The sequence below is a fragment of the Deinococcus sp. Arct2-2 genome, from assembly GCF_004801315.1.
Taxonomy (GTDB): domain Bacteria; phylum Deinococcota; class Deinococci; order Deinococcales; family Deinococcaceae; genus Deinococcus.
Map to the genome: position 1 here is coordinate 1 of NZ_SSNW01000031.1, position 53,948 is coordinate 53,948.

Annotated in this window: 48 protein-coding genes and 1 pseudogene; 21 read left to right on the forward strand and 28 right to left on the reverse strand. The window is 62.0% G+C overall.

The window, feature by feature from the left end:
* Window positions 1-203: 203 nt before the first annotated feature.
* Window positions 204-1,262, reverse strand: coding sequence for a transposase (locus E7T06_RS13170; protein ID WP_136366245.1), 1,059 nt, complete (start codon window positions 1,260-1,262; stop codon window positions 204-206).
* A 162-nt stretch (window positions 1,263-1,424) separates the two neighbouring features.
* On the opposite strand from E7T06_RS13170, the gene E7T06_RS13175 reads away from it, so the two are divergent.
* Complete coding sequence (locus E7T06_RS13175) at window positions 1,425-3,710, forward strand: UvrD-helicase domain-containing protein (RefSeq protein WP_240741050.1); 2,286 nt, start codon at window positions 1,425-1,427, stop codon at window positions 3,708-3,710.
* 8 nt (window positions 3,711-3,718) lie between these two features.
* Here E7T06_RS13175 and E7T06_RS13180 read toward each other — a convergent pair whose 3' ends face one another.
* From E7T06_RS13180 to E7T06_RS13195, 4 genes are all read right to left on the reverse strand, one after another.
* Entirely contained in the window at window positions 3,719-4,219 is a 501-nt protein-coding gene (locus tag E7T06_RS13180; RefSeq protein WP_136366246.1) for an NUDIX domain-containing protein, read from the reverse strand.
* Entirely contained in the window at window positions 4,216-5,616 is a 1,401-nt protein-coding gene (locus E7T06_RS13185; RefSeq protein WP_136366247.1) for a hypothetical protein, read from the reverse strand. Before E7T06_RS13185 ends, E7T06_RS13180 begins: the two co-directional genes overlap by 4 nt.
* Window positions 5,617-5,888: 272 nt before the next feature.
* Window positions 5,889-7,019, reverse strand: coding sequence for a VWA-like domain-containing protein (locus E7T06_RS13190; RefSeq protein WP_136366248.1), 1,131 nt, complete (start codon window positions 7,017-7,019; stop codon window positions 5,889-5,891).
* A gap of 91 nt (window positions 7,020-7,110) precedes the next feature.
* The gene (locus tag E7T06_RS13195) at window positions 7,111-8,139 is read right to left on the reverse strand and encodes a MoxR family ATPase (protein WP_136366249.1); all 1,029 of its coding nucleotides are present in this window, start codon (window positions 8,137-8,139) and stop codon (window positions 7,111-7,113) included.
* A gap of 323 nt (window positions 8,140-8,462) precedes the next feature.
* Here E7T06_RS13195 and E7T06_RS13200 point away from each other — a divergent pair, with 323 nt between their 5' ends.
* The 3 genes from E7T06_RS13200 to E7T06_RS13210 all read left to right on the forward strand — a co-directional run bounded on the left by E7T06_RS13200 (window position 8,463) and on the right by E7T06_RS13210 (window position 13,907).
* On the forward strand, window positions 8,463-11,795 hold the full coding sequence (locus E7T06_RS13200) for a heterodisulfide reductase-related iron-sulfur binding cluster (protein WP_136366250.1): 3,333 nt from the start codon (window positions 8,463-8,465) through the stop codon (window positions 11,793-11,795).
* A gap of 100 nt (window positions 11,796-11,895) precedes the next feature.
* A complete protein-coding gene (locus E7T06_RS13205) occupies window positions 11,896-12,741 on the forward strand; it encodes a DegV family protein (protein ID WP_136366251.1) in 846 nt (281 codons plus the stop codon).
* A 143-nt stretch (window positions 12,742-12,884) separates the two neighbouring features.
* Window positions 12,885-13,907, forward strand: coding sequence for a serine hydrolase (locus E7T06_RS13210; protein ID WP_240741055.1), 1,023 nt, complete (start codon window positions 12,885-12,887; stop codon window positions 13,905-13,907).
* 183 nt (window positions 13,908-14,090) lie between these two features.
* Here the strand turns inward: E7T06_RS13210 and E7T06_RS13215 are convergent, their stop codons facing one another.
* Complete coding sequence (locus E7T06_RS13215; protein WP_136366252.1) at window positions 14,091-15,110, reverse strand: bifunctional oligoribonuclease/PAP phosphatase NrnA; 1,020 nt, start codon at window positions 15,108-15,110, stop codon at window positions 14,091-14,093.
* Window positions 15,111-15,212: 102 nt separating this feature from the next.
* Between E7T06_RS13215 and E7T06_RS13220 the strand changes: the two genes are divergently transcribed.
* On the forward strand, window positions 15,213-15,929 hold the full coding sequence (locus E7T06_RS13220; RefSeq protein ID WP_136366286.1) for a hypothetical protein: 717 nt from the start codon (window positions 15,213-15,215) through the stop codon (window positions 15,927-15,929).
* A 73-nt stretch (window positions 15,930-16,002) separates the two neighbouring features.
* Window positions 16,003-16,629 (forward strand): HAD family phosphatase, encoded by a 627-nt coding sequence (locus E7T06_RS13225; protein ID WP_136366253.1) that lies wholly within the window; start codon window positions 16,003-16,005, stop codon window positions 16,627-16,629.
* 113 nt (window positions 16,630-16,742) lie between these two features.
* On the opposite strand, the gene E7T06_RS13230 is transcribed toward E7T06_RS13225, so the two are convergent.
* A complete protein-coding gene (locus E7T06_RS13230; RefSeq protein WP_168733526.1) occupies window positions 16,743-17,273 on the reverse strand; it encodes a transposase in 531 nt (176 codons plus the stop codon).
* Window positions 17,274-17,305: 32 nt separating this feature from the next.
* Window positions 17,306-17,806, reverse strand: a complete 501-nt coding sequence (locus E7T06_RS13235) for a winged helix-turn-helix domain-containing protein (RefSeq protein ID WP_136366255.1) — start codon at window positions 17,804-17,806, stop codon at window positions 17,306-17,308.
* 84 nt (window positions 17,807-17,890) lie between these two features.
* On the opposite strand from E7T06_RS13235, the gene E7T06_RS13240 reads away from it, so the two are divergent.
* From E7T06_RS13240 to E7T06_RS13255, 3 genes and pseudogenes are all read left to right on the forward strand, one after another.
* Window positions 17,891-18,292 carry a transposase gene (locus tag E7T06_RS13240; protein ID WP_136366256.1) on the forward strand — a complete coding sequence of 134 codons (402 nt, stop codon included), beginning with the start codon at window positions 17,891-17,893 and terminating at the stop codon, window positions 18,290-18,292.
* Between the two features lie 288 nt (window positions 18,293-18,580).
* A pseudogene (locus E7T06_RS22090) lies at window positions 18,581-18,772 on the forward strand (transposase); the annotation flags it as partial.
* A gap of 85 nt (window positions 18,773-18,857) precedes the next feature.
* The gene (locus tag E7T06_RS13255; protein WP_136366258.1) at window positions 18,858-20,213 is read left to right on the forward strand and encodes a transposase; all 1,356 of its coding nucleotides are present in this window, start codon (window positions 18,858-18,860) and stop codon (window positions 20,211-20,213) included.
* Between the two features lie 206 nt (window positions 20,214-20,419).
* On the opposite strand, the gene E7T06_RS13260 is transcribed toward E7T06_RS13255, so the two are convergent.
* A complete protein-coding gene (locus E7T06_RS13260; RefSeq protein WP_136366259.1) occupies window positions 20,420-21,613 on the reverse strand; it encodes an IS701 family transposase in 1,194 nt (397 codons plus the stop codon).
* Window positions 21,614-21,868: 255 nt separating this feature from the next.
* Between E7T06_RS13260 and aceA the strand changes: the two genes are divergently transcribed.
* On the forward strand, window positions 21,869-23,194 hold the full coding sequence (gene aceA / locus E7T06_RS13265; protein WP_136366260.1) for an isocitrate lyase: 1,326 nt from the start codon (window positions 21,869-21,871) through the stop codon (window positions 23,192-23,194).
* A gap of 160 nt (window positions 23,195-23,354) precedes the next feature.
* The gene (locus E7T06_RS13270) at window positions 23,355-23,984 is read left to right on the forward strand and encodes a hypothetical protein (protein ID WP_136366261.1); all 630 of its coding nucleotides are present in this window, start codon (window positions 23,355-23,357) and stop codon (window positions 23,982-23,984) included.
* Window positions 23,985-23,988: 4 nt separating this feature from the next.
* Here the strand turns inward: E7T06_RS13270 and cdd are convergent, their stop codons facing one another.
* From cdd to E7T06_RS13300, 6 genes are all read right to left on the reverse strand, one after another.
* Window positions 23,989-24,465, reverse strand: coding sequence for a cytidine deaminase (cdd, locus tag E7T06_RS13275; RefSeq protein ID WP_136366262.1), 477 nt, complete (start codon window positions 24,463-24,465; stop codon window positions 23,989-23,991).
* Window positions 24,458-25,798: a hemolysin family protein gene (locus tag E7T06_RS13280; protein WP_136366263.1), complete on the reverse strand. Its 1,341-nt coding sequence runs from the start codon at window positions 25,796-25,798 to the stop codon at window positions 24,458-24,460. Before E7T06_RS13280 ends, cdd begins: the two co-directional genes overlap by 8 nt.
* Window positions 25,795-26,028, reverse strand: a complete 234-nt coding sequence (locus tag E7T06_RS13285) for a hypothetical protein (protein WP_136366264.1) — start codon at window positions 26,026-26,028, stop codon at window positions 25,795-25,797. The genes E7T06_RS13280 and E7T06_RS13285 overlap by 4 nt, the downstream gene beginning before the upstream one ends.
* 183 nt (window positions 26,029-26,211) lie before the next feature.
* Window positions 26,212-26,586 (reverse strand): diacylglycerol kinase, encoded by a 375-nt coding sequence (locus E7T06_RS13290; protein WP_136366265.1) that lies wholly within the window; start codon window positions 26,584-26,586, stop codon window positions 26,212-26,214.
* Window positions 26,587-26,590: 4 nt separating this feature from the next.
* Window positions 26,591-27,058, reverse strand: a complete 468-nt coding sequence (gene ybeY, locus E7T06_RS13295; RefSeq protein ID WP_168733528.1) for an rRNA maturation RNase YbeY — start codon at window positions 27,056-27,058, stop codon at window positions 26,591-26,593.
* A gap of 365 nt (window positions 27,059-27,423) precedes the next feature.
* Complete coding sequence (locus E7T06_RS13300; protein ID WP_240741051.1) at window positions 27,424-28,599, reverse strand: PhoH family protein; 1,176 nt, start codon at window positions 28,597-28,599, stop codon at window positions 27,424-27,426.
* 358 nt (window positions 28,600-28,957) lie between these two features.
* Here E7T06_RS13300 and aroE point away from each other — a divergent pair, with 358 nt between their 5' ends.
* From aroE to E7T06_RS13320, 4 genes are all read left to right on the forward strand, one after another.
* Window positions 28,958-29,875: a shikimate dehydrogenase gene (gene aroE, locus E7T06_RS13305; protein ID WP_276605571.1), complete on the forward strand. Its 918-nt coding sequence runs from the start codon at window positions 28,958-28,960 to the stop codon at window positions 29,873-29,875.
* On the forward strand, window positions 29,868-33,320 hold the full coding sequence (locus tag E7T06_RS13310; protein WP_240741052.1) for a PAS domain S-box protein: 3,453 nt from the start codon (window positions 29,868-29,870) through the stop codon (window positions 33,318-33,320). The genes aroE and E7T06_RS13310 overlap by 8 nt, the downstream gene beginning before the upstream one ends.
* A 107-nt stretch (window positions 33,321-33,427) precedes the next feature.
* A complete protein-coding gene (locus E7T06_RS13315) occupies window positions 33,428-34,645 on the forward strand; it encodes a HAMP domain-containing sensor histidine kinase (protein WP_168733529.1) in 1,218 nt (405 codons plus the stop codon).
* Window positions 34,646-34,704: 59 nt separating this feature from the next.
* Entirely contained in the window at window positions 34,705-35,103 is a 399-nt protein-coding gene (locus tag E7T06_RS13320) for an OsmC family protein (RefSeq protein WP_136366268.1), read from the forward strand.
* 142 nt (window positions 35,104-35,245) lie between these two features.
* Here the strand turns inward: E7T06_RS13320 and E7T06_RS13325 are convergent, their stop codons facing one another.
* From E7T06_RS13325 to deoC, 5 genes are all read right to left on the reverse strand, one after another.
* The gene (locus E7T06_RS13325; RefSeq protein WP_240741053.1) at window positions 35,246-37,354 is read right to left on the reverse strand and encodes a penicillin-binding transpeptidase domain-containing protein; all 2,109 of its coding nucleotides are present in this window, start codon (window positions 37,352-37,354) and stop codon (window positions 35,246-35,248) included.
* Window positions 37,351-37,905, reverse strand: a complete 555-nt coding sequence (locus tag E7T06_RS13330; protein ID WP_136366269.1) for a Rod shape-determining protein MreD — start codon at window positions 37,903-37,905, stop codon at window positions 37,351-37,353. The genes E7T06_RS13325 and E7T06_RS13330 overlap by 4 nt, the downstream gene beginning before the upstream one ends.
* A gap of 231 nt (window positions 37,906-38,136) precedes the next feature.
* On the reverse strand, window positions 38,137-38,919 hold the full coding sequence (gene mreC, locus E7T06_RS13335; protein WP_136366270.1) for a rod shape-determining protein MreC: 783 nt from the start codon (window positions 38,917-38,919) through the stop codon (window positions 38,137-38,139).
* A gap of 52 nt (window positions 38,920-38,971) precedes the next feature.
* Window positions 38,972-39,604 (reverse strand): Maf family nucleotide pyrophosphatase, encoded by a 633-nt coding sequence (locus E7T06_RS13340; RefSeq protein WP_136366291.1) that lies wholly within the window; start codon window positions 39,602-39,604, stop codon window positions 38,972-38,974.
* Entirely contained in the window at window positions 39,600-40,271 is a 672-nt protein-coding gene (gene deoC, locus E7T06_RS13345; RefSeq protein ID WP_168733530.1) for a deoxyribose-phosphate aldolase, read from the reverse strand. The genes E7T06_RS13340 and deoC overlap by 5 nt, the downstream gene beginning before the upstream one ends.
* A gap of 419 nt (window positions 40,272-40,690) precedes the next feature.
* Here deoC and E7T06_RS13350 point away from each other — a divergent pair, with 419 nt between their 5' ends.
* The 4 genes from E7T06_RS13350 (at window position 40,691) to E7T06_RS13365 (ending at window position 43,711) form a co-directional block, all read left to right on the forward strand.
* Window positions 40,691-41,203 carry a peroxiredoxin gene (locus E7T06_RS13350; protein ID WP_136366272.1) on the forward strand — a complete coding sequence of 171 codons (513 nt, stop codon included), beginning with the start codon at window positions 40,691-40,693 and terminating at the stop codon, window positions 41,201-41,203.
* Entirely contained in the window at window positions 41,196-41,900 is a 705-nt protein-coding gene (rpiA, locus tag E7T06_RS13355) for a ribose 5-phosphate isomerase A (protein ID WP_136366273.1), read from the forward strand. The genes E7T06_RS13350 and rpiA overlap by 8 nt, the downstream gene beginning before the upstream one ends.
* A complete protein-coding gene (locus E7T06_RS13360; protein ID WP_346763209.1) occupies window positions 41,897-42,886 on the forward strand; it encodes a PIG-L family deacetylase in 990 nt (329 codons plus the stop codon). The genes rpiA and E7T06_RS13360 overlap by 4 nt, the downstream gene beginning before the upstream one ends.
* A 144-nt stretch (window positions 42,887-43,030) precedes the next feature.
* A complete protein-coding gene (locus E7T06_RS13365; protein WP_136366274.1) occupies window positions 43,031-43,711 on the forward strand; it encodes a GNAT family N-acetyltransferase in 681 nt (226 codons plus the stop codon).
* A 116-nt stretch (window positions 43,712-43,827) separates the two neighbouring features.
* Here E7T06_RS13365 and E7T06_RS13370 read toward each other — a convergent pair whose 3' ends face one another.
* Complete coding sequence (locus E7T06_RS13370; RefSeq protein ID WP_136366275.1) at window positions 43,828-45,870, reverse strand: thioredoxin domain-containing protein; 2,043 nt, start codon at window positions 45,868-45,870, stop codon at window positions 43,828-43,830.
* Window positions 45,871-45,975: 105 nt separating this feature from the next.
* Between E7T06_RS13370 and E7T06_RS13375 the strand changes: the two genes are divergently transcribed.
* Window positions 45,976-46,884 carry a transglutaminase family protein gene (locus E7T06_RS13375; RefSeq protein WP_136366276.1) on the forward strand — a complete coding sequence of 303 codons (909 nt, stop codon included), beginning with the start codon at window positions 45,976-45,978 and terminating at the stop codon, window positions 46,882-46,884.
* Window positions 46,885-47,158: 274 nt separating this feature from the next.
* Here E7T06_RS13375 and E7T06_RS13380 read toward each other — a convergent pair whose 3' ends face one another.
* From E7T06_RS13380 to E7T06_RS13410, 7 genes are all read right to left on the reverse strand, one after another.
* Complete coding sequence (locus tag E7T06_RS13380; protein ID WP_136366277.1) at window positions 47,159-47,899, reverse strand: class I SAM-dependent methyltransferase; 741 nt, start codon at window positions 47,897-47,899, stop codon at window positions 47,159-47,161.
* Window positions 47,900-47,944: 45 nt separating this feature from the next.
* Complete coding sequence (locus E7T06_RS13385; RefSeq protein ID WP_240741054.1) at window positions 47,945-48,703, reverse strand: polysaccharide deacetylase family protein; 759 nt, start codon at window positions 48,701-48,703, stop codon at window positions 47,945-47,947.
* Entirely contained in the window at window positions 48,703-49,863 is a 1,161-nt protein-coding gene (locus tag E7T06_RS13390) for a glycosyltransferase (RefSeq protein WP_136366278.1), read from the reverse strand. The genes E7T06_RS13385 and E7T06_RS13390 overlap by 1 nt, the downstream gene beginning before the upstream one ends.
* A 36-nt stretch (window positions 49,864-49,899) precedes the next feature.
* Window positions 49,900-51,045 (reverse strand): LptF/LptG family permease, encoded by a 1,146-nt coding sequence (locus E7T06_RS13395; RefSeq protein ID WP_136366279.1) that lies wholly within the window; start codon window positions 51,043-51,045, stop codon window positions 49,900-49,902.
* A 91-nt stretch (window positions 51,046-51,136) separates the two neighbouring features.
* Window positions 51,137-51,568 (reverse strand): 3-hydroxyacyl-ACP dehydratase FabZ, encoded by a 432-nt coding sequence (fabZ, locus tag E7T06_RS13400; protein ID WP_136366280.1) that lies wholly within the window; start codon window positions 51,566-51,568, stop codon window positions 51,137-51,139.
* A 148-nt stretch (window positions 51,569-51,716) separates the two neighbouring features.
* Complete coding sequence (locus E7T06_RS13405; RefSeq protein ID WP_019010543.1) at window positions 51,717-52,757, reverse strand: rod shape-determining protein; 1,041 nt, start codon at window positions 52,755-52,757, stop codon at window positions 51,717-51,719.
* Between the two features lie 155 nt (window positions 52,758-52,912).
* Window positions 52,913-53,164 (reverse strand): hypothetical protein, encoded by a 252-nt coding sequence (locus E7T06_RS13410; protein WP_136366282.1) that lies wholly within the window; start codon window positions 53,162-53,164, stop codon window positions 52,913-52,915.
* Between the two features lie 145 nt (window positions 53,165-53,309).
* Between E7T06_RS13410 and E7T06_RS13415 the strand changes: the two genes are divergently transcribed.
* Complete coding sequence (locus E7T06_RS13415) at window positions 53,310-53,558, forward strand: hypothetical protein (RefSeq protein ID WP_136366283.1); 249 nt, start codon at window positions 53,310-53,312, stop codon at window positions 53,556-53,558.
* Window positions 53,559-53,948: the final 390 nt, after the last annotated feature.

Consider the following 53,948-nt stretch of genomic DNA (forward strand, 5'->3'; position numbering starts at 1 on the left):
GGTGACCGGGTTGAGCGCCAGAAGACCGGCCGGTCTTCTGGCGCTCACTCTTCGGGGTCCAAGGCTTGTCTTGGCTCGGAGGTTGATGGGAGGTCCTGCTATTCAGGGCGAGACGTGCCTTGACTGCTTGAAGTTCAGCAAGCACTTTGGCGAGCTGAGCTTCCAATTTTTTGCAGTTCGGGCAGGCATCCTCGGAGATGCCCCTACTCTACCTGCTCCGCCGAGTCCAGGCCCCCCGCTGAGCAGTCACTCGTTCTCGCTAAAATTCCCCAATCCGGCCAGACCTGTGGTGTCGTCACGGGGTTTTCCAGATCTTGGACATGACAGAGCAAAAAGGCCAAGGTGGAGAGGCACCACCAGCGAAACACGCCCTGTTTGCTGTGTTGAGCAAAGCGTTCAAGGCCAAAACGCCCCTTGATCGTTTTGAAGAACGCCTCAATCCTCCAGCGCCCTTTGCCCACCCGTGCCAGATACACCCCGCCGAGATCCAAGTTGGACATGACAAAGCGTTGTTCTGGCTCCTGGTTGCGATGGAGCCACACCCAGGAGATGCACATCGTCTGGTCAAGCCCCAAGGGCTTGACCAGACTGCCTCTCACCATGAGATCCCGCACGTGACGACCATCTTCTAGCTTGCGTGTACAGCGAACCCCCACCACGATGTCGAGGTCACGAGCAAGGACACCCTGGATGAACTCAATACTCTCAAACCCTCCATCTGCATGGAGACGAGGACGCCGCTTCCCGGAGACCAGCACGGGGGGAAGGGTACAGAGCAACTTCAAGGCGAGTTGTGCGGGTGAGGGCGTTCCTTTGCCCCGCCACACCTGAACGGCCCAAGGCAACCGGAGTTGACCACAACATAGATAAAGCACGACCAGATGAACGCCGTGAACGCTATTGAAGGTGTGCATCCAGTCCTCCAGGTCAGCGAACTTGCCACTCTTCTCCAAGCTGGTCAAATCGATCAACAGGTCGAGTCGAGGTCGCTGATGAGGCCGAAGTCGCCATTCGTTCTGCAGGAGGTGCAGGGCATGTTGGCGCATCACCCGGCAGAACTGCCGGGTGTTCCATGCCGCGTGATTCAGAAACCGGCTGATGGCCGAGGGTGATTTCACGGTGGCCCGTTGGGGGAGGGGGCGGCCAGAACCATCCAGCAGCAGATCGAGAAACACTTCGAACGAAGCGCGATGCTGCGACCTCGAAAAGCAGGTGAGGATGTCAGAATACAGGCGTCTGGAGCGCGGTTCTTTTGGGTTCACACCCCACTATGGGGCCAAAAGTGCGCTCCAGACAGCCTTTTAAAACTCGCACGATGTCAGTTGACCGCGCCTCTTACCAAGCAGGAAAGGCAGACTTCATCCATGCCGTCCTCAATCGGCCCATTACGCCCATCACATAACGCGGCCTGATACACTTGTTCGGTGACTGTGCCGGATTCTGCCCCTTCCAATTTAACTGCGGCCAACCTGCCCGCTTCTGATCTCCTCAGCCAGCTGAACCCCAATCAGGCGCAGGCCGCCGACCACTACACCGGCCCCGCGCTGGTCATTGCGGGCGCGGGCAGCGGCAAAACGCGCACGCTGATCTACCGGATTGCCCACCTGATTCAGCATTACGGCGCAGACCCCGGCGAAATTTTGGCCGTGACGTTTACCAACAAGGCCGCCGCCGAGATGCGCGAGCGGGCCAAACATCTGGTGAAGGGGGCCGACAAACTCTGGATGAGTACCTTCCACAGCGCGGGCGTGCGGATTTTGCGGGCGTATGGCGAACACATCGGTCTGCGGCGCGGCTTCGTCATTTACGACGACGACGACCAGATGGACATTTTGAAGGAGATTATGGGGGCGGTGCCCGGTATCGGCCCCGACACCAATCCCCGTGTGCTGCGCGGCATTCTTGACCGGGCCAAGAGCAATTTGCAGGTACCCGCCGATCTGGAGCGTTGGCCTGAACCTTACATCAGTGGCCTGCCCCGCGAAACTGCCGCCGAAGTGTACCGCCGCTACGAGGCCCGCAAGAAAGGCCAGAATGCCATCGACTTTGGCGACCTGATTTCAGAAACGGTGCGGCTCTTCAAGGAAGTGCCCAGCGTGCTTGACCGGGTACAAGACCGCGCCCGCTTTATCCATGTAGACGAGTATCAGGATACGAACAAGGCGCAGTATGAAATGACGCGCCTGCTGGCCTCCAGAGACCGGAATCTCTTAGTCGTGGGAGACCCCGATCAATCGATCTACAAGTTCCGTGGCGCAGACATTCAGAATATTCTGGACTTTCAGAAGGATTATGCTGACGCCAAGGTGTATATGCTGGAGCATAATTACCGGTCTAGCGCCAAAGTGTTGGGGATTGCCAACCGCTTGATTGAAAACAACTCGGAACGCCTAGAGAAGACGTTGTTGGCGGTTAAAGATGACGGGCATCCTGTCGTGTTTCACCGCGCCACCGACCACCGTGCCGAGGGTGACTTTGTGGCCGAATGGGTCACGCGGCTGCATGGGCAGGGGCAAAAGCTGACCGATATGGCAATTTTGTACCGCACCAACGCCCAATCTCGCGTGATCGAGGAATCGCTGCGGCGCGTGCAGATTCCGGCCAAAATCGTGGGTGGCGTGGGCTTTTATGACCGCCGCGAAATTCGCGACATCCTCGCCTATGCCCGCCTCGCCATCAACCCCGACGACGATGTGGCGCTGCGCCGAATTATCGGGCGGCCCCGGCGCGGCATCGGCGATACGGCCCTAGAAAAGCTGATGGAATGGGCGCGGCTGAACCATACATCCATCTTGACCGCCTGCGCCAACTGCGTCGAGCAAGGCATTTTAGACCGGGGCGCACAGAAGCCCAAGGAGTTTGCCGATCTGATGGCCGCCATGAGCGACGCCGCCGACAATTATCTGCCGGGGCCGTTTTTCCGCTTTGTGATCGAGAACAGCGGGTATTTGGATTTGCTGCGTCAGGAAGGGCAGGAAGGCCAAGTGCGGCTGGAAAACTTGGAGGAACTCGTGAGCGCCGCCGAGGAATGGTCTCAGACGAATGACGGCACCATCGGCGACTTTTTGGATGACGCCGCGCTGCTGTCCAGCGTGGACGATATGCGGGCCAAGAAGGAAAACCGCGATGTGCCCGAAGAAGCCGTGACCTTGATGACGCTGCACAACGCCAAAGGGCTGGAATTTCCCACCGTGTTTATCGTGGGCACCGAAGAAGGGCTGCTGCCCAGCAAAAACGCGCTGCTAGAGGCCAGCGGCATAGAGGAAGAACGCCGCCTGTTCTACGTGGGCATCACGCGGGCCATGGATCGTTTGTTCCTCACCGCCGCGCAAAACCGGATGCAGTTTGGCAAAACCAACGCCGCCGAAGATAGCCGCTTTCTGGAAGAAATCGAGGGCGGGTTTGACACCATCGACCCCTACGGACAGGTTATCGAGTACCGTGCCAAAACGTGGAAAGAGTACCGCCCCACCGTGCCGAGCCGCCCCAGCGCACCCACCTTCGTCCACCCCAGCGCCGTAAAAAATACCAGTTCCATGACGGCGGAGATGGCCTACCGGGGGGGCGAAAAGGTCACGCACCCCAAATTTGGCGCGGGCCAAGTGTTGGCGGTAGCGGGCATGGGCGAGCGCCAAGAAGTGACGGTGCATTTTCCCAGCGTGGGCACGAAAAAGCTGCTGGTGAAGTTTGCGAACCTGAGCTTGGCGTAAACTTCTCTCTACTCGTCTAAGACTACCCAGTGCCGGATTTCGCCAGCTGGTACGCGCAAAAGCTCGCTTATATTCCGTGGATACACGAGCCGCGACTCCACTTCTCCCAGCGGAATCCACTCGCAGCGCACCTTCGCGTTGTCCAGCACCGGGAAGGATTCGGCAGATAATTCTGTAGGTGCGTCCATGCGGTAGAAAAACCCGATTTCGTGGGCGCGGGCTTCAGGAGTTCCGAAGTGGTTTTCGACAATGCCCACCAACTGCATTCCCCCCGGTGGCGTGCCCGTTTCCTCGGCCCACTCGCGGGCGGCGCAACTTTCGCTGGTCTCACCTGTACCCAGTGCGCCTCCCGGCAAATACCAGAATCCCAAGTTGTCTTCGGTGTTGGCGAGCAGGCAGGCGTCGGGCGTGTGAGGATTCCGCACGCACAGAATCGCCACCCGCACGCTGAAGGTCAGGCCACCGAGCGGCAAGCGGATATCCACTGGATCAACATTGAAGTCGGTCATGCTGTGCCGCCCGCATCCAAGCGCACGCTGGGGTCGGGGTCGGCCTGCAACTCGGCCAGCAAATTGGCCGGCAGGTCGGCGCGGCTTGCGATCAGCATTCGCACACCCCCATCGGGGTCGCGGGCCAGAGTGGGCAGCAGCACGGCGGGTAATTGGGAATGCAAGGCGGCGGCGCGGCGCACTCCGGCGTTGGGGTCGGCGGCCAAACGGGTCAGCACCTCTTCGCCCGGAGCCTCGGCATAAGCGACGGCGCGGCGCACTTCGGCATTCTCGTCGGCGGCCAACTGGGTCAACCGCGCCGCGCCTATGTCGGGCCGCACCGACAGCAGGGTGCGAATGCTGGGGTCTGAATCGGTCAGAAGGGTGTCCAGCACGGCATCGGTCAGGCCATCTGCACTGGCGATATGCAGCCGGATATCCTGCTCCGGCGAACGCAGCAGCGCCACAATCGCCGCTTCAGGCAGATCATTTCGTTCCAGCAGGGCGCGGCGCACCCCCTCCGATTCGTCGTTCGACAGGGCGGTGAGGGTGTCGGGCGTGGCGTCGGGACGGCGGGCGAGGGCGGCGCGGACATCCGGGTCGGCGTCCAGTTCGGCGCGGGCCAACCACTCGGCGGGTACGCGCCACGCCTGCAACGCCGCCGCCCGCACCAGCGGTTGCTCGTGCGCCGCCAGCCAAGCCCGCACGTTGCTGGGCAAATCCATGCGGCGGGCCAAGGTTGCCAGCACATCCGGGTCAAAGTCACTGGCGAGCAGCAGCAGGCAATCCATAGGCAAATCCAGCCGCCGCGCCACACTGGAGCGCACCAGCCCATGTGCATCGCCTACCAACAGGTGAAGGGTCTCGTGAGGCAGATCAGGCCGCACTGCCACTGCTTTTCTCACGTCATAGTCGTCATCGGCAGCCAGTTGGCGTACCAGTGTCGCGGGCAATTCCAGTCGTTTGGCTACTGCCTCCCGCACCTGCCAGCCCGCATCGGCAGCCAATGAGGCCACGCGCTCCGGACTCAGGCCCGCCCGCGTTGCCAACGCCGTTCTGACCCCAAAATCTTCGTGCCGCGCCGCGCCGTCCAGAACCCAGTTAGGGGCGTCTGGCACGCCCAGCAGCGCCACTACTCCTTCGGGCGGAAACATGCCGAGAAAACTGGGCCGCGCCAACCGGATCAGCGGAAGGCCGGGATTCTCCAGCACGTCACGCGGAAAGCCTGCCGCCAGTGTGCCCAAGATTTCGGGTGGCGTGTTGGGATGCCGCGCCACCAAGGCCCGCACCCGCGAATCGGGGTGGGCTGAGAGTCCGGACAACGTGTCGGACGTAGCCCGCGCATGGCCCGCCGCCTCCAGTGCCCCGTCCACGCCGAGGGCCGTCAGGGAGCGCGGATCGAGTTCAGAAAACGTCATGGGCTGCACTATGGCAGATCGGGTATGTGGGCAAGGGGTCTCCGGGAAGGGTCTAAGGGTCAAGGGTCAAAGGGTCTAAGGAAGGTCAAGGGTAATCGCTGGCGCTCACCCACCCCCTCCCAGCCTCCCCCCTCAAGGGTGAGGAGCTAAAGCCAAGACTCTAGCTTTTGCCATTTGCCCTCTCCACTTGTGGGAGAGGGGCGCTGTGAAACAGCGGGGTGAGGGGGCAATTCAGCAGCGCACCCACCCCAGCACCTTAGACCCTAGCCCGCTCACTCCTCCAGCCGCAGCACTTCGCCAAACGGAAAGCCCTCGTCTTCCAGCCCGCCCGGTGGCACCACCCACAGCGTCGGCATACGCGGCGGCGTGTCGGGAAAGTCGCCGTAGCCATCGGTGAGGTAAATCAGCACATCGGGTTCGTGGGCGTCCAGCAGCCTGAAAATGGGCCTGAAATCGGTGCCGCCGCCCCCCTGTGGTGGGGGAACGGGGTCGCCGGGGCGCAGGTCGAAGGGGCCGTAGGCTTCAGTGTCGGCGTAGTAGAGGGTGGCGCGTACATGCGGGTACGCGCCCAGCACGCCTTGCACCTCGCTCACCAAGGCCCGCACCGCTTGATCGTCCACGCTGCCCGAGGTGTCCACAGCCACCAATGCACTCAGGCTTTCGTCGTCCAGCGCCTCTAAATACAGGCCGCGCCCCACGAAGCGGCGGTCAAAGCCTCCAAAATCAACCGGAGTGCGGGCCAAAAAGCGCCACAGGTGCGCCCGCCAGTCCAGCCGTGCTGGGGCCAGCCGCATCAGTTCGCGGTGCATTCCCAGCGGATCGTCGCCCTTGCCGCCGCTCATGGCGTCCACGCTGCGGGCCTGCGCCAAGGCCTGTGACCATTGCTTGGCTGCCGCTTGGCCCGGCTTACCGTTCTTCGGGGGAGCGTCTCCGGGTGGGCCGTCCAGCAAGTCGTCGCTGTCTTCGTCTCCGGGATGTTCCTCGCCTTCCAGCGATGTATACACCTCTTCTACGCTCAGTTTTTCCAGATGCTCGTCTTGCGGCGCTTGTGCCCCCGAACTCTGCGGCGGCACAGGCAACCCCGCCGCCGTGACCATGCCGTTCACGATCAGGTCGGCGGCCCGGTTCCAGCGTTTTTTCTCACGGGGGCCGCGCCGCTGCACATGCGACAGGGCAGCGTGCAAGACCTCGTGCAGCAAAAGGCCGTCAAGCACATCGGGCGGCAGGTTGGCGGCCACTTCGGGATTCACATACACCCGCTCGCCGTCTGTGCCTGCGGCGGCCACTTCCTGCGAGGGCACAAATTCGGCGTGCAGCAGCAGCGTGGCAAAAAAGGCGGACTTGTTGCGAATGCGGAGGCGGGAGCCGGAGATCAGGCGTTGGAAGTCTGGGGGCGGCGTCATGGTGTTCCCAGTGGGTTGAATAGGGAGATCGTGGATCGTGGATCGTCGTCAAAGATCAACCCACGATCCACGATCCACCCTCTCCGTTCCACTACGCTCCCTCGCTCAGCGCCAACGTTCCGGCCACCAGTTCCGCCAACCGCTCATCGCGGCCCAGTAATCCGGCCAGTTCGCCCAGTTGCCCAATCGCCTGAAATTTGGTCACGAGGGTCGCCACATACAATTGCAGCCACTCCGGGCCAGCCGACTCACTGAGCCAGCGGAAGGCGTGGTAAGCCTCGTCTGCATCGGCGGCACGGGCCGCCAGACCCACTACGGCGGCGTAACGCACGCTGGGTTCGTCGGGCAATTTCAGGCCGCTGCCCTGCCCGTTCAGCACCGTGCCCAAGTCGGGCAACTGCTCGAACAGGCGCACGAAGGCGCTGAACTCGGCCCCGGCAGCTTCGCCAATCGCGGGAGACACGTCCAGCCCAGCGCGGTGCAGGTGCGCGGCCATTTCCCAAGAGCGCGGGCTAGGCCACGCGGGTTGCTGGGGATCGAGGCGGTGCAGCAATTCGGGCCGGAAGGTCAGGAAGGCGATAACGTGTTCGTGCAGGCTGCGGCCCAAAGCGTAGGCCCGCCACGCATCAAAATCGGGCCGCACGGTCAGGTGAAGGAAACGGTTGGCAAGCGGCGCGGGCATGTCGAACACGCTAGCGCGGTCTTCCTTGCGGTTGCCCGCTGCCCACACGAACCAGCCATCGGGCAGTTCGTAGCTGCCCACGCGCCGATCTAGGATCAGTTGTTGCGCCATGCCCTGCATCGTCGGCGGGGCCATGTTCACTTCATCCAAAAACAGGATGCCGTTGCCTCCACGCGGCAGGAATTCGGGCGGAAACCAGCGGCTGATTCCGCCGTTGCCCTCTGGGTCAGCTTGCGGTACAGGTAGCCCGCGAAGGTCGGTGGGGGCCAACTGGGACAGCCGCACATCCACAAAATCGAGGTTGTGCGCCCGCGCCACCTGCGCCACCACGCTGCTTTTGCCCACGCCGGGAGGCCCCCAGATCATGGTGGCAAGTTTCAATTGGCCGCGTGTGAGGGCGGCGAGGTAGGTTTGCAGTTCGGTGGGGGTGAGGCTCAAGGCAGTGCTCCTTTGGGATGTGGGACTTGGGTTGTGGGAAAAGCTCACGGGACGGGCGCGGCAGCCGAACACGCCGCAGAGCTTGAGCGTAGCGCGCGGGCCGGATTCTTGCCGGATGGTCAGTGGGCTACGGCAACCCGGAGAACCATCAGGGCGGGGGCAGAGGCGTATGCTGGCTTTCTCTCCTCTCCGTGTAGCACGCGTTCCCGGCCAATCCCAACCAAACAGAATACTGGGCCGCCGACCCCGTTATACTTTGACTCAGTTCAATATTCCGCTCCCACATTCTCCCCATCCGTAATCCCTGCCCGGAGGCCCTGCCTGTGCTGCCCGACATCCACAAAATCCTGTTTTTCATCTTTGCCCTGATTGCCGGAAGCTACGGCGTGTGGGGCTTTTACCGCCTCTATCTGCGCGTTCGCCGGGGTGCGCCCTCCAACGAAGCCCGCTTTGATCGGCTGGGCCAGCGCATCGCCTACGCCGTCCGAACCTCGCTGACGCAGGAGCGCACCTTCCGCCGCCGCACCGTTATCAGCGTGCTGCACAGCTTTATTTTCTACGGCTTCGTGTTCTACCTGCTCGTCAACGTGATAGACGGCTTGGAAGGCTACTTCCATTTCAGCATTCTGTCCAGCAAGCCGCTGGGGGCCGTGTACAACCTGCTGGCCGACATTCTCAGCTTTCTGGTGCTGTTCGGCGTGGTCAGTCTGGTCATTCGCCGCCTGTATACGCCCAGCAAACGCGACTTCCGCTTCACCGAAAAGACGCTGCTGCACCCGCTGCTCAAGCAAAACTACATCCTGCGCGACAGCCTGTTCGTATCCGCCTTTATTTTCTTCCATGTCGGCAGCCGAATCTTAGGCAACTCCGCCAAAATGGTGGAAGAAGCCCGCGAGTTCGGACGGTTTGACGGGTTCCAACCCGTTTCCTCTGCGCTGGGCCGTGTCCTGTTTGGCGGCGCATCCGAATCCGCGTTGGAAGGCTGGCGCATCTTTGGCTACTGGGGCGCACTCGGCAGCGTGCTGGCCTTCCTCGCCTACTTTCCGTACACCAAGCACATTCACATTTTTATGGCCCCCCTGAATTACGCCCTCAAGCGCGAGGCAAAGAGCGGCGTGCTGCCCCCCATGAAGGGTCTGGAAGCCGCGATGGAAGCCGACGAACCCCGGCTGGGCGCGGAAAAACTGGAAGATTTGGAATGGCCGCGTCTACTGGATGCCTACGCCTGTATTCAGTGCAACCGCTGTCAGGATGTGTGCCCCGCCAACGCCACCGGCAAGGCGCTGAGTCCCGCCGCGCTGGAAATCAACAAGCGCATGGAATTGAATGTCCTCACGGGCGGCCCCCGTGTGCAACCGTCTAATAGCGTACTCGCGGGCGGGCCGACGACCTTAAGTCTGGCCGCGCAGAGCTTGGCGGCTCCGGCGGGCGCACCTCACCCCAGCCCGTTCACGCTGCGGCCAACGTCCTTCGAGTCGGGCGCAAGTACCGCGCACCCACTCTTGGAATTTGCCATCAACGAGGAAAGCGTCTGGGCCTGTACCACCTGCGGCGCGTGTATGCAGGTCTGCCCCGTGCAGGACGAGCAAATGCTGGACATCATCGACATTCGCCGCCATCAGGTCATGGTGGCCGGAGAATTCCCGCCACAGTTGCAGACCGCCTTCCGGGGCATGGAGCGCACCAGCAACCCTTGGGGCATTTCCCGCGACAAGCGTATGGAATGGGCCGAGGGACTGAAGGTGCCCACCATTGATGAAAACCCCGAACCAGACGTGATCTACTGGGTGGGCTGTGCGGCCAGCTACGATCCCGGTGCCCAGAAAGTGGCCCGCAGCTTTGTGCAACTGCTGGATAAAGCGGGCATCAATTACGCGGTACTGGGCAAAAAGGAAGCCTGCACCGGAGACAGTGCCCGCCGCGCCGGAAACGAATTTTTGTATCAAACACTGGCGCAAGAGAACGTGGAAACGCTGAACAGTATGCGCCCCAAACTGATCGTCGCCACCTGCCCGCACTGCATGAACGCCATCGGGCACGAGTACAAACAGTTGGGCGGCGACTACCGCACGGTTCATCACACCGAATATCTGGAAACGTTGGTGGCCGCTGGCAAACTGCCACTGGCACAACTTGATCAGAACGTGACCTACCACGATCCCTGCTACTTGGGCCGCCATAACGGCGTGTACGACGCGCCCCGCGCCCTGATCTCCCAGATGGCGGGCGAAGTGCTGGAGCTGGAACGCAGCCGTGACAATTCGTTTTGCTGCGGCGCGGGCGGAGCACAGTTCTGGAAAGAAGAGGAAGAGGGCCGCGAGCGCATCAGCGACAACCGCTTCCGTGAGATTCAGGCCCGCCTTGATGGGGCCAAAGAAAATGCAGCGGCGGGTAAGGTGCTGGCGGTGGGCTGCCCGTTCTGCAAATCTATGATGAATTCCACACCCGAAAAGCAGAAGCGCGACGACATCGTGGTGAAGGACGTGGCTGAATTGATGTTCGAGAGCGTTCAGAAGGCAGGCGGATTTGCGCCGACGACACAGCCTGCTGTATCAGAACCCGTTGCTGTACCCAATGCCGAATTGCCGATGGAACGCACGGGCGAACTGCCTGCGGCTGACGCTCCCGCCGCTGTGGTGGGCGAAACTGCTGCCGATATCGTGAACGCACAACCCGGCAGCCCGACCTCCAACGCCGGAACCCATCCCGAAGCGCAGGCGGCGCACCCAGAATTGGTACAGCCGGAACAGGTTCAGGCCGCACCGAGCGCTCGCAAAGCGTGGAAGCCTAAGAGTGGGGGAGACGCTGTTCAAGCAGTGGACGACGTGAATCCGGCCCCAGTCGCGGCGGAAGCACTCAGCGCCAGCGAACCCGCCGTTGCTGCCCCTGCACGCAAAACTTGGAAACCCAAAGGTGCAGATGCCAAGTCCGGCGATGATGTCAGTCCCGCACCTGTGACCGAAGCCGTTCAGACTCAAGCAGTCCAGCCGCAGGCCGCCGCACCGGTTCAAACGGTCACCGAACCCACCACAGACGCCGCACCCGCCCGCAAAGCTTGGAAGCCCAAAGCTTCTGCCGCCGCAGCTGAAAGTGTGGTTAAAGTCGCTGCCGCTGTTGAAGTCACCCCATTTGAGCCTGCTCCAGCAGAGGCCAGCCCCACAGGTGAGCGGAAGAAGTGGACGCCGAAGGGTGCGGCCCCGGCCCAAGCTGTGCCCGTTCAGAGCGCCGAACCTGTGCAGCCCGCTCAGTCCGAATCCAGCCCAGCCCCAAGCCCCGAAGCTGCCACCCCGGAACGCAAGAAGTGGACGCCTAAAGCGGCGGCTTCCGCTCCAGCCGCACCCGTTCCCGATATTGCCCCGCTAGTGCAGACGCAACAAGTACAGGCCGAAGCCGCCGCGCCCGCCGCTGTGGAACCTCTGCCGACCGAATCTGCCCGCCCCAAATGGCAGCCGAAAGCCAAAGCTGCCGCTGAACCCAGTGCCGACGCCGTAGAAAATCTTGCTCCCATCACTGAACACATCAAATTGGAGCAGGTGGGCGAGAATGTGCTCGAGAGGGGGGCGCTGGAGGAAGGCGCACAGGCGACGAGTGCCCCGGCAGAATCTGCCCCAGAAACGGGCGCACGCAAAAAGTGGGTTCCCAAGAAAAAGGATTGAATTCTTGATCTAGGTTTCAATCTGATGGTTCGCGGCGGGGCTGATCTGAGCATCACCCCGCCGCGCCATAGTTATGGTTGAGTCACGCTACTATCAGGCCATGACCATTGCCATCGTCACCGACTCCACGAGTGACCTCAGCCCGCAACTGTGCGAGCAACACGGCCTGACCAGCGTGCCCCTGTACGTGCTGTTTGACGGCAAAATGCACCGCGACGGCATAGACCTGAAGCCCGCCGAACTGTTTGCAGGCCTGAAAGCGGGCAAGAAAACGCCCAGCACGTCGCAGCCCAGCCCCGCCGAATTTGGCGAGGTGTACCGCAAAGCGCTGGAAACCGCCGACGAGGTGCTGAGCGTGCATATCAGCGGGCAACTGTCGGGCACGGTGGGCAGCGCACGCTTGGCCGCGCAGGAATTTGGCAACAAAGTGACGGTACTGGACAGCAAGTCGGTCAGCATGGGCCTCGGGATGCGGGCCATTCGCGCCGCAGAACTGGCTAAAGCGGGCAAAAGCGTGCCGGAAATCGTGGCCGAACTGGAGCGTGTGGGCGCGGTGGCCGACATCCGTTTTACGGTAGATACGCTGGATTTTTTGCGGATCAACGGGCGCATTGGCGGCGCACAGGCTTTGCTAGGTGGCCTGCTGAACATCAAGCCTATTTTGGTGGTGAAAGGCGGCAAAGTAGAATCCGGCGGGCGCGTGCGCGGTCACAAAAAAGCCATGCAGGACATCATGGATCATGTCCGTAAGTATGTTGCACAGCACGGCGGGGCGCGGGTATCGTTTATGGCGACGGTGGGCGGCGAGGAGTACATCCGCGAAGTGCGCTGTGGCCTCGGCGATCTCAAATTCGACGATCTGGGCGATCACACTATCGGCGCAGTGGTGGGCACGCACGCTGGCCCCGGCACGGTGGGCGCGACGCTGGAACCCCTGAACGCCTGAATGTGAGCCGCAATTCTCTGCTCGCCCCTGCCCGCTGGGGCTTGGGCCTGCTGCTCCTGCTGAGTGCTTGCCGAAACGCCCCCAGCACCGAACAAAATGTGAGCCTGAAACGGGTGGTCATTACGCCCGCAGGCCGTGTGGAATTGGGCGTGTTGCGCCTGCCCAACGGCTGCCTAGACGCCGCGCCTGCCGTTGCCAAAGCCCCCGCACCGCCCTTTCCCCTCAGCGGGCGCTTAGGCCTGTGGGTGGCCCAGATAGACCCTGTGACCCTCGCGCCGATTCGGGCCGTCGCCACCAATCCAGACAGTGTGTTTCCGCTCGCTAGTACGTATAAGCAGGCGGTGCTGTGGGCGCTGCTGCGTCAGTTCGACGCCGGAACCCTCACGCCCACCGAACGATTCGACGTGACCCGCGACAATCAGAGCCTCGGCGGCTATCCTTACGACGGAACCACCATAAAAGACCTGTCGGTTCGCATGATCCAAAAGAGTGACAACACCGCCACCGACATCCTGCACCGCCGGGTGGGGCTGCAAAGCGTGCAGGCAGTGGCCGATGATCTGGGCCTATGCCACACGCGCCTGATCTTGCCCACGCGGGATTGGTGGGTGGCCCAATCGGGCTTGTCGGACACCTACAACGGCACCACCCGCTGGGCAGGTGCACGCGGCCCAGACCGGGCCAAACTCGCCGCCCAAATAGACACCGACGCCCGCCAGTACCGCGCCGACTATGTACAGCGCAAACTCAACGATTACTTTGAGACCCGCTATAACCGCAACGACGATCTGCGGGCGCATAACCTCAGCACGCCCTACGAACTGGGCACCCTGCTGGCCTCCGAATTCCTGAAATCCGGCCTCTCGCCCCGCGCCCAAAAATGGCAGCGTGAAGTGATGGCGCAAGGCTTTGGCCGTTCTGCCCTCAAGGTACAACAGCGGGGCAATGTGGCGTGGTTTGGCGGCAAAGGCGGCAACGGCTGGGGCATCCTGACCTACAGCGGCTACGTGCAGACCAAAGACGGGCGGCATCTGGTGTACGCCTTCATGCAGCACGGGGCTGACCAGAGCTACACCATGCCCAATACCCGCCGCGCCTTCGCATGGATCAATGCTGGGATTGATGCAGTGCTGGGGGATAAGGTGGGGGGGAAGGGCAATCGCTGAGGCTCTCTCACCCCCTCCCCGGCCCTCCCCCGCAAGGGGAGAGGGAGCAAACAGCCTCAGATTCTTGCCCTTGCTTTTAGCCTTCGCCCCTTGTGGGACTCGCAGAGCTGCGCAGCAGAGAGGGGCGCTGCACAGCAGCGGGGTGAGGGGAGTGAGCCTCAGCGATTGCCCTCCCTTAGACCCTTAGACAAACACTGCCCCCGTTCCATCTGCCCGCGCCAACTCCGCCCCAATGGCCGCGTCCAACTGTGGGCGTACTGCCGCGTAAGGCTCGGCCACCGTCGCGCCTGCTGCGGGCACATGGCCGCCGCCACCCAACGCCACCGCGATATTCTGGGCACTCACCTTGCCGCGAGAACGCAGCGACAGCTTCACGCGCTCGCCAAAATCTTTGACCATCACGGCCAACTCTGCTCCCTCCGAGGCGCGGAGCATGCCCACGTAGGATTCCACATCTTCCCAATTGCCTCCGGCCCGCTCTAGCATGGCGTCGTCTACGCGGGCCAGCACCACGCGCCCGCCGTGCAAAAACTCCATCGTACCCAGTACCTCGCGCAGCAGCAGGTAGTAGGTGCGCGGATTTTGGGCCATAGAATCGTTGATCCAGCCCAAGCGTGCGCCGTGTGCCAGCAGGCGGGCCGCGCACTCGAAGGTTTCGGGCGTGACGCTGTTGAAGCGGAAAGAGCCGGTATCGGTATTCAGGCCCAGCATCAGCGGAGTGGCCATCGCTTCAGTCCATGTGATGTTCAGCGCCTCTAGTACGTCGGCCACCATCATGGCGGCGGCGGGGCGGGCCGGGTCTACCAGCAGGGCGGTGGCCTGCCTGCGGTTGGTGCCGTGATGGTCAATGTTGATGACTGGCCCCGTAAACACGCTCAAGTCGGCCCCGGCCACCCGTGAAGGATCGTTGTTGTCTACGTCCAGCACGACGGCCAGCGCGTTTTCGGGCCAAGATCCCAGCGGGGCGCTCAGTTCTCCGGGTTCGGGCAAAAACGACAGGTAGCGCGGCACGTCCATCGGCGCGATCACCTGTTTGCCGAGGCTCCGCAGCGCCCGCGCCAGCCCCAGCACACTGCCAAGGGCGTCTCCATCCGGGCCTTCGTGGGCCAAAATCACCACTGGACCGCTGTGAGCGCGGAGTAGGCGCACAATCGCCGCGACTCCTTCTGCATAACTCGTGTCTCCATTTGCCGGATTGATCATCAGAAAAGTATAAGCGGGCGAGGTGAGAGGGCCGCCGCTGGGGGAATTCGGCCCCCATCCAGCTGACTCAATATGTTGGCCGTACACGCTATCCTGACCGGTGTGCCCGCCCGACTCAATTTGGCCGCGTTGACTGCCGAGGAACTTCAGGTTCTTTACGGCGTCAACGGTGCCCAGTCGGTGCTGCCCGATGTGAGCCGGGCACGGCTAGAAGGCCGAACTCTGGCGGGGCCAGATATTCAGACCACCCTAACTTTTACGCCCTTGCCGGAAAGTGGGTGGGGCGCTTCGCCAGAGCAGACGCGGGCGCTGGCTGCCGAAGACGCCGCCCTCCGCGCACTGGGGGCACAGAAACTCGGCGTGCAGTACGCGCCGCTTATCAGTGGAGCGCGGCATCAACGGGCCTACCTGCTGGAACCCGATACGGCGCTGGCCCTGCGCTGGAGCGAAACGCCCGACACCACCCACAGTCCGCACGGGCAAACGCCGCCGCCGTTTGTTCAGGCGGTCACTTGGCTCAAAGATCGGGCCAGCGGCGTCGCCTGCGTGCTCACCACCGCCGCTCCGCAACCGCCCACCCCAACCCTCAGCGAGCAAATAGACCTGCACAGGCATCCCGCCCTGACCGCCGCTGCCCTGCTGGACGCGCACCGGGCGCATGTGCTGAGGCATGGGCGCGGCCAAAAACTGACTCCCACCGAGAATGCCGCCGAGGGCTGGGGAAAAGCATGGCAAGCGGTATACGCCCTGAATGTCGCGGCATGGACGCGCCGGGGATTGCTACTAGACGTTGTTCCGGATGAAGGCGAACGGGCCTGAGTCTCTCCTCAACTCGCCTCCCATCTGAACAGCCCGCCTGCCCCACCGCCCGCCCTGCGGCATAGTGCGGCCCATGACCGATCCTGCCCCCACCCCCGCCCGCCACGTCGCCTTCGATTGGGGCGGCGTCTTCACGATTGGCACCTTCGATGGCCGCTCGACTCAGAATGTGGCCGACCGCAGCGGCGTAGAAGTGGAAAAAGTCTGCGAAAGCTATTTCCGGCATGTGCGGCAACTGGAAGTCGGCGCGTGGACACTGCCCCACTTCTGGACGGTGATGCAAGAGGAAACGGGCGTGCAGATGCCGTATGCCGAGTTCGAGGCGCTGTATTTGGGCAGTATTTTGGACAATTTGCCCATGTACACCAGCCTCGCGGCCCTGCCTGCGGGCGTGCGCGTGGGCTTACTTAGCAACAACTACCCTGTCGTCAGCGATCATCTGCGCCGCGATCCCCGCTTCGCCCGGTTCGACGCCTTGGTGTTCAGCAATGAATTGGGCCAGAAGAAACCGCACCCCGATTCCTTCGAGGCACTGGAACGGGCCATGCAGCACCCCGCTGGGGCCGTCGCTTTTGTAGATGACGTGCAGGAAAACATAGACGCCGCCAACGCTTACGGCTTTCACGGCATCTTGTATCACCACGAGCAGCACGCGAAGTTTGAAGCAGAACTGGCCGCGTGGCTGGGCGGCGACAGCTAGAGCTTACCCTTGCAGATTCAACTTTAGTGCCGTCCTTCGGGGCGGTTTTTTTGTCTCTGGATTGGGCAATACAGAGTTTCACTGGTGTCGCCCTTGACCTTCCTTATACCAAACTAAAATGAGTCCAGAACATGTTTAATCCAGGGGAAAAGGGTCAGCGATTTGACTTCTTCGGGATTGCGTTGGAGCCGGACACACTCTGCGGCGATCAAATCCTCCACCTCTTGAAGGGTGTTGAGGGTCTGGTTGGCGATGGGCAGTTTGAGCTTGGTCACCATCGGTTCAGCGGGGGACAGTTCCGGCGTATACGCCGGAAACGGGAGCAAGAACAGATTGGCGGGCACCTTGAGTTTTTGGCTGGTGTGCCAGCCCGCCTGATCGAGCAAGACGACGATCAGTTGCTGCTGATGTGGATCAATCAACCGGCTGAACTCGTCCAGCGCGACGTGCATCAGAGGAATGCTGACACTCGGCAGGATCAAGAAGTCGCTCTGTCCGGTCTGGGGTTCAACAAAGATGTAGGTATAGAGCCACTGATATTGACGACGCTGAGCGATGACGGGCCGCTGCCCTCGAAGCGCCCAGAGGCGCTTCAAGACGGGTTTCAGACCGAAGCGCCCTTCATCCTGCACCCACAACCGCACCTGTTTTTCAGGGTACGCGGCACGGGCCGTGCTCAGGGCCGCTTGGACTTTTTTATCCAGATCGCCTGTTCCTCTGGGGTCGCCGCCTGAACATGAGTTGGGCGCGGCACTTGCACTGTGAACCCCAGCTTCCTCAAGCACCCCCAAGCACACACCGACGTCATCTCGACTGCCCACTGCTCATGGACATAGCCTTGGACTTTCTGACTCGTCCAGAGGCCACCCGCTTCGGGTGGCCTCTGAAGCACTTGAAACAACTGCTCTTGCTGCTCCGCATTGAGCGCAGGAGCCGATGTATTCCAACGCCGTTTGTCCACGACCAGCGCTGGTCCACCGGCGTTATACGCCCGAACCAACGTGCTGATCGTCGTGCGCGAAAAACTCGTGACCGCTTTGATCTCTGGAATCGTTAGCCCTTTGCTTTTCAGCCACAAGATGTGCCAGCGGGAGCGCTCCACCGCTCGCTCGGCTTGGCGATAGGCCAACTCCAACTCGTCGGACGTCTGATGCGGAAACAGCAAGGCAGGTCTCATCGTTGGAACTCAGTTTAATCCCGTATAAGAGACTGTCTGGAAAGCGTGGTTGCAGGGGGTTTTGAGAGATTATACAATTTTTTCATGCGTGCGCGAACGTATTCCACGGACACCAGCGATGCCGAGTGGGGGCTGCTCGAACCCCTCATTCCTGCGCCAAAACCCGGTGGGCGTCCCGCTCATATCGCTCGCCGCGACAGCATGGATGAGATCTTCTCCGTGAAACGAGGTGGGGTGTCCTGGCGCTTGTTGCCCGTTGATTTTCCCCACTGGAAGACGGTGTATGACTCTTTTCGACAATGGAAGCAGAGCGGGCTGTGGGAGGGCATGAATGATGCCCTCCGAGCTCAGGTGCGCGAAGCAGAGGGGAGAAATGCGGTACCCAGCGCTGGAATCGTCGACTCGAGGAGCGTGAAAACCTCGCAAAAAGGGGGGTCCGAGGTTACGACGGTGGCCAGAAAGTCAACGGACGAACACATCATCTGATCGTCGATACCCTGGGCCTCCTACTCCGGGTCAAGGTTCTACCCGCACACATCACCGACCGAGAAGGCAGCCAGCAACTCCTGCAGGAGTTGCGTCAGCACCAGCCCCACATGAAACTCCACCTCTTTGCCGACGGTGGAGACAAAGGCAAATGGGAAGGCTGGGTCAACACGACCCTCGGTTACACTGTGGAGACCCTCGCAGCGCTCCGACGCCAATACCCGTGGGTAGTGGCTCCCAAAGGGCCAGGAACTGACCGAGCAGCAGATCAACACCTTTCGTGGGCACCGCGGCTTCGTGGTGATCAAGAAGCGCTGGGTGGTGGAGCGCAGCTTCGCGTGGCTGTCCGTTGACCGTCGACTCAACCGTGAATACGACCTCCTGCCCGAGACGACCGAGGCATTCATCCAGCTCTCCTTCATCCGTCGTATGATTCGCAGACTCGCTGCTTTTGCCCAGCAGAACGCAGTTCCTACCTGATTCTCAGCTTTCCAGACAGGCTCTCAGCTGGACTTTAGCCATTGACAGAGGGAGCAGCCTACTGCTCCCTCTGTCAAACTTGAGCATGACACGGCTTCCGAAGTGGTTCACTGCGGTTCTGGAAGGATTCGCTCCGTTATTCTCGGCGCGCATCTGGCCGCAGGTGCAACTCTTGGTGGTCGGGGCGCTACTCTCTCCTGGAAAACGGACAGTGACCGCGGCGTTGCGGGTGCTCGGTTTGGCAGACGATCCGAGGTTCGGGACGTTTCACCGCCTTTTGAATCGGGCGCGCTGGTCCAGTCTCCAAGCCAGTCGCGTGCTGCTCGGTCTACTGCTGATGGCCTTGGTGCCCTCAGGGCCGCTCGTCCTCGGTTTGGACGACACCATAGAACGACGCACTGGAGCCAAGATCAGTGCCAAGGGCATTTACCGGGATCCAGTACGGTCCAGCCACGGGCATTTCGTCAAAGCCAGCGGGCTCCGCTGGCTGAGCTTGATGCTGCTGACCCCCATTCCCTGGGCCCATCGCATCTGGGCGCTGCCATTCCTGACGGCACTGGTGCCGTCACAGCGGTACCACGAAGAACGCGGTCACCGGCACAAGACCTTGACCGACTGGGCTCGGCGGATGCTGCGCTTGGTACAGCGGTGGTGTCCTGGACGGCCACTGATCGTGGTGGCAGACGGCGCGTATGCCAGTATTGCTTGGCTCCATGACCTCCAGCAGGGCCAGCCGATCACGGTCATCACCCGTCTTCGCTTGGATGCAGCTCTCTACGACCCCGCATCAGAACGCGGGGCCGGCCAGATGGGCCGGCCCCGGCTGAAAGGCAACCGCCTCCCAACCCTGGCCTCCCTGCTTCAAGATCCAGAGACGCGCTGGGAGCGCGTCCAGGTGGGCTGCTGGTATGGGGAGAACCGCCGCGAGGTCGAGATCGTTTCTCGAACCGCGGTCTGGTATCACACCGGTCTCCCACCCCTTCCGGTGCGCTGGGCGCTGATCCGTGATCCCAAAGGGAGATGCTCCACTCAAGCGCTGCTGTGTACGGATCTTTTGCAGACCCCCATCCAGATCCTGGAGCACTTTGTGCAGCGTTGGCAGCTTGAAGTCACCGTTGAAGAGGTTCGGGCTCACCTGGGCGTGGAAACGCAGCGGCAATGGACTGACCTCGCCATTGCCAGAACAACCCCAGCGTTGCTGGGGCTGTTCTCTCTCGTCACCCTGATGGCCCACGAACGCTGGAAGAGTCATGACGTCTGGGTTCGTCGAGCCGCTTGGTATGACAAGACCCTGCCGACCTTCGTTGATGCGCTCGCCGAAGTTCGGCGAGCCTTGTGGAAGGTGCCGACTTTTCGCACATCTGCACCAGAACGCGAAATGGTTCAAGTCCCACTTGAGTTCATTGAGCGCCTCACAGATGCGCTCTGCTATGCCGCCTGACACTCCTCAATGGCCAAAGTCGAGCTAATACTACAGTTGCAGTTAGTGGGCGGAGAGCCAGCGTTGTTGACGTTGGCGATGACACCGTTGGGCTCGTGCCTGGTGGCGTCTTCGCCAGCCCGACCATTCCCAGACCCGCCGGGTGAGCTGGTGGTGCGGGAGAACCAAGCGCAACAGACGGCGCACCTCAGGAACCGTCAATGGAATCAACTCAGGGTCGTTGACAGCCCCCCCTTTTTTTCGTGGGCGGTGACCACGGTCAGGAAAGCGTGGGCCAACATGGCGAGCGTGATATGTCGGTACCAGCCCACCCACGAGCGCACTTCATAGTGATCCAACCCCACCTCACCCTTGGCCATCTCAAAGGCCACTTCTATTGCCCAGCGTGATCCAGCGGCCAGCACAACCTCTGACAAGGTCGTGCTGGAGGGTGCGAAGGCCAGGTAATACGCGAGGTCTGTGGGGTCTTTGAGCGAGCGACGGACGAGCACCCAACGCTCGAATCCAGCGGGCAGGATCGGCCCGAGTCCTGCCGACACGGCGGGACCCATCAACTGGGTGACACTGACCCAAGCCCACTCAAAGAGGCGGTCTCCCTTGCTCCCGGAACCGGCACTCCAGGTCTGCCACTGATCCGGCTCAAACTGCTGAGCGACATCGGCCACCTGGGTTTGCTTGGGACCAGACTGGTCCCAAGTCCACACAGAGCAATTCGACGCCACGGCCAAGACATACGGTTGCTGACGCTGTTCGAGGAAGCTACGGACGTTGGACGCCGAATACACCGCATCGCCAGTGACCCAGGCGGCGTGCACGCCGCCTGTAAAAGCCCGCTCAACCATGGCGAGCGCGAGTTGTGGCTTGGTCGCGGCCCCAACAGTCTCAGGAATCTGAGCCGCTGCACACCGGGCAGGATCATCCACCCAGCTTTTGGGCAAAAAGAGCTCGCGGTCGATCAGGGCCGTGCCATGAGGCGTGGCGTAGGCGAGGAAGACCCCAATTTGACAGTTTTCAACTCGCCCAGCAGTGCCGCTGTACTGCCGTTGGACACCAGCGGATTGCGTGCCTTTCTTGAGAAAGCCGGTTTCATCGAGGATCAGCACCGCTTCGGGGGTCTGAAGGTGCTTGAGTACGTACTCGCGGAGGTCGTCACGAACGACCTCCGCATCCCACTGCGCCGTGGACAACAAGCGCTGCACGCCGAAGGGCGTGCGCTCACCGATCTGCTCGGCGATCTGCCAGCCGTTCTTGCGCTCAATCGGGCTGAGGAGGGCTTGCAAGTACGCGAGGGCCCGCTGACGTTGTTCACTGCGGGTGAACCGGGGCGCAATCCGTTGGTGGAGCACGTGGAGGTCAGCCCACCATTGACGAGGTTGAGCCAGAGGCGAAGAGCTCGACATGCTTCAATCTAACGCTCTCAACTGCAACTGTATTACTAAGACCCTTCGACCCTTAGACATCCCTGCTGGTGTACCTGCCGCAGTGGTGTACCTCTCCGCGTCCCAAGTACACCACCCCCCAGCCCCATGTGCCCGCCGCACAATGCACTTATTCAAGACCGGGCCACAGCGCCCCAGCACCACCCAAGTTCCCACCTCTCCGGCAACGCAGAGGCAACCTTTTCACACCCGATTCGACCCACCCGAGGAGCCGCCATGACCCACGACGCACACAGCCCGCGCACGCACGCCGAAATTTTGGACAAGACTTGGAAGACTGAAGGCCGCTGGCAAGGCATCAAGCGCAATTTCAGCGCGGACGACGTGGTTAAGTTGCGCGGCAGCCTGCCCATCGAGTACACGCTTGCCAAGCACGGGGCGCAAAAGCTGTGGCGCTTAATGGCCGAGGAACCCTTTGTGAACGCCCTCGGCGCACTGACCGGGAATCAGGCGATGCAGCAGGTCAAAGCGGGCCTGAAAGCCATCTACCTGAGCGGCTGGCAGGTGGCCGGAGACGCCAACAACGCAGGCCAGATGTACCCTGATCAGAGCTTGTACCCCGCCAGCAGCGTGCCCGACGTGGTCAAGCGCATCAACAACACCCTGCGCCGCGCCGACCAGATTCAGCACAGCGAGGGCAAGGACGATATCGACTATTTCGCGCCCATCGTGGCTGATGCTGAAGCTGGATTTGGTGGTCCTCTGAACGCCTTCGAGCTGATGAAAGCCATGATCGAAGCGGGCGCGGCGGGCGTGCATTTTGAAGACCAACTGGCGAGCGAGAAGAAGTGCGGACACTTGGGCGGCAAAGTTCTGGTGCCCACCAGCCAGTTCATTCGCACCCTCAACGCCGCCCGCCTCGCCGCCGACGTGTCCGGCGTGCCCACTGTCCTGATTGCCCGCACCGACGCCGACGCCGCCAACCTGCTGACCAGCGATATAGACGACAACGACAAGCCGTTTCTGACGGGTGAGCGCACCCCCGAAGGCTTTTTTCACGTCAAGCCCGGTATCGAGCAGGCCATCAGCCGCGCCCTCGCCTACGCCCCTTACGCCGACGTGATCTGGTGCGAAACCAGTGTGCCCAACCTAGAGGACGCCCGTAAGTTTGCCGAGGCCATCCACGCGCAGTTTCCCGGCAAATTGCTGGCCTACAACTGCTCGCCCAGTTTCAACTGGAAAAAGAATCTGGACGACGAAACCATCGCCAAGTACCAAGTCGAGTTGGGCAAGATGGGCTACAAGTTCCAGTTCATCACGCTGGCGGGCTTCCATAGCCTCAATATGAGCATGTTCGATCTGGCCTACGGCTACGCCCGCAACCAGATGAGCGCCTTCGTGGAGTTGCAGGAGCGCGAATTCGCAGCGCAGGCACGCGGATTCACCGCCGTCAAGCATCAGCGTGAAGTGGGGACGGGTTACTTTGACCTCGTGGCAACGGCGGCAGGCGGCGGCCAGAGCAGCACCACTGCACTCGCAGGCAGCACCGAAGCCGAGCAATTCGGTAAGTCGCACAAGGAACTGGCCGCCGCGCACAACTGAGGAAAGCCGTAAGTGGTCAGTGGTCAGGAGTGAGTGGGAAAAGCGTGGTGGCTTAAGCGGTTGGCTATAAGCGAAAAAGGGGAGTGGGGGAGCCTGAAACGGGTTTCTCCCACTCCCTTTAGTTGGATGTTGTACGGCAAGTAACGGGTTACCTTGCAGCATGTTCGCGCTCTTGCTGGCGGCAGTCAGCCCCTACGCTCTCACGTTGGTTCCCAAAGCTCAGATCACGTTCCCCGGCTCGCCCCCTCAAATCATCAGTGGGCCAGCCAACACCGATCAAACTGTCGTGGATTATCCGTGGACTTTAGATCAAATCCTGTACGCACCCAATAGAAGCGCCGCCGCCGTGCGCTTTTGCTGGGATATTGGCAAATATGGGGGCTGTGAAACCAGTGTGGCGCGTCCGGGTCAGCCTGTGCTGAAGCTGGCAAAAGGCGATGTGAGCCAACTTCTGTGGACGGCGGACGGGAAATATCTGATCGGAGCCGGGGCCAACACGCTTCGGCTGTGGAATCTGGTGGGCGGAGTTAGAACGGTAGCCACTCAGCCAGCGGGATCCGTTGTGCAGCGGCTCTGGCTGTCCAAGAGTCGTTTAGGCGAAGCTGACTTGTGTGTATCGGTGGCCGTCAGCACTCCCCTTAATGGTGCCTACGTTGCCGCCATGACGACCATCCGGCACAGCCTGCCAACGCTGAAGGTATTGACCCTGACGACTCTACCAACCGCTTCAAGCCAACAAAAGGCGAAAGAGGCGGAATGCCGCCCCTTCTCGTCCTCTAGCTTGAATTAGTTACTTATTCCGTCCCCACTCCATGCCCGTCATCCCTCTGCTCCAGCCGGAAGCCGTTGGGCAAAAAGTCGCGCACGAGGCCGCTCACGATGTCGCCGTGCGGGTTCACACACACGATTCGGGCGTCGGGGCTGAATTCGTACAGCACTTGGCGGCAGGCTCCGCATGGGCTGGCAGGCGGCGTGGCCTCCGAGTACACCACGATGTCGGTAAAGTCGCGCCCACCCGCCGTTGCCATGGCCTGAATAGAGCTTTGTTCGGCGCAGCGGCCTAAGCCGTAGCTGGCGTTTTCTACGTTTGCGCCCCGGTAGACTTGCCCGCCCAAGGTTCTTAGGGCCGCGCCCACCCGGAATTTGCTGTAGGGCGCGTAGGCTTTGGCAAACGCGGCTTGTGCGCCCGCAAGGAGTTCAGCGTCGGGTGCAATGCCGAGGCGGTCGCTCGACAAATCTGGGGTTCTGGCCGCCGAAATCGCGTCACTCACGTACAGTCTCCTCAAGGGCTTCGGGCAAGGTTTCTTCGCTGGCACGCTCGACCCGTACCCGCACCACGCGGCGTTGGTCGGCCTCTTCTACTGTAAAAGCCCAGCCCTCATGAATAAAACTCTGGCCTACTTCCGGAATATCTCCGAAATGATTGGTCACGAAGCCCGACAAAGTATCATATTCGCCGTCGCCGTCTTCTAGGTTGCTGCCTAAGCGTTCCTCGGCTTCGCCCACAGTCAGGCTGGCGTCCATCAGGTACACGCCTTCCGCAATCACTTCGATCATGGGCAGTTCGTCTTCATCGGTTTCGTCGTAGATTTCACCTACGATTTCTTCTAACGCGTCTTCCAGCGTCACGAGGCCTGATGTCCCGCCGAACTCGTTCACCACGATGCTCAGGTGGCTCTTCTTGTCGCGCATCTTAGCCAGCAAGTCCTTAATTTTCATGCCTTCGGGCACAAAGTACACGGGGCGCATCACATCGGCAATCAGGGTGTCGTCTAGCGCGTCAAGGTGGCGCAGCATGTCGCTGGTATGCACGATGCCCACGATATTGTCGGCCATGTCGTGATACACGGGCACGCGGGAATAGCCGTGTTCGGTGCTGACTTCCAAGAGCCTCCGCAGCGGCGAAGAGCCGTCTACGGCCACCATATCGTTGCGCGGCGTCATGATCTCACGCACGGTGGTATCCGACAGGTCAAACACGTTGTACACGAGTTCTTTCTCGTCTTCCTCCAGCACGCCTTCCTGACTGGAGGCACTCACGATCATGCGGATTTCTTCTTCACTGTGCGCCGTATGATGCCCCACCACACCGCGCAGACCAAACAACCTGACCACGCCGTTACCGAGTGCGTTCAGGCCGCGAATGGCCCATTTGAAGATGAAGGTGAAGACCAAGAGGGGCCGCGTGACCAACAGGGCCACTTGTTCACTGCGTTGCAGCGCCCACGTTTTGGGGGCAAGTTCACCAAAAACGATGTGCAGCACGGTGCTGACTGTGAAGGCCACCCCGAACGAAATCGCCGTAATCTGACCTTCCGACAAAGATCGCCCCTCCAGCAGTGGGCTGATCAAGTGTTCGATGGCAGGCTCGGCCACAAACCCGATGCTCAGAGAAGCCATCGTAATGCCGAGCTGCGTGGCGGCGATATAGAGATCAAGGCTCTTGAGGGCGCGTTGCGTGGCGCGGGCCACCACGTTGCCTTCTTCGACAAGTTGATCAATGCGGGTGCGGCGCACCGACACCAGCGCAAATTCGGCGGCCACAAAAAACCCGTTCAGCAAAACCAAGACGAAAAGGGCAACGATACCTAGGATGTCATTCATGAATGGGCGCGCTCCATGCCGCGCCCCGGCGTTCCGCAAGGCACATGCTGCCCGCTGCTCCGGGTCAGGCCGTCAGGCCAACCGGGTCGCAGCGTCGGACGCCGGAAAAAGTCTTCGGGTGACGGCGAGGTCACAGGGTAGAACTTGAAACTGCTTTGCCACAGCAAAAAACCCGCCCATAGGCGGAGTTCACCGGGCGTAGATTCAGAGCCAGAACTGGGAGGCTCCATAGCAGTCAGCACTATAGCACGGGCCTCAGAAGGTCAGAATTCCGGGGTTGATCCGCTCTTAAGGCGGCGCTTACAAAATTTATCTTGGACAACTTCCATCCAAGAAGGCTTTATCAAGGCTCCCCGCTTTGTGCGGAACAGAGATGGGCTGTGCAACTGGTCTTCGTAGCAACCTATTTTTGCCTACAACAGCCGCCACAGCGCAGGCCCCAGCACTACCAGACCCACCAGCACAGCCCCGCCACTTGCCACCAATACGGCAGCGGCGGCGGCATCTTTGGCTATTTTTGCCAGTGGGTGCACTTCAGGACTGGCTAAATCCACCACTGCTTCCAGCGCTGTATTCACCAACTCTAGCGACAGTACCAGCGTGCAGCACAGCAGGATAGGCGGCAGCGGCGCACGCAGCACCACCGCCAGAGCCAACGCCAGCGCCCCAGCCCACGCTTCAATTCTAAAATTGGCTTGCGAGCGGTAACAATGCCGAACTCCGGCCCAAGCGAAGCCCGCCGAACGCCACCAGCGGCGCAAGTTCAGGGCCGAGCCGTCAGACCGCACGGGGTCAGATGCCGTCTGGCAGGGCGGTGCGGGCCGCGTCCCAAGCGTCGTGGAAGACTTTCCATTCTGGCCCTGATGCGCCTTCCTCAAAGCCCAATCCATCGGCGTGCGGGTGGTCGTGACCCACCAGATGCGCCATGCCGTGACTCGCCAGCAGCGCCACTTCACGGGTCAGCGAATGCCCCCGCGCCCCCGCCTGCCGCGCCGCCGTATCGAGGCTGATGATGATGTCGCCCAGAATCGGCGGAATAAACGGGTCGCCGGGTTCCCACGCGGGAAAACTCAGTACGTCGGTGGGCGCGTCCTCGCCCCAATGCTCCAGCTTCAGCGCCCGAATCGCGCGGTCGCCCACCAGCACCACCGTCACTTCCCGCTCCTGCACCTCAAAATGCGCCATGACCGCTTCCAGTGAGGCCCGCAGCGCCGGACGCAGGCCCGCAGGAGGCTTTTTCTGTACGATCAGGTCGATCACATCGGGGAGCATAGCAAGGTTGGGGCGTGGTGGGCGGTCTGTGGGTGCGGTCTAAGGGTCTAGGGTCGAAGGGTCTAAGGAAGGTCAAACGCAATCACGTTGCTGGTTTGGCCTTGCTCCCTGTGGAACCCATAAGGAAATAAGTGAGTCCTGAACGTATGTTTTTGCCCTCTCCACCTGTGGGAGAGGGGCGCTGCAAAGCAGCGGGGTGAGGGGGCCACCGGGCAACCGTTCCCGCCCCCTACACAAAAGTCGTCTCAGTTTCCAATAGACCTTAAAAAACCCGTCCTGCACACCCAAAAAAGGCGCTGGGAGTTTATCGCCAACGCCTTCTGATTTGATGACTCTAGTACGTACTCGCTTGCTCAGTCGTCTGCGCCTACCGGATCGGTGTCCACTTCCGGAATGCTGGCAAATTCGCCCCGGCGGGCGGCCCGCTTGTCCTGCTCGGCGTTCTCGGCAGCTTCGTAGGCCTTGATGATCCGGCCCACCAACGGGTGACGCACCACGTCTACATCGGTAAATTCGTGCCACTCGATGCCTTCGATGTTGCTCAGCACGCGCTTGGCAACAGCCAACCCGCTGGAAATATGGCGCGGCAAGTCGATCTGGGTCACGTCGCCCGTCACCACCACCTTGCTGCTGAAGCCCATGCGGGTCAAGAACATCTTCATCTGCTCGCCCGTCGTGTTCTGCGCTTCGTCTAGGATGACGAAAGCATCATTCAAAGTCCTACCACGCATGAATGCCAGCGGTGCAATTTCAATCACGCCGCTTGTCAGGTAGGACTCGAACTTGTCCTGATCCAGCATGTCCTGAAGGGCGTCGTACAGGGGGCGCAGGTAAGGATCGATTTTGGCCTGCAAGTCTCCGGGCAAAAAGCCCAGCTTTTCTCCGGCTTCTACTGCCGGACGGGTCAGGATAATGCGCTTGACTCTCTTGTTGCGGAGGGCCTGAACGGCCATCGCCACCGCAAGGTAAGTTTTGCCCGTCCCGGCAGGGCCGATGCCAAAGGCGATATCGCTCTTTTCGACCTTTTCCAGATACACCTTTTGCCCCGGCGTTTTGGGCCGGATGCCGCGTGGCAGGCTCATGCCGTTCACCTGCGTTTCGGCGGCGAGGCTGCGGCCTTCGCCACTCAGGCGGGCCGAGCGCAGCAGGCTGTCGGGCGTCAGTTCTCCGCCGCCGCGTATCACGTCCAGCGCGTCTTTGACCATGCGTTCGGCGGCCACCACGTCGGCTTCTTCCCCCGTAATGGTGATGGTTTCGCCGCGTGCGATCAGGCGGGCGCGGGTCAGTTCGCGCATGCGGCGCAGGTTCACGTCGCCTGTGCCCAGCAGCGCAAATGCCTGACGCTGGTTGGTCAGTGTGATGGTGGCCGTCACCGGATTGCTGGGGGCCGGGGTGGTAGGCGTGCTTCCACCTTGTTGTATACCGTCTTGTGCGCCCGCAGTCTGGTTCTGAGCATCGGTTATCTGAGCATTGCTCGACTGTGTTTCAGGCGTCTGTTCGGGCATCTGGCCTTGCTTTTTGTCTGTCAAGAGATTGGCTCCAAGCACGCCGCACAGGCGCAGTCTCTCCCCGACTTGGCCGGGTGAGAGGAGAGGGGTGGGTTCGTCATTCGGATGCCCTATTGTCGGGCGAAGCAGCGGGCGGGTGCGTGTCCCGCCGCACATTCTGCGACGTTTCTGGGCAGAGGGTCAGCGAATGCTGAAGGTCAGTCGTCGGCTGGGGGGTCTGAGAAAGGAGAGCATAGATGCAGGGTAAAAGACAGGCGGCGAGCTTGCCAGACGCAATTGGCTTAGCTGCGGCATACGCTGGCTTAGACTCGGTGCGTCTGCCCGCTGCCTGACCTCCCCGCCTAACCCTACTGGCGCGGGCCGGGATACACTTGAAAGCGTGAGTTTCACTGGCGTCTATCCGGACGGGGCGCAGGCCGCACTCCGCGCCTTTTTGTATGCAGATCCCGCCGCCCATTCCTTGTCTCCGGCCATGCACCGCGCCGCTTTTGCTTGGGCAGGCTTGGCGGGCGAGTATCAGGCTGTACGTGTGCCCCCCGCCGACTTGGGCGCAGCCATTGCCGAACTGAGGCAACCCGGCATTCTGGGCGCGAATCTGAGCTTGCCGCACAAGGAAGCTGCCTTGCCGTATTTAGATAGCCTGACTGACGCGGCGCGTGCCATTGGCGCAGTGAATACCATCATTTCGGAAGAAGGCAAGCTGCTGGGCGACAACACTGACGCACCCGGACTGTTCTCAGCTTTATCGGACTTGGGGGCGGGAAGCACTGGTTCTAACGAATCTGATCTGCCTGTCGTGGTCTTGGGTGCAGGCGGCGCAGCCAGAGCAGCGGTCTATACGGCTCTAATTTTGATGGAGCGTGACGTGTACATCTATAACCGCACGCACCAAAAAGCTATTCAACTTGCCGCGAACTGGACTGTTCCAGATGCCGACTTTCAGGTATTAGCAGGTCATTTAGAAAACATTCCGTGGACGCGTGTAGGCCTAATCGTTAACGCTTCCAGCGCTGGCCTGAATGCGCCGCACGAATCCCCTTTACCAGATTTCGATTTCTCCCCGTTGCTCAAATCAGCCCTGATCTACGACATGGTCTACAAACCCGCCGAAACCCGGCTGATGCGCGACGCCCGCGCTGCTGGCCTGCGGGCCGAAAACGGCTTGGGCATGCTGGCCCACCAAGCGCGGTTGGCTTTTTTGGCATGGACAGGCGTAGACGTTCCGGTGCGGGTATTTTTAGACGCGCTGCACGCCGCCCAAGCGCCCGCCTCTCCGGACAGAGCCAGCCATGTCTAGGAGTTCCCAACCGCTGTCGGTGAAGGACACGCTGATCGAGCAGCCGAATCAAAGTATGTTGGCCCGCACTTCGCGCATGATTCCGTTGGCCGTACTGCTGCTGGTGCTGCTGCTGACGGTGGCAACGGCGTCTACCATCGCCCGCTTTGTGCGCGACCAACAAGATGCCCGTTTCGAGCGAGAGGCGACGGCCCATACCTTTGCCCTGAAAAACCGGATCGGCGATTACGAGAACCTGTTGCGGGCCACCCGCGCCTACTGGATGAGCAATCAGGACATGGTGCTGCCGTCTGTGTTCGACGATTTCGTGACTCGCCTTGACCTGACGCGGCGCTATCCGGGCGTGACGGCGGTGGGTTTTGCGGCGTGGGTGCCTGCCGCCGACACCGCCGAACTGGAGCGGGGTATTCGGGCCGGGGCAGGCTCCGAATTCCGGGTGACGCCGCGCACCTCCACGCAGGCCATGCGTGCGCCCGTAGTCACGCTGTCGCCCCTGAACGACGCCACCCGCGCCGCGTGGGGATTTGACCTGTACAGCGAACCGGATCGCCGCGCCGCGCTTGATTTGGCCCGCCTGAACAACACTGTGCAGGCCACTGGACGCGTGGATTTGCAGCGCACGCCGGGCGGCCCTCTCAACCTCGGATTCCTGCTGATCTTGCCTGTGTGGGACGCCATGCAGACCACCGGCAACGAACCGATTCAGGATGGGGGCGGCGGCACGCGCACGCTGATGGGGTTCATCTATCTGGTGGCCCGCGCCGATGAATTTTTGGTTCGGCTGGACGATGGTGGCACACCCAACGGCCTCAGTATCAACACCATGCTGGCTGGGCAACGGCTGGAAACGCGCCCCCTGCCTGCCGCCCTGTCGTTCCGCGCCGATACTAAATTGACTTTGGCGGGGCAGCCGTGGACGCTCAATTACGGTGCGCCGATGGGCTTTGGGCGCGACTTGGCAGCCAACTTGCCCTTGCTGACGCTCTTGGCCGGACTTGTGGTGGCCGGGCTGGCCTTCCGGCTCACCTCCGTGCAGGTGCAGTCCCGCGAGAGTACCGAGCGCATCAATCGCCGCCTGACGCTGGTGCAGGCCCGCCAAGAGCGTGACCGGGCCGAGTTCGAGGCGATTTTTCAGGCCATGCAAGACGCCGCCGCCTTTACCGACGACACCGGGCGCGTCAGGCTGGTAAACCGCGCCCTGACCGAACAATTCGGGCTAGACGGCGCGGCTTTGATTGGCGAACCGCTGGCCCGCCTCCACCTTGACCGCCGCTTAGAGGGGCGCACCACCTTTCAGGCCATTACCACGCCGTATCGCCGCGCCGATGGCAGCGTCTTTTCGGGCGAGGCCCAGCGCAGCGAAGTCCGCGACGGGCGGGGCGAGCAGTTGGGCCTGCTGGAAGTGATCCGCGACGTGACCGATCGGGTGCAGGCCGAACGCGCCGTGCAAGCCGGAGAGCGGCGCTACCGGGGCGTGCTGGACGCCATTCCGCATATTCTGTGGGCCAGCAGTCCGGCGGGCGACGTGACCTACGTGAACGCGCAACATCACGAGCGCCTGAGCGAAAGCAGCTTGCGCGAGGCGGTGCTGCCTGCCGACCTCCTGATCTACGACAACATGTGGCACAGCGCCTACGAGATTCGTGACCGCGCCCAGTGCGAGGTGCGGGTGCATGTGGGCGACTCTTACCGCTGGTTCGTGGTGCGGGTGGCCCCGATACTGGATGAAGGCGGCAGCGTGGCCGAGTGGGTGGCGAGCGCCACCGATATTCATGACCGCCTAGAGGCCGAGCGGCTGGCGCAGCGCAGCGAGGAACGCTACCGGGGCGTGCTGGAGGGCATGCCGCAAATCGTGTGGCTCACCGATCCGGCGGGCCTGCCCACCTATTTCAACCGCCGCTGGGATGAATACGTGGGCGAAGAACGGGCCACGTCCGGCCTGCTGACCCTGCTGCACCCCGATGACCGGGGCGAATATCAGCAGCGCTGGGCAGCGGCGGTACAGGCCACCCATCCCTTCGAGGCCGAACACCGCTTGCTGGGCAATGACGGCTGGTACAGAACCTTCGTGACTCGCGGCCTGCCGGTGCGCGACGCGGAGGGCCAAGTGATCGAGTGGGTGGGCACCAGCACCGACGTAGACGACAGCGTGTACGCCGAAACCGCCTCGCGCCTGATCGCCGACGTGTCCGAGCAACTGAGCGCCCGCGCCGAAGACCCGCTGGCTGCCCGCGCCGGGCATTACCACGCGGCGCTGGAACTGCTGACCGGGCGGTTGGCCGAAAGTGCCGCCCTCTGGAGTGCCCCGCCCGAACTGGCTGTGTTGGCGACCTCGCGCACGGGCACCACTTGGAATGCGCCCCACATGCAGGCCGCAGCAATGGCGGCGGTGCGGCGGGTGGCCGAAACGGAAGAGCCGCTGATTATCCCGTCTCATCCTCTGCTGCACGCCGTAAACGCAACGGGCGTGCTGCTGTTTCCGCTGATGGGCCGCGACGGAACTCTGCGCGGCGTGCTGGGCCTGACCTACCGCCAAGCCCTCACAGACCGAGATCAGGAGTTGGCACAGGAACTCGCCAAACGCTTTGCCACCGCCCTCGACAACGACGCCCTGCGCGTGCGGGCCATCAGCGCCCAGCAGGATTTGCAACTTCTTAACCAATCGTTAGAAGAACGAGTTCACCGCCGCACGCTGGAGTTGGAGGACGCCAACCGTGAACTGGAAGCCTTCAGCTACTCGGTCAGCCACGACCTGAGAACTCCGCTGCGCCACATCGTCGGCTTTGGCGACCTGCTGAAGAAAGACGCCGGAGACGGGCTGGGGCCAAAAAGCCAGCGATATCTGGCCGTCATGTCCGACGCGGCCAGCCGCATGAGCCGCCTGATCGACGACCTGCTGGAGTTTTCGCGGATGGGCCGCCAAGAGTTGCGGAGTGGGCCGGTTCCGCTGGGGCCGCTGTTGGAAACCGTGTGGAATACGCTGGAGCCAGACCGTCAGGGCCGCACAATTGCGCTCAGCGTTGGCCCGATGCCCACCGTGCCCGGAGACGCCGCGCTGCTCTCTCAGGTCTTTGTGAACTTGCTGTCCAACGCCATCAAGTACACCCGCCACCAACCCGACGCCCAGATTCACGTCAGCGCGGAGTGGCCGCATCCGACGATCTCTGTGGAGTCTGGCCGGGTCAATCTTCAAAAGGCCACCCAGAATCACGCCATCATTACGGTTCAGGACAACGGTGTGGGGTTTGATGGACGCTACGCCGACAAGTTGTTCGGGGTCTTTCAACGCCTGCACCGCGCCGAAGAATTTGAAGGCACGGGCATCGGCCTCGCCAACGTGCGCCGGGTGGTCATGCGGCACGGCGGCAGCGTGCAGGCCGAGTCTGTGCCGGGGCAGGGGGCCACCTTCCGGGTGGTGTTGCCCCTCCAGTCGCCGCAGCCCTGATTTGCCCATCTGATCGCCCACCCCTGATCTTTCCGGTTGTTTTCCACATCGCCCGAACTTCTGAACCTTTAAGCTGTATCCCCACCCATGCCCAGCCCGGAGACCCGATGACCCTGCCCATTCCCGCCCTACGCGCCATGCCCGCTCGCGGCGACATCCTGCACATTTTGCACCTCGAGGACAGCGAACTCGACCATGAACTCGTGGCGATGAACCTGGCCGACGATCTGCCGTGGACGGTGCGCTTGGAGCGCGTAGAAGACGAAGCGTCGTTTATTTACGCCCTAGAAACCGACCCGCCGCATTTGGTTCTCAGTGACTTTGCCTTGCCCGGTTACGACGGCCTCAGCGCCTTTCATGCCGTTCATGCCCGCGATCCGCTGCTGCCTTTTATTATCGTGACCGGCGCAATGGGCGAAGAAATTGCCGTGGATACCCTGCGTCAAGGCGTCACCGATTACATCCTGAAACAGCGGCTAGAGCGCCTTGTTCCTAGTGTGCGCCGTGCCATTGCCGAGGCCGAGGCCCGCGATTCCCGCGCCCGTGCCGAGCAAGCGGTGCATGAACTGAACCAGTCGTTGCAGGCCCGGTTGCTGGAAGTAGAGCGCCTGCGGAACACCGCCGAACGCCAAAGCCAGCGCCTAGAAGTGCAGGCCCGGCAACTGGAAGAGGCGCTGAACCTTCAAAAGACTTTTTTGGCCGAAACCAGCCACGAACTCCGCACGCCGCTGACCGCCCTTTTGGGCTACCTGCGCCGCGCCGAACGTGAGGCAGGCGGCAGCCAAGTGCTGCAAGACGCCCAGCGCGTGGCCGAAAATATGACCCGGTTGGTCAACGACCTCCTTCAACTGTCTCGCGGCGAATTGGTGCAGAACATAGAGATGCACTTTATGAATCTGGGAACGCTGCTGCGGCAAGTAGGCCGAGACTTTAGTGTGAAGGCCGAGGTGCCTGACGTGGAAATCGTGGGTGATCCGGGCCGCCTGACCCAAGTCTTCGTGAATCTGGTCAGCAATGCCGTGCGCGTGTCTGGGTCAGCCAATCTGGTGAGCCTGAATGTCGTTCCGCGTGCCGGAGAAATCGAGATTCGCGTCGTCGACAAAGGCCCCGGCGTGCCTGATGCCATCAAACCGCGCATTTTCGACAAGTTTTACCGGGGCAAAGAGGCCGGTTCGGCGGGGCTGGGCCTCACCATCGCGCAGCAAGTGGTCACGTCGCATGGCGGCACCATAGACGTGCTGGATACCCCCGGTGGCGGCGCGACCTTCCGCGTGCGCCTCCCCATGCCCGATGAAGACAATGGGGAAGACGACGGGTACGCCTGAATGTCTTGGTTTTGATAAATGATTTTGCCCCACGCCGCCCCAGACGCTAGCCTAGGGCTATGAAGAAGACCATGAACGTGACTTGGCTGGGCGAGCAACGCTACCTTGGTGTCAGCGAGAGCGGCCACCAAATCCTGATAGACAACAGCCCCACCAAAATCGGCGTGTCTCCGATGGAAGCCCTGCTGGGCGCACTTGCCACCTGCACCGCCTACGACGTGGTGGAAATCATGAAAAAGCGCCGCACGCCGCTGGCGAGTTACCGGATAGAAGTGGAGGGCGAGCGGGCCGACACCGACCCTAAGCGCTATACCACCATCACCGTGCGGCACATTGCCAGTGGGGAAGGCGTAACAGAAGACGCGCTGAGCAAGGCCGCCCACCTGAGTCACGAAAAATACTGTTCGGTGGCAGCGAGTATCAGCAGTGAGATCGTGTTGGAAACGCGGCTGGGCTAGGCGTAGAAGGGCGTCTAAGGGTCAAGGGTCTAAGGGACTCAGCAAAGGCGAGAAACACAGCTTCAAGCTTTTGACCTTCCTTAGACCCTCGACCTTTAGACCCTTATACTTCTTGCACTCAAACCCAGCAATATCTCCCAAACTACTGCCCCGCCGTGCCCTTCGCCGCCGCTCCCGCCGCCCTCTGTGCCCGAATCTTCATCACCTTGTGCATGTTTTCCAGTTCGCCCATGCAGGGTTGCTGAGGCCCGGTGGCGTGGTTGCGCTCGTCCAGCGTCAGGCACCAGCGGGCGGCAAACATTTTGGCGGTGGCGTTCAGGGCGGGGCCGGAGCCTTCGCCGCCGTTTTGAAAGAAGGTGACAACCATAAAGTTAGGGCTGTCTATGGGGCCGTAGCCCTCGTACCAAGCGTTGGTATAGGCGTAGCCCTTGCGGAAGCTCTGGCCGTTTTCGGCGGTTCCGGTTTTGCCTGCCGTGCGAACGGGGAACCACTGCGGCCCCAAAATATGCTGCGCTGTGCCCCAGCGGGTGGTTCCAGCCGTCGTAATATTCATTCCTTCTTTGACCAACCGGAAGTCGGCCTGCTTTCCGGGCACCACTTCGGGCGACGGGTGGGGCGAGAGTTTGCCGCCCACCGCCTTCACCAGTGTCAGGGGGCGGCGTTTGCCTTCATTCACGATGGTACTCAGCACCGACGTGACCTGTGCGGGCGTAACCAACAAGCTGTCTTGCCCGATGGCAAAGCTGAGCGCCTGACCGGGGTAATACACCAGTGGGTCTTGTCCGGCAGCTTTGCGGCGGAGGTTGGTGGTTTTGTAGGTGTCGGTAAAATTGATCGGCGTGGGCAAATAGCCGCTCTTTTCGCCCACCAGTTCCAGCCCGGTGGGTCGCCCATAGCCCAATTCTCCGGCCCGTTTGCCTAAATAGTTGGCGTAGGTGATCGGGTCGGCGTCTATGGCGGCTTGGTAAAACCACGTATTGCAAGAGAAGGCGATGGCCAGCCGTCCATCCACGTTGCCGAGGCTGCCGCTGCGGTGCCAGTTGTAGCGCGGGCCGCCGTACCGGATGCTGGGCAGGCAATTGAAGGTCTTGTTGCCCCAGCGTTCTATGTAGGCCAGCGTGCTGGCGGGCTTAAACACGCTGCCCGCATCGAAGGTCTGCACCACGCGGTTTTGCATCACGGCGTCTAGGCTGCTCGACAACAGCGCCGCCGTTTTGGCCGCATTGTCAGGGCTGGGCACACGGGAAAACCAGTTGGGGTCGAAGGTGGGGCTGCTGGCCATCGCCAACACCTCGTTGGTGCGCGGGTCTATGGCAATCACCGCGCCGCGTGTGAGGGCTTCGGGCGGCTTACCGTACTTCTGGCGGCCCGCATTCACGTCGGCCAAGCCTTCGCGCAGTACTTGTTCGGCGGCGCGTTGCAAGCTGCTGTCTATCGTCAGGGTCACGTCTTGCCCTTTTTGGCCCGGATTCAGTACCCGGTCTGTTTGGGGTTTGCCGTTAGCGGTCACTTCGCGGCGGCGCAGGCCGTTTTTGCCCTGCAAGGTCTGCTGAAGGCTGTATTCCAGCCCCGACACGCCCACGAGGTCGCCAATGGTAGAGCCGCCCTCTCTGACCTGTTGCTCGTTGGCCTCCAGCACGTAGCCCAGCGCGTGTGCCGCCAGCTTGTTCTCAGGATAGACCCGCTCCACGCGCTCGCGGAGTTCTAAGCTGGGAATCAGCACCGTGTACTCGTACAGCGCCGACAGCTTGTCCTGCGGAATATTGCGGGCCAAAATTGTTTCGGTTTCTTTGGTGCGGTCGGGTTCGCGGGGCTGGCCGCCGCTCAGCACATCGGGCTGTATGCCCGCCAGATACACGATTTTGTCCCACGCCGGAAACGCTTGCTCTGGAGCTTTGGGGTCGCGCCGCCCCGTGTAGATCAGGTCGACGGCCACTCGGTTGGTGGCCAGCAGCACCCCGTCCCGCGTGCGGATTTCGCCGCGCAGGGCGGGAATCACTTCGTCGCGCTGAAAGTTGCTGGCGGCCTGCACCGCAAACTGGCTGTGCTGCGTAATCTGCAACTGGTACAGCCGGAACCCCAGCCCAGCCAGCGCGAGGCTGAAGCCGAAAGCCACCCAGCGCACGGCGGGCGCACCACTGATCTGCGCTTTGGTTCCGGTGCGTTCTCTTCCCCGCACCGCGCCCCCGCCCGCTTTTTTGCGAATGCGGTTGCGGCGGTCTATCACGTCTCCAGCCCGCGCCCGACTCACGAGAGGCCGTCCTCGGGGCCGGGGCGCTCGCCCATGCCCCAAGTCACCAAGCGGTTCCAGAACGGATAGATCAAGCCCGTACTCAGCAGGGCCAGCGGCACAGTTTGGCGCAGCGTGTCCACCGTAACCAAGTCGGAGCGCAGCCAGTACGTAAGGAACAGGAAGGCCAGCCATTGCCCTGCGGTAGCCGCCAGCACCGTAAACAGCGCCTGAAAAATACCCGAATCGCTCACGTAGCGCCGCACCAGCAGCACCAGCACGGCTCCGGCCCCCACGCCCGCCGCGTGCAGCCCCAGCGCCCCGCCGCCCAATACGTCTTGCACCAAGCCCACACCGTAGGCGGCCACCACGGCCCACGCGGGCGAAAAGCGCCAAGCCAACGCCGCGCCAGTCAGCAAAAACAGGTCGGGGGCCGGAATCCGCAGGGGATCGAGCAAGCGTGACAGCACGCCCTGCATGATCAGCAGCAGCAAAATGTACACCACCACGCCCACCCAGCGGCCCGGCCCACGCGGAGCCAGTCCGGTATTTCTGCCGGAACGTCTCAGCATAGGGGGGCGGCCTGTGGGGAGCGTGCAACGGGGCTACAAAGGCGGCGGGGAACGGGAACACCAACAGGGACGAACACGGCAGACTTCACAGGCAGCTCAACCATAAACCTGCCTCTACGATAGCGCCCAACGCTGCTGCACACTGCGGCGCAGGCGGGCATCTCCGCGCACTTCTAGACACCCATCGAGTAAGCACACGGCTAGGCACAGGGCCAGACCCACCGGCGGCGCTCATAGCCCTTCCAAAATGGTCACGTCTTCCACCACGCCTACGTCGATGGCGGGCTTCACGATCACAGTGCGGTTCACGTCGTTGGGGCCGAGGGGCATCACGCTTTCGATGGAGCCCACCCGGATGCCTACCGGATACACGCCGCCCAAGCTGCTGGTCACCAACACGTCGCCCACCTTGACGGGTACACTGCGCGAAAACTGCGCCCGCAGACGGTCTGGAGACATGCCTACTGCCAATCCGCGCCCGCCCCGGTTGCCCTGCAAAGTTACGCCCACGCTGCTTTCGGGGTCGACTAGAGCGACGACGGTGGCGCGGTTGCTGCTCACACCCGTGACTTGGCCCACCAGCCCACCGGGAACGGTCACGGGCATTCGGACGCGCACGCCATCGTCGGTGCCCCGGTTGAGGGTAATGCGGGCCAACAAGGGACTCGGATCGACGGCCACCACCTGCGCAATGCCCAGCGCGTTGGGCGCTTGTGTGGCCGTAATCTGCATCACTTGGCGCAGGCGCGACACTTCCCGTGTCAGCAGTTCGTTGCGTTGCCGCAGCACGTCGTTTTGCTTGCGGAGGCTGCCCACTTCTCCAGCCAAATTGCGCTCGTTCACAACGGTGGTGTAGGCGCGGCGCAGGTTGTCGGCGGCCACCACGCCGATACGCGTAATCGGGGCCACCGAACCCGAAATGGCGGTGGGCACGATGACCTGAAAGCGGGTAGCCACCATGCTCAGCAGCAGCAGCACGCCGTACACCAGCAGCACGGAGCGCCAGCCCTTCACGCCGTTTCCATTTGGGCCGACTTGAGTTGGACAGAAAAAAAGCCCACACGGGTCACGCCGGAGACACCCCGACTGGTTGGGCAGCAAAATCGGCGGAATTCAGTTCTCCCCACACGGGCACGCCCGCCGCCCGCAAGAGCCGGGCCACCAGCGTCAGCGGAAAGCCCACCACGTTGGAATAGTCGCCCTGTATGCCTGATACCAGCCCCATGCCCACGCTCTGAATACCGTAGCCGCCCGCCTTGTCCAGCCCCTCGCCTGTGCCTGCGTAATAGGCGATTTCCTGCGCGGTAAGGGGCCGGAAAGTCACGTCGGTACGCTCTACTTCGCAGCTCAAGCCCGCTGCCGATTGCACCGCCACGCCCGTGATGACCTGATGCGTGCGGCCCGACAAAGCGGCCAGAAACGCCCGATTTTCGGCGGCGTCGGTGGGTTTGCCCAGCAGTTGGCCGTCTACCGCCACCACTGTATCGGCAGCAATAATCACAGCGTCCGGATGCAGTGCGGCTACGGCTCTGGCCTTCAGCGTCGCCAATTCTGCGGCCAGCCGTGCCGGGTCGATTTCGGGGCTGTCTTCGGGTTCACCGCTGACGACCACCCGGAAGGCCACACCCAAATTGCCCAACAATTCGCGGCGGCGGGGGCTGCCCGAAGCGAGGATTACTTGTGGTTCAGTCACGTCAATAGCCTGCGTTGCTCTGGTCGCCTGCCACCAACGCCACACCGCCCGAGGTGCCGAGGCGGGTGGCTCCGGCTTCGATCATTTCCAACGCGTCGGCAGGAGAGCGCACGCCGCCCGCTGCCTTGATCTGGGCGCGGCCCGCAATGACTTCGCGCATCAGGCGCACGTCGGCTGGGGTGGCTCCGCCTGTACCGAAGCCAGTGCTGGTCTTCACAAAATCCGCGCCGCCTTGCACGCTGGCTTCGGTTGCGCCGCGTTTCTGGTCGTCGGTCAGGTAGCAGGTTTCGATAATCACCTTCAGCACCCGGTCTGGAATGGCCCGCCGCACGGCCCGCACATCGGCTTCCACGGCGTCCCAATTGTCTTCCAGCGCCGCGCCGATATGAATGACCATATCGATTTCGTCGGCTCCGGCCTCTACGCTCAGGCGGGCTTCCAGCGCCTTCTGATCGCTGCTGACGGCCCCCAGCGGAAACCCGCAGACGGTGGCGACTTTGACGCCGCTGCCTGCCAGTTCGGAGGCGGCCATCGGCACATAGACGGGGTTGATGCACACGGCATAAAAGTTGTGTTCGCGGGCCTCGGCGCACAGGGTGCGGATGTCTTCGGCGGTGGCGGTGGCTTTAAGCAAAGTATGGTCGATATAGGGGGCGAGCTTCACGCCGCCCATGTTACGCGGCGCAGGGTAAGAAAGGTAAATGACTTGGGCGGGTGGGGGAGAGGGGCTTGGTTTACGGGGGCTTGGTCTAAGGGTCAAGGGTCGAAGGGTCTAAGGTGCTGGAGCGGGAACGATTGCTTGGTGGCCCCCTCACCCCGCTGTAGTGCAGCACCCCTCTCTGCTCCGCAGCTCTATGAGTCCTACAAGGGGCGAGGGCGAAAGGCACGGGCTGGAAACTTGGTGTTCGCTCCTCACCCTTGAGGGGGGAGACTGGGACTCGCAGAGCTACGCAGTAGAGGGGGTGAATGAGCAACGCGATTGCCCTGCTTAGACCCTTAGACCCTAGACCCTTAGACCGTCCGCCCCGCAGACGCCCTCCCCACCCGCCCAACAAAGCCCCCACTTTTTGCCAAATGCTCTACGCTACGGCCATGACTACGCCCGACGCTCCAGAAACCCCCGACACCCCGCGCCTGCAACCCGGCGAAGCGTTTCCCGCCTTCGCGCTGCCCGGTGCTGACGGCAAAACGCACGCGCTGGCCGACTACGCGGGCAAATACGTGGTGCTGTATGTGTACCCCAAAGCAGACACCCCCGGCTGTACCAAAGAGGCTTGCGATTTCCGGGATTCTGCACCCTTGCGGGCGGTGGGCGCGGCTATTTTGGGTCTCAGCCGCGACGATGCGGGCAGCCACACGGCCTTTGCCGAAAAGTACAGCCTGCCGTTTCCTCTGCTCAGCGATCCCGACGCTACGTTTATGAAAGAAATCGGCTCTTTCGGCCCCAAAACGCTGTACGGCAAAACCAGCGACGGCGTGAAGCGGCAGACCTTCGTCATCGATCCTGAGGGCAAGCTGGTGAAATCGTGGCTGGCCGTGAAGGTGGAAGGCCACGCCGACGCAGTGGCTGCCGCGATTGAGGCAGATCGGGTGCGCCATGCCTGAAGCCCAACTCACCGGATTGGAAGCTCTGAAACGGGAAGCGGCGGTGCGGGCGGTGGCTCTCGTGGAAAGTGGTATGCGCGTGGGCCTCGGCACGGGCAGCACGGCCAAATACGCCATAGAAGAACTCGGACGCAGGCTAGCGGCAGGCGAATTGGTGGGTATCGTGGGCGTAGCCACCAGCGAAGCAAGCGACGTGCTGGCGCGGCAAGTGGGGATTCCAGTCGAACCGCTTGACCCCCGCCCACTCGATATTGCCATTGATGGAGCGGACGAAATCGACCCCGATCTGAACCTGATCAAAGGGCTGGGCGGCGCACTCTTGCGCGAAAAACTGACCGAAGTGCAGGCGCGGCGGTTCATCGTGATTGCCGACCACACCAAAATCGTGTCTCGGATTGGTGAGAAGTCGCTGCTGCCGATAGAAATTGCCCGGTTCGGCTTCTTGTCTACCATCGAGCGGCTGCGGGCGCTTTGCCCCGGCGGAAGGCTGCGGCAACCCGGCGCACAGCCTTATGTCACCGACAACGGCAACTATATTTTTGATGCCAAGCTGCCAGATTCGGGCGATGTGCTGACGCTGGAGCGCACGCTGAAAGGCACGCTGGGCGTCATAGAAACCGGACTGTTTTTGGGCATGGCCGAACGCGCTTTCGTGGCGAGCTTGGACGGAGTACAGGAGCACGTGCGGCGGGCGTGAGGCTGGGCCTCTCCAACAGGTCACGGTTTGCCGGGGCGAGGCTGAGGAAGCTGGCTTTTGCCTCTGCCGTCATGCTGTGTGTGGTGGCGGGCTTTGCCATCAATTCCCCTATGGCGCTGCGCTGGTTTTATCCGCGTGCAACGGCGGCAGTAGTCCGCTTGCCCGCCGCGCCGGGGTTCTCTGCGGGCATGCGGGTCTTGCTGGTCAGCCCTCACCCCGACGACGAAAGCCTGTGCTGCGCGGGCCAACTTCAGCAGGCGGTGGCGGCGGGTGCACAGGTGTACATCGTGTGGATCACCAGCGGCGACGGCTTTGAACTGGACGCTGCCTTACAGGAGCGCACGTCCCGCCCCCGCGCCGGAGCCACCGAGCGGCTGGGGAACATGCGAATCGGGGAAGCCACCCGCGCCGCCGCCGCCCTCGGCATTCCTGCCAGTCACCTCACCTTTTTGCGCTATCCGGACGGGGCACTGCTGAAGATGTACCGCGCCAACAACGCTGTTCCCGTGCGCTCGCCGCATACCGGCGCGACCCGTGTGCCGTACCCGCAGGCCCTCAGTCCGGGGGCGGCGTACACACGGGCCAACTTGGAACGCGACCTGAACCGTGTGCTAGACGCCGTGCGCCCCGATGTGACCCTGATTCCCACCACCAGCGACTTTCATCACGATCACCGGGCCACCAGCCTCGTGATGCAGGAGCTGTTGGCGCGGCGTGGAGTGCTGAGCAGCGCCCGCTACTGGATCGTGCATGGCGGCGTGGAATGGCCTGTGCCCAAGGGGTTGCACCTCGGATTTCCCCTGCTGATTCCGCCCAGAGGCCACACCTTGAACTGGCTGCGGGCCGACCTGACCCCCGAGCAGCAGCGGGGCAAACTGGCCGCGATTCAGGCCCACCGCACGCAAATGAATGTGATGCCGCGCTTTTTGGAGGCCTTCGTGCGGGAAAACGAACTTGTAACCCTCAGTGATAAACGGGGGAGGTAGGTCGTCAGGTGTGGGATAAGTGTGTGGCGGAGAAGCTCGGCTCTAAGCAGGACAGGAGATGTTGACCGGGGCGAGTCACTACCGTCAGCCGATATCACCGTTTGCTTGCTCTGGCCTAGACCGCTCTGGCCTACACTGCGGCCTGTGAGCGATCCCGTCGTGATTCGGCCCATCGACCCCAGCGATGAGCGTGTGGTGGGCAAAATCGCGTACCAGACAGGCTTTTTTGGACAAAGTGCCGCTCCCTATTTTTCCAACGAACGGTTGTTTGCCCGCCTGTGGGTGGGGCCTTACTTTCGGGGCGGCGGCTTTGCCTGCTTGGTGGCCGAATCTGGGGGCGAGGTCTTGGGCTACATCCTCGGCTCACCCAATTCGGCGCAGTACGGGCGGGCACTGCGGCGCGTGCTGCTGGGGCGAACCTTGTCCCGGCTGGCCCCGCTGCGCCAAACGTGGGCCAGTCTGCCGTACCTGCTGCGGGCGGCCCGTTATCCGTCGCCTCATGCCAACTGGCAACAGTTCCCGGCCCACCTGCATATCAATCTGCTGCCGCAAGCGCGGGGCTTGGGCGTGGGCAAACGGCTGTTGGCCGCCCATTTGGAGTTGCTGCGTGGGGCAGGCGTAGCAGGCGTGCAACTGTCTACCACCACCGAAAACCGGGCCGCGTTGGAACTCTACCGCCGATTCGATTTTGTGCCGCTGGCCTCCGCAGAAACCCCGCTCTGGACGCCTTGGCTGGGGCATCCGGCAGAGCATGTGGGGCTGGGGCTGGGGCTGGGGGAAGACGCGGGGGGTTCACCTTCCAACTTTAATTTGAGCCGTGTGTAAACCCCCCAGTCTGCTTCGCAGCCAGCCCCCCTTAAGGGGAGCACAAGAGCTTCTAGTCCCCACCTTTAAGGGGGGGCGTTGCAAAGCAACGGGAAGGTTCACACGCGACTCCACTCTCACCCTAGCCCCGCCAACTGCCGCCGCAGCACTTCCGGGTCACGTGTGGGCAAGTCGCAAGTCTGGCCCACGCACACATACGCCGTGCCGCCGCCCGGACGGTCTTGCAGCACGGGCAAACTGCCCCCTACCTCGGCAAACGCCAGCGCCGCGTAAGGCAACGCGTGGGCAGCCAAAACCCGTTCCAGCGGCGCACGTTCGGCGGGCGTACCGATAACTGCAATTTCCAGATGCGGCGCGAGCAGGAAGGCCGCCGCTTGCCATAATCCTCCAAAACCCCCGGTGGCGGCCAGCAAGTCGGCGTGGTGGCGCTCCACGACTCTCCGGGCCACCGCTTCGTCGGCTTCGTCGCCAAAATAGCGGTGCATCCACACGGCCAGCAGCGCTCCAGCTCCGTTGTCCGACAGCACGGCGGCGTCGAAGGCCTGCGCTTGGCGCGTCAGCAAGCGCTCAGCGTTGCCTCCGGTGGAGTAGAACAGGCCCGCTTCTTCATCCCAAAACTCGCGCCGGATAATGGCCCACAGTTCCCGCGCCCAGTGCAGGTGCGCCGCGTCCCCGCCCGCCTGAAACAGCGCCACCAGCCCCAGCGCGTACAGGGCGTGGTCTTCCATCAGGCCTTCCACGCGGGCCACACCATCTTTGAAGGTATGGCGCAGCGTGCCGTCCGGTAAGCGCAATTCCCGACGCACAAATTCGGCGTTTTGGCGGGCAATTTCCAAATATTGACCGTCGCCCAAGATGCGGCCCGCGTCGGCAAAGGCGGCGAGGGCCAGCCCATTCCAAGAGGTCAGGCGCTTCTCGTCGGTGCCGGGTTGGGGGCGCAATTGGCGGGCAGTGTGCAGGCGGGCGCGGGCGGAATCTATCCGTGTTCGCAGCGCTTCTTCCGGCTCGCCTAAATCACGGGCCAATGCTTCCAGCGGCGTCAGAATGTGCAGCACATTGCGCTTGCCCGCGTCGGGGCGGTGCGGGTCTTCAAAATTGCCCGCGTCGGTCAGGTTGTAAAAACGCAGGATCAGGTCTGTGTCCGGCTCCTCGCCTAGCACCTCCGTCACTTCTTCCGGCGTCCACGTAAACGTCAGACCTTCCACACCCTGCGTGTCGGCGTCCTGTGCGCTGTAGAAGCCGCCGTCCGGTGCAAGCATTTCCCGTTCCAGATAAGCAAGTGTGCCGCGTGCCAGCCGCGCAAACTCCTCATCGCCGCTGACCCCATAGGCCCGCAGTAGCGTTCGAGTCAGTTGGGCGTTGTCGTACAGCATCTTCTCGAAATGGGGCACCAGCCAGCGTTCATCCACGCTGTAGCGGTGAAAGCCGCCGCCCAGTTGGTCATGAATGCCGCCCCGGCCCATCATCTTCAGGGTGTGCAGGGCCATCTCGCGCCCGCTGCTCTGCGCCAACAGGAAATCTAATGTGGTGGGGGCCGGAAACTTGGGAGAGCCGCCGAATCCGCCGTGCGTACTGTCGTAGGCCCGGCGCAAATTGTCCACGCCCTGCGTCAAAAAGTCGGGTGTCAATTGCCAGCCTGTCCCCTCTGCGGCACGCGGGCGGCTCGCTTCGCGGATGTGTTCGCCCAATGCCTCAGCATTCGCCAGCATTTTTTCGCGCTGGGTGGCCCAAGCGTTTGCCACACTCGCCATCACCCGGCCAAAACTGGGCATGCCGTAGCGGTCTTGCGGCGGAAAATACGTGCCTGCATAAAACGGCTCCGCGTCGGGCGTCAGGAACACGGTCATGGGCCAGCCGCCCTGCCCGGTCATGGCTTGGGTGGCCGCCATATACACGCCGTCTACGTCTGGGCGCTCCTCGCGGTCTACTTTCACCGCCACAAAATGGGCGTTCATGTAGGCGGCGGTGGCCTCATCTTCAAAGCTCTCGTGCGCCATCACGTGGCACCAGTGGCAGGTGGAATAGCCGATGCTCAGCAGCACGGGCACGTCACGTTCTCTCGCCTCGGCAAAAGCGGCCTCGCTCCACGGCTGCCAGTCCACCGGGTTGTCTGCGTGCTGTAGGAGATACGGGCTGGATTCGGCAGCGAGGCGGTTCATGGACTCAGGCTAACCTGCCGCGCCGGGGCTGTGAATTTGAGCCGCGTTAGGCAAGCGTAGACTTCCCCCCCTTGTCCCCTTGAAAAACCGTCACACTATAGGCATATGGCACCGCACGACCCGGCTCTTACCTCAGAAGTCGCCCCCTTCGAAAATCCTGTCCGCGTCCGCGCGGGCTTTTCCTTAACCTTCGACGTGCCGTTTCCCACGCCGATGCTGTTCGTGGTGCAGCCGAGTGACCGCCTAGACCCCACCGGAACCCGCCAGCGCATCATCGATCAGCGGGCGCTGGGCGCGGCGCAGGGCATCCACACCTACACCGATTCTCACGGCAATACGGTGTGGCGCATGTTGGCTCAGCCCGGAACCCTCACCATCGGCCACGACCTGATTGCCGAAATTACCCGCTACCCCGATCCGATTTTGTCTGCCCTCCGCAAAATGAACGTGGAAGAGTTGCCCGACGAAACCATCGGTTATCTGCTCCCCAGCCGCTACGTAGACAGCGATTTGGTAAGTGCCGAGGCGTGGGAGCGGTTCGGACACATTCAGGGCGGCTGGGCGCAGGTGCAGGCCATCAGCGACTACCTGCAAGATGAGTGCGTGTACGGCTACGGCAGCAACTCTTCGACGACGGCCAAGCAAGCTCTGGACAGCAAACGCGCCGTGTGCCGCGACTTCGCGCATATGGGCGTGGCGTTTGCCCGTGCCCTCAATATTCCCGCCCGCTACGTGTGCGGCTATATGCCCGACATCGACATCGTGCCTGACCCCGTGCCAATGGACTTTCATGCTTGGTTCGAGGCGTTCCTAGACGGCCAATGGCGCACCTTCGATGCCCGGCACAACAAACCCCGTGCAGGCCGCGTGCTGATCGCGCAGGGCCGAGACGCCAGCGATGTGGCGTTCTCTACCACCTTCGGCAGCGCCCGACTGACCCACATGAAGGTCTGGGCCGACGAAACCAGTGTAGAAACCACGTTGGACGACTTGCCCAATCCACGTATTTTTTAAGCGATTAAAGCAAGTGCGGCGGCTTTAATTGGCCGCTGCACTCATTTCTATCGCTCACCCAAAAAAGGTAAGGCCGACCCAAGATAAGGCCAGCCTTCCGTGCGCACGGGCTTCACCCGGCCCGCTGTGTATTCAGTGCGCTGATACGTTTAAGTTAACACGTGCATTGTCACAGCTGTGTCACAGCTAAATGCCGAGTCATCTTCCATATATATGAAAATTTGCACGAAAAGTGCACAAATCTTGAATTAACTCACTGTTTATTAAAAGCGTGTTAGATGGCTCGCGTTTGAAACACCATGACTTCACTGCGGGCGTCTAACGGGCCGCCGTGAAAGCTGCCCGTGACGCGGGGCGCTTCAAATCCGGCGTAGCGCAGCAGCCATTCCACCTCAAAGCGGGTGTAATACCGCTGGGTCAGGGTATAGTGTCGCCGCGTCAGGCGTCCGTCTGTATGGGTAGTGTCGGCGTGGTATTCGGTGGTGATGTGCTGGCGGGGTTTATCGTGGCGCTGCACCAAAAAGACATCGGTGCGCGAGCCGTCTGCGCCGTAAAAGGTTTCGCCCTCGTGCCGCACCGTGTTCATTTTGCCAAAATTGGGCGAATACAAGTCGAACACGAAGGCTCCGCCCGGTGCCAAATGCGCGCGAATGTTGTGTAGCGCGGCCAATTGCTCCCCCGGCGTGTACAGATGCATCAGGGCATTGAAGGGCGCGAGTGCCAGCCCGAAGCGTTCATCTAGTCGGAAGGTTTGTGCATCGCCCTGCACGAAGTTCAGGCTTAGGCCATCTGCTGCCGCCCGCGCCCGCCCTCGCTCGATCATGCGTGCGCTGGGTTCTACACCCGTGATCGCCACGCCCCGCCGCGCCAAAAATGCTGTGACCCGGCCTGTGCCCGCACCGATTTCCAGCACTGGGCCGCCTGTGCGCTCGGCCACACCCGCGTAAAAGTGCAGATCGTCGCGGTAGATGTCGTATTGGTGGTCGTAGAGGTCAGCGAAATCGTCGTAGTTCACAGGGAATAGGGTAGGCGCTTTGGGCAGATTGTGGCGGCAAGTTCTTTAGTTGACCTCTGCTGAGACCTCCTCTCTGCCCAGCACGTCCCGCCATCCCCGCGCCCTTACCCCCGGCACCTCTCCCAACGGCACGGCTCGCCACCCCGCTTCTTGCATCTGCCGCAGCAGTTCGGGCAGGGCGGGCACGGTTACGCTTGCGCCGGGGCCAGCGTCGTGCAGTACCAAGACTGCGCCGGGGTGAAGCTTGGCAAGGACTTGAGCTGGCAAAGTTTCGGGCGTGGCCCCCCGCTGCCAGTCGCCGCCTTCTGCGCTCCAGTGTGCGCCCGTGACCCCTGCCATGCGCTGCCCCAGTACTGTTGCCAGCGTGTACGCGCCGTGTGGTGGGCGGTGGAAGCGGGCGGGCTGCCCCGTGACGGCACTCACCCGGCGGGCAGCGCTCAACGGGTCAAGCAACGCGCCCCAAGGCGAACGAATCCAAGCATGAACATGCCGCGCAGCGTGCGGTTCTACTTCATGCCCCTCCGTCAGCAGGCGGCCAATCAAGTTAGGGTGGGCCTCGGCGTTGGCGGCAATGACAAAGAAGGTGGCCCGCACATTGGCCGCCCCCAGTGCATCCAGTACGGCAGGCGTGGTGGCCGGGTCAGGCCCATCGTCGAAGGTCAACGCAACTGTCTTCTCCGCCTCTGACCCCTGCCGCACGACGCCTAAATTGAGCCGCTGCACCAGAAAATAAGGTAGGCCAATGTAGATGGCTCCAACCGCACCCAAGATTCCCAGCGCTCGCCACCACGACTCATTTGCCACTAGACACTCACCACCACTGGTTTTGCCTGTTCTCTACCTAACTTGTTCAGCAACGCCGCAGCCACCCGCTCCGCCGCGTCCGGCTTGCTCACGGCCATGGCTGCGGCGCTCAAGCGGGCGCGTTCGCTGGCATCTAGGGCGTGCAGGACAGAGCCGCGCAATTGGTTTTGCTCCTTCACCCACAGGGCCGCGCCGTGCCGCACCAGATAGTCGGCGTTGTGTTCTTCCTGCCCCGGAATCGGTTCGTAAACTACGAGTGGCACGCCCAGCGTGGTGGATTCGGCCACCGTCAGGCCGCCTGCCTTGCCCACCACCAGATCGGACGCAGCCAGCAGTTGCGGAAAGCGCCGCGTGAAGCCCAGATGGTGAATGGTAGCCCCGCCCAGCCGCGTCATCCCTTCTTCCTTTGCTCCGGCCAGCACCAGCACTTGCACGCGCCGCCCCAGCCCGCCCAGTTCGGTCAGCACGCGGCCCAGCGCCCGGTAAGCGCCTGTGCCGCCGCCCGACAGCAAAATCAGCGGCAACTCTGGGTCTAGGCCGTGTTCCTCCCTCAGCGCCGCCTGATCCAAGCCGATGAGTTGGCGGTAAATCGGCGCAATCGGAATCCCCGTGACCACCACACTCTGGGGCGGAATCTTCCACTGCCCCATCTGCTCCTGAGCCTCATCGGTGGCAACCATCAGCAACTCGGCTTCGGGCCGCGCCCAGTGGTGATGCACGCGGTAATCGGTGACCACCAATGCATTCAGAAAATCTGCGCCCAGCCGCATGCGGGCGGCGTTGGCGAGGGCGGTAGGTGTGGGATAGCTGCTGACCACCACTTCAGGCCGCACTTCGCGCACATCGCGCAGCATGCCGCGCCTGCCCAGCCACGTAAACACGTCTGTCAGCGCCTTGGGTTCCGATTCGCGGTCTGTCCATTCATAAAAAGCGCGGTACATCCCCGGCGCGTGCCGCAGCCACCAGTCGTAAATGTGCAGCGTAAACAGGCGCTCCACAGGCGTCATGTACTCGATAAAGTCGGCGTGCCGCACATCCAGCGTAGTTCCTGCCGCCCGGAGCGCCCGGTCTATGGCGTCGTTGGCCTGATGGTGCCCACTGCCAAAAGAGGCCGAAACGATCAGCGCCCGCAACGGCTCAGGAACAGGAAGCTCAGGCATCCGCGCCGTCCAAATCTTTTTCCACTAAAAGCCTCATCATCTGCGTCTCAGCAGCCAAAGCCCCAGCCCCGCAAACACCACGTTCGCCAGCCATACGCCCACTTCGGGCAGGCTGGGCAGCAACGGTGCAAGCGTGAGGCCCAAGAAAAACACCAAGTAGTAGCCCACCGCTATCATCAGGGCGAGGCCCAGCGACACACCCAATGTGCGCCCGTAGCGCAGGGCAAAGGGCAGGGCCACCAACGCCAGCACCAGATTTCCGAAGGGCAAGGCCAGCTTGCGGTTCAGGTTCACGCGGGCCGTTTGGCGCTCGGCGGCTTTGGCGTTCTTGTCGGTCAGCACGGCCATCAATTCATTCCAACCCTCGCCATCTGCGCCAATTGCGTCGGCATATGTTGCCAGCGTTTTCTTGCGGCTCAGGCCTGTATCTATCGCCAATGTGGCGGAGGGTTCGGGCGGCAGAATCACGCTGGGGAACACGGCCTGCACCGCTTCACGGAAGGCCACTGGGTCTGTTTCGGATACCTTGGACAGTCGCGCCGCCGCCGCATAATCCACCGAATATACGCTGTAACCGCGCAGGGTCAGGCGGTTGTTTTCAAAGGTTCCAGCGTCGGCAAAAATGATCCGGCCCTGCTTGGGCGCGTCGGCTGACCACTGCTCCAGCCGAATCTGCTTCAGTTCGCGTTTGGCCCCGTCATAGCTGCCCAGCGAAAGCGTCAGGTTGTTGCCTAAATCCACCGTCTTGCCTACCAGTTGCGACAATCCAGCGCCAGTCAGTACATCCCAGTACAGGCCGCGCGTTTCTATGTTGGCACGCGGAGCCACCCACAGCGACAGCCAAATGCTGAGGGCCGTCACCGCCGCCGCCGTGACCCACACGGGCCGCGCCACCCGCCCCAGACTGATGCCGCCCGATTGCACGGCCACCAATTCACGATCCGTCGCCAGTCGCCCGAAGGCCACCACCGTCATCAACACCACCGTCATCGGCAGCACCTTCACCAGCGTATCGGGCATTTGGTAGCCGATCCAGCGGGCAATGAGGCCAATGGGCACGCCCGTGAGCCACTGACTGGAAATAAAGAAATAGCCGAAGCTGAGGATGGCCGTGAACAAGAGTGCGCCTGCAAACAGCGGCGGCAAGAGTTCCAGCGTGACGTAGCGGGAGAGGCGGGTCATGGAGTGCCTACTGCATGGGAGATGGATCGTGGATCGTGGATCGTGGTCGGTTCGTTCCTCTCCACGGTCCACCCTCTACAATCCACAAGCCTCACCCTTTTGCCACAGCAAACAGGATCGTGGCTTCGGCGGCCAGCACGCCGTCTACCTCGGCGCGGCAAGTGGTTTTGCCCAATCCCCGGCGCAGAAATTCCAATTTGGCGTGCAGATGCAGAACGTCGCCCGGAATCACCTTGCGCTTAAAGCGTGCGCCCTCGATGCCCGCGAGGTAGCCGATTTGCCCCGGCTCCATCCCTTCGCGCATACAGAACATGCTGGCCTGCGCCAAGGCTTCAATAATCAGCACCCCCGGCATTACGGGTTCGGTGGGAAAGTGGCCGGTAAAAAACGGCTCGTTGATGCTCACATTTTTGACGGCATGAACGACGCCGCCCTCTGCGCTTAGGACGCGGTCAACCATCACAAAGGGGAAGCGGTGGGGCAGAATCTTGAGGATGTCTTGGATCAGCAGAGGTTCGGTCATATGGCTCCTGTTGGGGCGGAAAGTGGTCTAGAGGAAAACATTGGGCAGGGCCGGAATGAAAAAGCAGGCGCAGCCATCTTATCTGGCCCGCGCCCACTCTTTCGCCCAACCATCCTTAGACGCTCAGGCTGCCAACCATCAAACGCTCTTATCGGCGCAGATAGTTGTCGCTAGAAACAAGGCTGTCGCCCAGCACCGGAATCATTTCCAGTGCCATGCCTGTGCCTACCGCAACAGCTTCTACAGCGTTTTCGGCCACAGCCACAGGAATCCCGGTGGTCTGGCGCAGCAGTTCATCGAAGTTACGGAGCAGGCTTCCGCCGCCCGTCATGACGATTCCCCGGTCGATAATGTCGCTGACCAGTTCGGGCGGCGTGATTTCCAGCACGCGCTTCACGCAGTCCACAATCTTGGAGACAGGCTCAGACAGGGCTTCCACCACGTCGTGGCTGTCCAGCGAAATGGTCTTGGGCAGGCCGTTGACCAGATCGCGCCCGCGCACTTCTGCGGTCAGGCTTTCGCCGTCGTTCAGCAGCATGGCCGCGCCCACTTTCACCTTGATTTCTTCGGCGGTGCGCTCCCCGATCAGCACGTTATGCTTGCGGCGCACGTACCGGATGATGCTTTCATCGAACTCGTTGCCCGCGATCCGCATGGATTCGCTGACTACGATGCCGCCCAACGAAATCACGGCCACGTCGGTGCTGCCGCCGCCAATGTCGACGACCATGCTGCCGATTGGCTCGGCAATCTTCAGGCCCGCGCCAATTGCGGCGGCCAGCGGTTCCTCAATTAGGAAGGCGCGTTTGGCATTGGAGTTCAGGGCGGCCCGCAACACGGCGCGTTTCTCTACGTCGCTAACGTTACTGGGCACGCCTACCATCAGTTGCGGCTTGAACCCGAACAGACGGCCCGCGTTGCCCTGCACTTTTTGCAGGAACATGGTGATCATCTTTTCGGTCAGCCCTTCATCGGCAATCACGCCGTCTTTGATGGGCCGCACCGCCACAATTCCGCCCGGCGTGCGCCCGATCATGCGGTACGCCTCCTCGCCCACCGCCTTGACCTGCTTGCTGTCGCGTGTCATGGCGATCACGCTGGGTTCTTGCAGTACCAGACCACGGGTCTTGCTGTAAATAAGGAACGTCGCCGTTCCCAGATCAATGCCAATATCTTCAGACAACCGCACGCATTTCCTCCGGTTCCCAATTGGGGAAGCCCAGCGCAGGCTTAACATCCTGACGGGGCGCAAAACCCTGTCATGCTATCACGGGGCATGAGGAGAGCTTAAATCGCGCCTCATCCAGTTAAAATTGCCCTAGTATACGGGCGTTCAGCTTTCACTCAGCGGGGTTTGATGTATGCCCCCAACGCGGCTACAGCGCTGCACAGGACGGCCAGCACCAGCGCCCGCGTAAATCCCGGCACATCGGCCCAGCCTAGTCCGGCGCTCATAGCATTTTCCAAACTGCCCACCGAACGCAGCCACAGCGGCGCACCCGCACTCAGCGCCGCGAAAGCGCCCAGCGTCAGGGCGGCCAATCCCACCCCAAACAGCACGAGCAGCAGGGTCAATATCCACGCGAGAACGCGCACTGAACCCCCCGCGATTCTGACGAAACCTTCATTCGGCGCATTCTAATTGGGCCGGGTGGGAATGGCGTGAAAAACCCGGCATTTTGGCGGCGTGGACTCTAACCGCCGAGCCTCACCACTTGCCGCAGCCGCTACACTGGCCCGTGTGTCTTTGCCTGCCCGCGTCCGTGTGACCCGCCCGCCCCTGCCCTTGTCTCACACTCTTCGTAATGCCGTTGCTCGAATGTTGCCCGCCGCGCCAGTGCCTGAACTGACCGCCGCTGCTTTGGCAATTGCAGGCGGGGCTGTCATCGGCGCTTCTCTGCGCTGGGACGGGGGAGAGGCCGAGTTTATAGAGTCCGGTTGGCGGGGGCGCGGGATTGAGGCGGAGTTGGCGCGGGTGTTGGGTGATTGAGATTTGGGTTGCTTGTCTTGTCCCACGATTTGCCCCAGCCCCCTCTGCTCCGCAGCTTTTCAAGTACCCCACCGGGTAGGGGGAGCGGCGCTGCGCTAGGCAGGATTCATCTTGTCGCGTCCAGACTCGGCTCAATCGTTCATCTGAAGCGGAATTGCCAGTCGTCTTGACACTGGAATTGGCCCGCGCGTTTCACGCACGACGGCCTCACATGGATGTGGGCGAGGACGGTGTAGGCCTGTTTTTCCCCTCTCCCCTTGCGGGGGAGGGCGCTGCATAGCAGCGGGAGGGGGGAAATGAGCGCCAGCGATTGCCCCTCTGCCCTTCCCTAGACCCTTATACGGATTCCGATTAATTCTGACACACAGGCCACCAGTGGAAGAGGGTGTG

Bases quoted from the DNA above. Each gene is read 5' to 3' on its own strand.
- E7T06_RS13310 (WP_240741052.1), top strand. From the start codon at position 29,868: ATGTCTAGGAGTTCCCAACCGCTGTCGGTGAAGGACACGCTGATCGAG.
- E7T06_RS13370 (WP_136366275.1), bottom strand. From the start codon at position 45,870: ATGAACCGCCTCGCTGCCGAATCCAGCCCGTATCTCCTACAGCACGCA.
- E7T06_RS13330 (WP_136366269.1), bottom strand. From the start codon at position 37,905: ATGCTGAGACGTTCCGGCAGAAATACCGGACTGGCTCCGCGTGGGCCG.
- E7T06_RS13270 (WP_136366261.1), top strand. From the start codon at position 23,355: ATGTTCGCGCTCTTGCTGGCGGCAGTCAGCCCCTACGCTCTCACGTTG.
- deoC (WP_168733530.1), bottom strand. From the start codon at position 40,271: ATGGGCGGCGTGAAGCTCGCCCCCTATATCGACCATACTTTGCTTAAA.
- E7T06_RS13215 (WP_136366252.1), bottom strand. From the start codon at position 15,110: ATGATCAATCCGGCAAATGGAGACACGAGTTATGCAGAAGGAGTCGCG.
- E7T06_RS13240 (WP_136366256.1), top strand. From the start codon at position 17,891: ATGCGTGCGCGAACGTATTCCACGGACACCAGCGATGCCGAGTGGGGG.
- E7T06_RS13190 (WP_136366248.1), bottom strand. From the start codon at position 7,019: ATGACGCCGCCCCCAGACTTCCAACGCCTGATCTCCGGCTCCCGCCTC.
- E7T06_RS13235 (WP_136366255.1), bottom strand. From the start codon at position 17,806: ATGAGACCTGCCTTGCTGTTTCCGCATCAGACGTCCGACGAGTTGGAG.
- E7T06_RS13280 (WP_136366263.1), bottom strand. From the start codon at position 25,798: ATGAATGACATCCTAGGTATCGTTGCCCTTTTCGTCTTGGTTTTGCTG.
- E7T06_RS13285 (WP_136366264.1), bottom strand. From the start codon at position 26,028: ATGGAGCCTCCCAGTTCTGGCTCTGAATCTACGCCCGGTGAACTCCGC.
- fabZ (WP_136366280.1), bottom strand. From the start codon at position 51,568: ATGACCGAACCTCTGCTGATCCAAGACATCCTCAAGATTCTGCCCCAC.
- E7T06_RS13180 (WP_136366246.1), bottom strand. From the start codon at position 4,219: ATGACCGACTTCAATGTTGATCCAGTGGATATCCGCTTGCCGCTCGGT.
- E7T06_RS13320 (WP_136366268.1), top strand. From the start codon at position 34,705: ATGAAGAAGACCATGAACGTGACTTGGCTGGGCGAGCAACGCTACCTT.
- E7T06_RS13390 (WP_136366278.1), bottom strand. From the start codon at position 49,863: ATGCCTGAGCTTCCTGTTCCTGAGCCGTTGCGGGCGCTGATCGTTTCG.
- E7T06_RS13255 (WP_136366258.1), top strand. From the start codon at position 18,858: ATGACACGGCTTCCGAAGTGGTTCACTGCGGTTCTGGAAGGATTCGCT.
- E7T06_RS13350 (WP_136366272.1), top strand. From the start codon at position 40,691: ATGACTACGCCCGACGCTCCAGAAACCCCCGACACCCCGCGCCTGCAA.
- E7T06_RS13315 (WP_168733529.1), top strand. From the start codon at position 33,428: ATGACCCTGCCCATTCCCGCCCTACGCGCCATGCCCGCTCGCGGCGAC.
- E7T06_RS13260 (WP_136366259.1), bottom strand. From the start codon at position 21,613: ATGTCGAGCTCTTCGCCTCTGGCTCAACCTCGTCAATGGTGGGCTGAC.
- E7T06_RS13205 (WP_136366251.1), top strand. From the start codon at position 11,896: ATGACCATTGCCATCGTCACCGACTCCACGAGTGACCTCAGCCCGCAA.
- rpiA (WP_136366273.1), top strand. From the start codon at position 41,196: ATGCCTGAAGCCCAACTCACCGGATTGGAAGCTCTGAAACGGGAAGCG.
- E7T06_RS13375 (WP_136366276.1), top strand. From the start codon at position 45,976: ATGGCACCGCACGACCCGGCTCTTACCTCAGAAGTCGCCCCCTTCGAA.
- E7T06_RS13225 (WP_136366253.1), top strand. From the start codon at position 16,003: ATGACCGATCCTGCCCCCACCCCCGCCCGCCACGTCGCCTTCGATTGG.
- E7T06_RS13185 (WP_136366247.1), bottom strand. From the start codon at position 5,616: ATGACGTTTTCTGAACTCGATCCGCGCTCCCTGACGGCCCTCGGCGTG.
- aceA (WP_136366260.1), top strand. From the start codon at position 21,869: ATGACCCACGACGCACACAGCCCGCGCACGCACGCCGAAATTTTGGAC.
- E7T06_RS13395 (WP_136366279.1), bottom strand. From the start codon at position 51,045: ATGACCCGCCTCTCCCGCTACGTCACGCTGGAACTCTTGCCGCCGCTG.